Consider the following 42533-nt stretch of genomic DNA (forward strand, 5'->3'; position numbering starts at 1 on the left):
TGGCGCCGTTCTCGGGTTCGCGTATCGGCGTGTTCGCGCGCGTGATGCATGACCGGGCTCCCCTCATGAACCTGGTTCGACTCTACAACAGCGGCATGACGGTGTGGCGAAGGTCACAGGGCGCAGGCCCGATGGACCGTGCTCGATGACCGCAAGCACGCGCTGGCATGCGTTGCACCATCGCTGCCGCTACGTGCCGAGCCCAGGGAATCGGCCGGCCTGCGCCGTTCCGATTCCCCATTCTCGATTCTCGAATCCCGGCACTCAGAAAATATCGAACGCCTTCTCGTCCTGCTGCTCCTGCAGGCCGTAGTCGTAATCCTGCAGGCGATCCAGGTCCTCGTTCTTCACCCATTCCACCGCGCCATTGATGGTGGCCTGGGTCATGCCGTCGGGCGGGTCGTTGGCGGCGATCGGCTTGTCCTTCAGGGCCACGCGCATGTACTCGATCCAGATCGGCAATGCGGCCTTGCCGCCGTATTCGCGATAGCCGAGCGAGCGGAAGTCGTCGCGGCCCACCCACACCGTGGTGGCATAGGGACCGCCGAAGCCGGAGAACCAGGCGTCACGGTGATCGTTGGTCGAGCCGGTCTTGCCGCCGACGTCCTCGCGCCCCAGCACCTTGGCTGCGGTACCGGTGCCGCGCTGGACCACGTCGCGCATCATCGACACCAGCTGGTAGGCAGTGCGCTCGTCGATGGCGCGCGGCGCGATCTTGGTTTCGGCAGTGGCTGCCGGGGCGGTCTCCGCCGGCGTGGCCGTGGTCGGCTCGATCGACTTGGGCAGCGCCGGGGCGCCGAAGTTGAAACCGTCCACCACCTGGCTTACCGGTGCGACATTGCCGCCCTGCAACGCGCAGGTACGGCAGGCCACTGCCGGCACTTCCTTGAAGACGACATTGCCGTCGCGGTCCTTCACCTCGTCCACGATCCAGGTGTCCACGCGCGAGCCGCCGTTGGCGAACACCGCATAGCCGCGCGCGACCGACAGTGGCGTCAGCGACGCGGTACCCAGTGACATCGACAGGTTGGGCGGCAGCTCGGCCTCCTGGAAGCCGAACTGGCTGATGTATTTACGTGCGAAATCGACGCTGATCGCGTCCAGCAGGCGTACCGACACCAGGTTGCGCGATTGCACCAACGCCTCGCGCAGCCGCATCGGGCCGCGGAAACCGCCGCCGTCGTTCTGCGGCGACCAGGTCTTGCCGCGGCGGTCGCGGAACACCACCGGGGCATCGAGCACGATCGAGGCGGGGTTGAAGCCCTTTTCGAACGCGGCCGCATAGACGAACGGCTTGAAGCTGGAGCCCGGCTGGCGGCGTGCCTGGGTGGCACGGTTGAACTTGTTGCCGGCGAAGCTGAAACCGCCGACCAGCGCGCGCAGCGCACCGCTGTTGGCATCCAGCGACACCAGCGCGGCCTGGCCGCGCGGCAATTGGTCGATGATCCATTCGCCGTCCTTTTCGCCGGCACGGATGCGGGTCAGGTCGCCGCGCGTCAGCAGCTTGGCCGGGGTCTTGTTGGTCCAGCGGCTGGCGCTGGCCGGCAGGGTCAGCTCGGTCTTGTCACTCTGCACGACGGTCACGCCGCCGTCGGCATTGGTGCGCGCCACGATCACCGCGCGCAGGCCGCCCTGGGTGAACACGCCGGACAGATGCTTGGCCAGGGCCGCTGCATCCGCGTCGGCAGGGACATCGAAATGCTGTTCGACGCCATGCCAGCCATGCCGGTGGTCGTACAGGCGCAGGCCGTCGGCAACCGCTGCATCGGCGCCGGTCTGCAGCGTGGCATCGATGGTGGTGGTGACGTGGTAACCCTTGTTGAGCACATCGCCGCCGTACTTGGCGATCATTTCCTGGCGCACCAGCTCGGCCACGTACGGGGCGTAGACCTCGACCGGCGGCTCATGCGGCTTGGCGTGCATCGGCACCGCCTTGGCCGCATCGGCTTCGGCCTGGCTGACAAAGCCCAGGTCGGCCATGCGTTGCAGCACGTAGTAATCGCGACGTTCCTGGGCACGCTCCGGATTGCTGATCGGGTTGCCGCTGGACGGGAACTTGGGGATGCCGGCCAGCGAGGCCATCTCGTCCAGGCTCAGTTCGCTCATCTTCTTGCCGTAGTAGTACTCGGCCGCAGCACCCACGCCGTAGGCGCGGTTGCCGAAGAAGCTCTTGTTGAGATACAGCTCGAAGATCTCGTCCTTGCTCAGCTCACTTTCGATCTTGCGTGCCAGCAGAATCTCGGCCAGCTTGCGGGTGTAGCTGTACTCGGAACTGAGGAAGAACTGCCGCGCCACCTGCTGGGTGATGGTCGAACCACCCGGCACCCGCTTGGCGTCGGTGCTGGCCAGCAGCCACACCGCGCGGGCGATGCCCTTGTAATCCACGCCGCCGTGCTCGTAGAAGCGCGCATCCTCGGTGGCCAGGAAGGCCTGCTTCAGGCGCAGCGGCACGTCCTTCATCTGGATAGGATAGCGCCGGGTCTCGCCATAGACGGCCATCAGGCGGCCATCGCTGGAGTAGACATACATCGGCTCCTGCAGTTCGACCTGCTTGAGCGACTGCACGTCCGGCAGCTTGGAGGAAACGGCGTAATACAGGCCGCCGGCAGCAATAGCGCCAAGCAGGGCAAGCACCACGAACGCGGCCAGGATCCAGCCCAGCCAACGACGAATACGGGGCATGTTGAGAGAGATTCCGATTGCAGATTTCTTGGTCACAGAGTATAGATGACGCCGGGTTTGGCTGGGGCCGAACTCTGGGGATCGCAGCAGACAGCACTGGGGTCACGGTCGCGGGGCCATTGCCTCGCGCGTGAAGGGCTTGTCTACTGTTAAAATTTGATTATTAATACGAGGGCGCAGACTGCGTCCAAGTGCCCATCGGCAGGGGAGTTTCCGTGGGGCTTCTACCCAAGAGTCAGTCGCCACTTATTGGTGTCGATATCAGTTCCACTGCGGTCAAGCTCCTGCAGCTGTCGCGCAGCGGGAATCGTTTCCGCGTGGAACATTACGCCGTAGAGCCGTTGCCGCCGAATGCGGTCGTGGAAAAGAACATCGTCGAAGTCGAGGCGGTGGGCGAGGCCATCCGCCGCGCCATCAACCGTTCCGGCAGCAAGGCCAAGAATGCAGCAGCCGCGGTGGCCGGGTCGGCGGTGATCACCAAGCTGATCCCGATGCCGGCCGATCTGGACGACAGCGATCTGGAAGCGCAGGTCGAACTGGAAGCCACCAATTACATCCCGTACCCGATCGAGGAAGTGAATCTCGACTTCGAGGTGCTCGGCCCGATGCCCAACAGCCCGGACATGGTCCAGGTGCTGCTGGCGGCCTCGCGTTCGGAAAATGTGGAACTGCGCCAGTCCGCGCTGGAACTGGGCGGCCTGACCGCCAAGGTCATGGACGTGGAGGCCTTCGCGGTCGAGAACGCCTTTGCCCTGGTCGCCAGCGAGCTGCCGGTGGCTGCCGATGCAGTGGTGGCGCTGGTGGACATCGGCGCGACCATGACCACGTTGAGCGTGCTGCGCGCCGGTCGCAGCCTGTATAGCCGCGAGCAGGTCTTCGGCGGCAAGCAGCTCACCGACGAGGTGATGCGCCGGTACGGGCTGACCTACGAAGAGGCCGGCCTGGCCAAGCGTCAGGGCGGCTTGCCGGAAAGCTACGAGGTCGAAGTGCTGGAGCCGTTCAAGGAGGCGACGGTGCAGCAGATCAGCCGTTTGCTGCAGTTCTTCTACGCAGGCAGCGAATTCAATCGCGTCGACTGCATCGTGCTGGCCGGTGGTTGCGCGGCGCTGTCGCGCCTGCCGGAAATGGTGGAAGAGCAGCTCGGCGTGACCACCGTGGTCGCCAACCCGCTTGCGCAGATGACGCTGGGCCCGAAGGTCCAGGCCCATGCGCTGGCGCTGGATGCACCTGCATTGATGATTGCCACCGGCCTGGCCCTGAGGAGCTTTGACTGATGGCAAGAATCAATCTATTGCCCTGGCGCGCCGAGCGCCGGAAGGCGCGCGAGCGCGAGTTCTATTCGATGCTGGGCTTCGCCGCGCTGGGCGGAGTGCTGCTGTCTGCACTGATCTGGTTCTACTACGACGCGCAGATCAGCGGCCAGACCGAGCGCAATGCGTTCCTGACCACCGAAATCGACAAGGTCAAGGCGCAGAACGAAGAGATCAAGGAACTCGACAAGAAGAAGGACCGTCTGCTCGCCCGCAAGAAGGTGATCGAGGAACTGCAGGCCAATCGCTCGCAGATGGTGCACCTGTTCGACTCGCTGGTGCGCACCATTCCCGATGGCGTGGCCTTGACCAACATCAAGCAGGACGGCGACATCCTCACCCTGGAAGGTCGCTCGCAGTCCAATGCGCGCGTCAGTGCCTACATGCGCAACCTGGAAGGCTCGGGCTGGATGACCAATCCGGACCTGTCGATCATCGAGGCCAAGAGCCAGGACAAGACCGGGCAGCCTGCCGCATCTGCGACGGACACCACGGCGCTGCCGTACGTATTCACGCTCAAGGTCAAGCTGGCCAATCCGAACGAGGCTGACAAGAACGGCACCGCACCGGTCGACGCGCAAGCGCCGGGCGCAACGCCGGCCGGGACCGCACCCGCGGGCGCGCCAGCGGCGACACCTGCAGCGCCTGCACCTGCCACGCCGCCGGCCGCTGCGCCTGTGCAGCCAGCGCCGGTGCCAGCCAATCGGCCGCAGGAGGGGGCGGCGTCATGAGTAAGAAAGCATTCAAGCTCAGCGATCTGGATTTCAACAACATCGGCGGCTGGCCGCAGCAGGCACGCATCGTGTTCTGCGTGGTGGTCGGCCTGTTCATCATGGTGCTGGCCTGGTTCCTGCTGATCAGCGGCAAGCGCGATGAACTTGAAAGCCTGGAAGGCACCGAAACGCAGCTGCGCACCGAGTTCGAGACCCAGCAGGGCCGTGCGGTGAATCTGGAGCCGCTCAAGCAGCAGCTCGCGCAGATGGAGCAGGTGCTGCAGCAGATGCTGCGCCAGCTGCCCAGCAAGACCGAAATGCCGGATCTGATCATCGACATCTCGCAGACCGCGTTGTCCAGCGGCCTGTCCAACGAGTTGTTCCAGCCGGGTCCGGAGTCGCCGAAGGAGTTCTACGCCGAAAAGCCGATCGCCTTGCGCATGGTGGGCAGTTACCACCAGTTCGGTGCCTTCGTCAGCGGCGTGGCGTCGCTGCCGCGCGTGGTGATCCTGACCATGCACGACATCAACCTGAAGCCGAAGGATCCCAAGGCCGGCATCACGCCGCGCGGGGCGCTGGAACTGTCCGGCACGGTCAAGACCTATCGTTATCTGGACGATGAGGAAATGGCCGAGCAGGAGAAGGCGGCGGCCGACGCTGCGAAGAAGGGCGGCCAATGACCATGAGACTGCTCAAGATCCTGTCCTGCGTGGCGCTAATGGCTTTATTGCCGGCGTGTACGCGCGGTGTGACCAGCACCCCGGGCGATGCGCCGAATCTGGAAGCCTGGGTTGCCGAGGTGCGCGCACGTCCGGCGCCGCCGTTGGAGCCATTGCCGGTGATGCAGCAGTTCGAGACGTTCGAATATGCGGCGCAGTCGATGCGCGACCCGTTCAGCGATGCCTGGGTCAGTGCCGAAGGCGGCAATGGCACGCGTCCGGATCCGAACCGGCGCAAGGAGCCGCTGGAAGCCTATCCGCTAGACGCCCTCGACATGGTGGGGACCATTGGTGGCGGCGCGGGCCTGGTTGCCCTGGTCATGGCACCGGACAAGGTGACCTACCGGGTACGGCCGGGTGTGTATCTGGGACAGAGCGATGGCCGGGTCACCGGGGTCTACGAAGACCGCATCGAGCTGATTGAACTTGTGCCGGACGGTGCGGGTGGATGGCTTGAACGGCCGGCCGCGCTCGCGCTGGATGATCAATAAAGTGATAGGGGATAGCACGATGACGTTTTCCAATGCCCAGCGGCTGCGTCCGGTTCGACGCCACGTGGCACTTCGGGCCTGCGCGTTGGGGTTCGCGCTGGCGCTGGCGAGTGGTGGCGCGGTCGCGGCGGCGGCACTGAAGCAGCCCGCGCAGGATCCGGCCAAGACCGCTCCGGCGAGCCTGGCGGTGTCCAAGATCGATTTCAAACGGGGCGAGGATGGCACGGGTCGTCTGATCCTGCAGTTCGACGGCCAGGGCGCCAGCCCGGACCTGCGTACGCAGGGCGACAACGTGCTGGTCGACATCAGCAACGCGCGGTTGCCCGCCGAACTGCAGCGCCCGCTCAACGTCACCGACTTCGCAACGCCGGTGCAACGTGTCGAGGTCAAGCCGTCCGGCTCGGGTTCGCAGCTGGTGCTGTCGACCAAGGGCGCGTTCGATTCGCTGGCCTACCAGACCGGCAACGAATACGTGGTCGAAATCACTCCGCGCAAGGGCCAGCCCGCGGTCGGTGGCGTCAGCGCCGCAGCCGTCACCCAGGCCGCGGCGCAGATCGCCGCGCGCGGTTACAGCGGCCGCCCGGTGACGTTCAACTTCCAGGACGTGCCGGTACGCACCGTGCTGCAGCTGATCGCCGAGGAGTCCAACCTCAACATCGTCGCCTCCGACACCGTGCAGGGCAATGTCACCCTGCGGCTGATGAACGTGCCGTGGGACCAGGCGCTGGACATCGTGCTGCGCGCCAAGGGCCTGGACAAGCGCCGCGACGGCGGCGTGGTGTGGGTCGCCCCGCAGCCGGAGCTGGCCAAGTTCGAGCAGGACAAGGAAGACGCCCGCATCGCGATCGAGAATCGCGAGGATCTGATCACCGATTACGTGCAGATCAATTACCACAACGCGGCGGTGATCTTCAAGGCGCTGACGGAGGCCAAGGGGATTGGTGGCGGTGGTGGCGGTCAGGGCGGTGGTCAAGGTGGGCAAGGCGGCCAGCAGGACAACGGATTCCTGTCGCCTCGCGGTCGCCTGGTTGCCGATGAGCGCACCAACACGTTGATGATCAGCGATATTCCGAAGAAGGTCGCGCAGATGCGCGAGCTGATCTCGCATATCGATCGCCCCGTGGATCAGGTATTGATCGAAAGCCGCATCGTGATCGCGACCGATACATTTGCCCGTGACTTGGGGGCGCGCTTTGGTGTCTCCGGAGCAACTAGTCGGGGTATATTGAGTGGCTCGCTCGAGAGTAATGTCAATTACAGCAATACATTAAATCAACGTAATAATGAGCTTAATAATTCCCGGACGCCCGCTACGCCCAACGGTACGAGTAGCACGCTGCCAACTTTCTTGTTCCCGTCGGGGCTGAATATCGATCTTGGAGCTGGCGGCTTTACGAACAGTGGTGCGGCTGGGCTCGCCTATACCCTGCTTGGTTCCAACTTCAACCTGGATATCGAGCTGTCGGCGATGCAGGAAGAAGGCCGGGGCGAAGTCGTTTCCAATCCGCGCATCGTGACTGCCAATCAGCGTGAAGGCGTCATCAAGCAGGGCCGCGAGATCGGTTACGTCACAATCAGCGGCGCGGGTGTTGCAGGCGGTGGGTCACAGGCTAACGTCCAGTTCAAGGAGGTCTTGCTCGAGCTGAAAGTGACGCCGACCATTACCAACGACAATCGTGTCTTCCTCAATATGAACGTCAAGAAGGACGAAGTCGCCCGTTTCATTACCTTGCCGCAGTACGGCACCGTGCCGGAAATCAATCGTCGTGAAGTCAATACGGCGGTTCTGGTGGCAGATGGTGAAACGGTGGTGATCGGTGGCGTGTACGAATTTACTGATCGGGAAAGCGTTTCGAAGGTGCCGTTCCTGGGAGACATCCCGTTCCTGGGCAATCTGTTCAAGAAGCGCGGGCGTAGCAAGGAGAAAGCCGAGCTACTGGTCTTCGTAACTCCCAAGGTATTGCGGGTTGCAAACGCAGCGCGGTAAACGGGCTCGATACGATGGAGACAAGGGAGGCCGCGAAAGCGGCCTTCTTCCTTTTATCATGCGTGCTCCGGATCAAATGGGTGGAGAAACCCCGTCCCTCCCCAAATGGAAGGCTTGCGGAGTGCCGCAGGAGCCGGCCATCTGCGGTGTGCCCGGCAGCATGACCCTGGTCACTCACTGAACATCTTCCTGGCCTGCAGTGAACCAATCGCGCTCGAATCGGTCACACTGGGCCTATGAACGCACCGCCGCTCTTGCCCCCCGAAGCCGCTGCCGCGCCCGCCGAGGACCGGTTGCATCGTCAATTCACCTTGCTGCGCGAGTCGCTGACGCAGCGCATCGTGGGCCAGTCTGCGCTGGTCGAGCGCTTGCTGATCGCCTTGCTGGCCGATGGCCATTTGCTGGTCGAGGGCGCACCGGGTCTGGCCAAGACCACCGCGATCCGTGCGCTGGCCTCGCGGCTGGAAGCCGATTTTGCGCGGGTGCAGTTCACCCCAGATCTGCTGCCTTCTGATCTGACCGGCACCGAGATCTGGCGGCCGCAGGATAGCCGGTTCGAGTTCATGCCCGGGCCGATCTTCCATCCGATCCTGCTGGCCGACGAGATCAATCGAGCACCGGCCAAGGTGCAGTCGGCGCTGCTGGAAGCGATGGGCGAGCGCCAGGTTACCGTCGGGCGGCATACCTATGCGCTGCCGCAGCTGTTCCTGGTGATGGCAACGCAGAACCCGATCGAGCAGGAGGGCACCTTCCCGTTGCCCGAGGCGCAGCTGGATCGCTTCCTGATGCATGTCCGTATCGGCTATCCACAGGCCGATGCCGAGACCGAGATCCTGCGTCTGGCACGTGAAGCCGCGCGCGATACCCTGGAAAAGCACGAAACGGTGCCCGACAAGATCCCGCTGGAAGATGTCTTTGCCGCACGGCGTGTCGTGCTGGACGTGCATCTGGCTCCGCAGCTGGAGCGCTATCTGATCGAGATCGTGCTCGCGTCGCGCGATGCCCAGCGCTACGACCCGGCATTGGCGCGGCAGATCGCCTGGGGCGCGAGCCCGCGTGGGTCGATCGCGCTGGAGCGCTGCGCACGTGCGCGTGCATGGCTGGCCGGGCGCGACTACGTGACCCCGGACGATATCCGCGCAATCGCCCCGGACGTGCTGCGTCATCGCGTGCTGCCCAGCTACGAAGCCACTGCCGAAGGCTGGGATGGCGAACGCCTGGTCGCCGCCCTGCTGGAAAAGATTCCGCTGCCCTGATCGGGTAGCGTGTCGCCGAGGTATGCCGTCCTCTGACCAGAATCCGATGTCTTCGATGCCGTCTTCTTCCCCTGTCACCGCGCCGTCGTCGATCGCCGGCGATGGACTGCGGCCGACCCTGGCGGAGTTGATCGCGCTGCGCGGCACCACGATCCATCGCGGGCAGCCGGGGCGTGGCCGCCATGGACTGGCCGGGCCGGTGCCCGCGGCAACGCGCGGGCGCGGGATGGAATACGCCGAGTCGCGCGAGTACGTGGCGGGTGACGATGCGCGGCATATCGACTGGCGCGTCACTGCGCGTACCGGGCGTGCGCATACGAAATTGTTTCAGGCCGAGCGCGAACGCTTGAGTCTGATTGTGGCCGATACCTCGCCGGCACTCTTCTTCGGCACGCGGGTGCGCTACAAATCGGTGCAGGCCGCACGTGCCGGTGCGGTTGCGGCGTGGCTGGCGCAGCGGCAGGGCGACCGCATCGCCGCCCTGCGCGGCACTGCCAGCGAGGCGCCGATTGCGCCGCGCTCGGGGCAACGCGGCGTATTGCCGGTACTGGATGCCTTGGCGCGCTGGTATGCGCAGCCGCCGCCCGGCGACGCGGGCCTGGAGGTGGCACTGGACCATGCCGCGCGGCTGCTGCGCCCGGGCGCGCGGCTGACCGTGCTGGCCGACGCGCGCAGCGCCAGCAGGATTTCTGCCACGCGCTGGTCGGGGCTGGCCCTGCATCACGAGGTGGTGGTGATCGTTCTGGTCGACCCCCTGGAGCTGGCACCACCGGCCCGCGCACTGAGCTTCGATGTGCGCGGCGAGCGTATTGCGATCGATCTGTCCTCGCAGGCCGGACGGGCGCGTTGGCAGGCCGAATTCGTGGCGCCGCTGGAGCAGTTGACCTCGGTCTTGCAGGCACGCGGCGTGCGCCTGCATCGCCTGTCCACCGACGATGCCAGCGATGCCTGGCTGGGCGGCGGCGCTGCCGCGCGGAGCCTGTGACGATGGCACCGCAATCGCTGCCGCTGCGCGATGTCCATCTGCCGCCGTCACCGTCGTGGTGGCCGCTGGCGCCGGGCTGGTGGCTGGTGATTACGGCGGTGGTGCTGGTGCTTGGCACGGTCGGCTGGTGGTGGTGGCGCCGCCGTCAGCGGCAGCGTCTGTGGCTGGCGGCATTCGATGCCGAACTGCAGCGCGCAACAACTCCCGCACAGCGCCTGGCAGCGTTGTCGATATTGCTGCGTCGCGCAGCGCGCAGCGTCGATGCGCAGGCAGACCGCCTGCAGGGCGAGGCATGGCTGCAGTTTCTGGATGGGCGCAAAAGTAAGACGCGGGCCTTTTCGCAGGGACCGGGTCGCGCGCTGCTGGACGGTGGTTTTCAACGTACGCCGACGGTGATCGATCTGGATACGGTGCAGGCACTGGCACGGCAGCGCTTTCTGGGTTTGATGCGAGGCCGGCGATGAACTGGCTGCAGTGGTCGCAATGGCAGGATGCGCTGGCGCACTGCGCATGGCCGTGGGCATGGTGGTTGATGCCGCTGCCGTTGCTGATGTGGTTCTGGCCGCAGCGCCGCGCCGATACGGCGGCACTGCGCGTGCCTTACGCCGACCAATTGCAGGCGGTTGCGCAGGCTAAGAGTGCACCGGTGCTGCGGGTGCCGCGCTGGCTGGCGTGGCTGGGCTGGTTCTTCCTGTGCGCTGCGCTGGCGCGCCCGCAACAATTGGGCGATGTGATCCAGCCGCCGCGCGAGGCACGCCAGATGATGCTGGCGGTGGATCTGTCCGGCAGCATGAGCGAGCCGGACATGGTGCTCGGCGGCAAGGTGGTGGACCGCCTGACCGCCGCCAAGGCGGTGTTGTCGGACTTTCTGGATCGTCGCGACGGCGACCGGGTCGGTCTGCTGGTATTTGGTCAGCGGGCGTACGCGTTGACGCCGTTGACCGCCGACCTGACCTCCGTGCGCGACCAGCTGGCCGACAGCGTGGTGGGATTGGCCGGGCGCGAAACGGCGATCGGCGATGCGATCGCATTGTCGGTCAAACGGCTGCGCGAGCAGAAGCAGGGCCAGCGCGTGGTGGTGTTGCTCACCGATGGTGTCAACACCGCAGGCGTGCTCAATCCGCTCAAGGCCGCCGAGCTTGCCAAGGCCCAGGGCGTGCGGGTGCATACGATTGCCTTTGGCGGCAATGGCGGCTATTCGTTGTTCGGTGTGCCGATTCCGGCCACGGGCAATGACGATATCGACGAAGACGGCTTGCGCAAGATCGCCGCGCAAACCGGTGGGCGCTTCTTCCGTGCGCGCGATACCGAAGAGCTGGCCGGCATCTATGCCGAGCTGGATCGGCTGGAACCGGTCAAGGCGCTTGGTCCGTCGGTGCAGCCGCGCGTGGAACGTTACTACTGGCCGTTGGGCGCTGCGATCATGATTGCGCTGCTGGCCTACGTGTTGCCGCGGAGATGGCGATGAACGCGCTGACCGAACTGGCTGGCTGGCTGCAGTCGCTGCATCTGTTGCGCCCGCGTCTGCTCTGGGCGCTGCTGGCGATCGTGCCGGCGGCGGTGCTGTGGCAGCTGCGTCGACGCGATGCCGATGTCTGGCGGCAAAGTGTGGATGCACACCTGCTGCCGACCCTGCTGGTGTCCGGCAGTCGGCGTGGATGGCTGGGATTCGTGCTGGCTGCGCTGACCTATACGCTGGCGGTGCTGGCGATGACCGGGCCGAGCTGGCGGCAGACCGAGCGGCCGGTGTATCACTCCAGCATGCCGTTGGTGGTGGCGCTGGACCTGTCGTCCAGCATCACTGCCAACGATCTGCCGCCCTCGCGCCTGCTGCAGGCGCGTGCCAAGTTGGCCACGTTGTTGCGCAAGCGGGCCGGTGGCGAAGTCGCACTGCTGGTCTATGCGGGCGAGAGCTTCACCGTTGCACCGTTGACCGATGACACGGCCAACGTGGCGTTGTTCCTGGATGCGCTGTCGCCATCGGTGATGCCGGTGGACGGCAAGCGCGCCGATGCGGCAATCGATGCGGCCACGCAGTTGCTGCTGCAGGCCGGCTTCAAGCAAGGCGAGATCCTGCTGGTCAGCGACAGTGCCGACCGTGCGGCTTCGAGTTCTGCACGGCTGGCGCGCTCGCGTGGATTCAGCGTGTCCGCGCTCGGCGTGGGGAGCGAGCGCGGCGCCGCCTATCGCACCATGACCGGTGAGATTGCGCAGACACGGCTGGATGAGGGCAGCCTGCGCGACCTTGCCGGGCAGGGCGGTGGTCGCTATGCGCGTATCACTGCCGACGATGCGGACCTGCGTGCGCTGGGCGTGCTCGATCCGGCGCAACAGCCGCTGGCCGATGAAACCGCCGAATCCACTGGCGGCAAGACCTGGCTGGATGAAGGTTACTGGCTGCTGCTGCCGGTGATGCTGCTGACACTGCTGGCGTTCCGGCGGCGTGCGGTTGTGGCGGTCCTGGCCCTGGTGTGCGTGTTGCCGCTGGCCCAGCCCGCGCATGCTGCCGACGGCACCTTGTGGCAACGCGCCGACCAGGTGCAGCAGCAACGCCTGGATGCCGGCGTGCAGGCCTATCGCAAGGGCGATTTCGCCGCAGCACAAAAAGCATTCGAGGAGGTGCCCACCGATGAGGGGCTGTACAACCTCGGCAATGCGCTGGCCAGGCAGGGCCAGTACGACGAAGCGATTGCGGCTTACGATCGCGCGCTCAAGCAACACCCGGATCAGCCCGACGCCATCGCCAATCGTGCGGCGGTGGATGCGGCGCGCAAGCGTCAGCAGCAGAACAACAAGGATGGGAAAGACCAGGACGGCAAGGGCCAGTCCAAGGACCAGAAGCAGGCCGACAAGAACAGCGCCGGCCAGAATCAGTCCGGGCAGAACGCGCAGGACGACCCGACGCCTGGCCAGGACGGGCAAGGCAAGCAGGATGGCAAGGACCAGCCGTCTGCGCAGACGCCGCAGGACGCAGCCTCGCAGAACCAGCAGTCCAAAAACGGCCAGGGCGAGCAGAGCAAGCAGGACGCGGCGCCACAATCGGCCGACTCCAAGGCGCAGCAGCAGGCCGACGCCGCGCAGCGGCAAAAGATGCAGCAGGCGATGGCGCAGGCCGGTGACAAGAGCGCCGATGCAGACGGCAAGCAGGCCGCCGCAGCGGCGGCGGACGAGACGCCGGAGCAACGCGAACAGCGCCAGGCGGTGGATGCCTGGCTGCGGCGGGTGCCGGATGATCCGGGCAGTTTGTTGCGCACCAAATTCAGGCTGGAACACGAACGCAGGCAACGGGACGGACGATGATCGGCACACACCATTTGCGTCGCGCGGCGATCGGCATGTTGACCTGCGTGATGCTGCTCACCTGTGCACCGGTGGGTGCCGTCACGCGCGCGTGGCTGGACCGCGACAGCGCCAATGCCGGCGACGTGGTGATGTTGAACATAGAAACCGATCAACGCGGTGTCGATCCGGATTACACGCCCTTGCGCAACGATTTCACCCTGGGGGCCAAGAGCGCCAACCAGCAGATGCAGGTGACCAATGGGTCGGTGACGGTGCGCGCGCTGTTCGGTGTGGTGCTGACGCCGCGCAAGAGCGGCGAGCTGATCGTGCCGGCGATCCGCGTCGGTAACGAGCGCACCGAACCGTTGCGGTTGCAGGTGGGTGCTTCGGCAAGCGATGCCGGCAGCAGCGCGCCCGGCGCAGCAGCTGCGGCGCAAGGCAATGAGGATGCGTTTGTCCAGACGCAGGTGGACGATCCGCAGCCCTATGTGCAGCAAAGTGTGGGCGTGGTGGTGCGGCTGTATTTCGCCACGCAGCTGGCGTCCGGCGAGCTGGATCTGGAAGCGCCCGATGGTGCATCGCTGCAGCGCATCGGCGATGACGTCAGTTCGGTCAAGGTGCTCAACAATCGCCAATACAACGTGGTCGAACGACGTTACCTACTGGTGCCCGAGCGCAGCGGTCGCCTGGTGTTGCCGTCGGCGCGCTTCAACGGTCGTTCGGTCGGGGGCTTCTTCGACGATTACTTCGGTCGCGGCAATGGCGAGCTGAGCGCGCGTAGCGCCAGCATCCCGCTGCAGGTCCGTGCACAACCGGCCAATGCGCCGCAGCCGTGGTTGCCGTTGCGCAGCCTGCAGCTGCGGTATACGACCACGCCGCAGCGCGCCACCGCCGGCGAAGCGGCGCAGATCGTGGTGGAGGCCAGCGCGCGCGGCGCCACCCAGGCGCAGTTCCCGGAGTTGCCGACTCCGAGCGTGCCCGACGCGCAGGTGTTCGCCGAGCCGGCGCAGTACGAAGAACGCTTCGTGGATGGCTCGCCGCAGCTGCGGCTGACCCGCCGCTATTCGATCGTGCCCAACCGCGCCGGTCCGCTGGTGGTGCCCGGCTTGCAGGTGGCATGGTGGGATGTGGGCGCGGCGGCGGCCAAGACGGCCTCGCTGCCGGATCTGACGCTGGATGCGGCGCCCGCGCCAGCAGCCAGTCCGTCGCCGGGTAACCCGGCGACCACGCCTGCGGCCAGCACGCTGAGCCTGCAGCAACCGGCGGCCACGCAACGGCCGTGGGGCTGGATCGCTGCGGCGATGGGCTTTGCGCTGCTGTGGATTGCCACCCTGGTGTGGGCCTTGTCACGGCGTCGCGGCGGTGCGCACGGCGCGCCGGTGCTCAATGCCGGCGATGCAGCTGCGCCCGGCCGGCGTGTGACCCACGGTGTGGCCGAATTGCGACGCGCGCTCGACACCGGCGGCATGGACGATGTGGCCGCGGTGCTATGTGGCATGGCCGGCGTTTCCGACATCGACAGCGTGCTGGCCGCGTTGAGCGACCCGGCGCAGCGCGCGGCGGTGGCGCAGATGCAGCGCGCCCGCTGGGGCGGCGATGGTGACGTGAGCAGTGCACGTTCGGCATTGCGCGAGGCCTTCGCCAAGGGGCCGCGTTGGCGGCACGCCACCGCTGCGGAGCCGGAGGTATTGGCGCCGCTGTATCCGCCGGCGCCTTGATCGGTGTCGCTGCATTGGCAGCGGTGGACAGGTCCTGGATAGCCAGCGTGCTGCGCCTCGTTTTGACGCGCTGACTGCGGGTGCAGCTGGTTCTTTAAGCTGTGCTACTTAAAGAAAGGCGGTTTTCAAGGCAAGGCGTTTGGTCTGCGGCGTGGCTGCAGGGCCCTTGCCCGCCTACCATCGCGGGACACGCCGCAAGTACGTCCTTGTAGGCTCTTACGCGGCATCCATGCCGCGTAAGGTCCCGCGACGGTAGGCGGGCAATGACCAGTTCAGATGGTCGGTGTGCGCAGTTACAAGCAGGGCATGGCGTGCGTTGTTCGAATCACGTTGCGTCCGATCAGCTCCCCGCGCAAGCCGAGCGAAACGCTTTCAATAAAGCGGCCGGCTAACTTCCTGGTGCGGTGCCCTCGCCGGTTGCGGGACCGTGTGGTGGCATGGATGCCGCCACCGGGCCCCAGGGACGGGTTCACGGCGTGTCCCGCAAGCGGTGAGGGCACCGCGCCCTCGACGCTGCGAGTTGGCTGCGGGGCCCTTGCCCGCCCACCATCGCAGGACACGCCGCAAGTACGTCCATGTAGGCTCTTATGCGGCATCCATGCCGCGTAAGGTCCCGCGACGGTGGGCGGGCAAGGACCTGTCGAGTTGGTCGGTGTGCATGGAAGAGCGGTGCTGGATGCACCTCGTTCGACGTGAAGCGTCGACGCCACGTCCGATGCTTGCCGCATGACAGACAGCTTTTTAGATGAGCCCCGACCAATTGTCTGGTGCGGTGCCCTCGCCGCTTGCGGGACCGTGTGGCGGCATGGATGCCGCCACCGAGCCCTTGACGCTGCGAGTTGGCTGCGGGGCCATTGCCCGCCCACCATCGCGGGACACGCCGCAAGTACGTCCTTGTAGGCTCTTACGCGGCATCCATGCCGCGTAAGGTCCCGCGACGGTGGGCGCGCAATGATCAGTTCAGATGGTCGGTGTGCGCAGTTACAAGCAGGGCATGGCGTGCGTTGTTCGAATCACGTTGCGTCCGATCAGCTCCCCGCGCAAGCCGAGCGAAACGCTTTCAATAAAGCAGCCGACTAACTTCCTGGTGCGGTGAGGGCACCGCGGCCTCGATTCACCGGGCTTTTGATTCACGCATCCTGGCGCGACTAGATGACGCCCTGGGTCGATGGATTCGTTGCTTTACGCGTCGCGTCCCGATGAGGCCTGGGCACTGCGGACAGAGTACTTGCAGCGCGGCTGATCCGCGGGCTGGTCGCAGGGGCCTCGCCCGCTCCAACGGCTGCATCACCCGATGTCGTGAGGAATACCTACCCTCGGGCGGGCGCATGGCGGCCGGCCGGGTAGGTGGCCGCGTCGATGGCGTTTGTTAAGCTCCGGGGCTTGTGTCCAGATCAAGGCCTGACCAGATGACTGCATCCCCCGCCGCGCGCCGCCCGGGCCTGCCCCTGCATTGGAAGATGGGCATTGGCTTCGCCGTCGGTCTGCTGCTGGGTCTGGCGGTCTACTACCTGGCCGGCAGCGATGCCGATTGGGTGCGTATGGTGACCAGGTACGTCACCACTCCGTTCTCGCAGATCTTCCTCAATCTGATCTTCATGCTGATCGTGCCGTTGCTGTTTTCGGCATTGGTGATGGGCATTTCCGAAATGGGCGACATCCGCGCGCTCGGGCGGGTGGGGTGGCGCACCCTGGGTTACACCATCGTGCTGTCCGGCGTGGCGGTGTTGCTGGGGCTGGTGTTGGTCAATGTGCTCAAGCCTGGCGCGGGCGTGGATCCGCAACTGGCCAACCAGTTGATCCAGCAGAACGCCGAGCGCACCCGCGAAATCATCTCCAGCTCCGGCACCCAGCCGCAGGGCATGGACATGCTGTTGTCGATCGTGCCCAGCAACGTGATCGCTGCGGCGTCCAGCAACGGTGCGATCCTGTCGCTGATGTTCTTTGCGGTGATGTTCGGCGTGGGCATGGTGCTGACCGCCGATGAAAAAGTGTCCACGCTCAAGCGCGGCATCGAAGGCATCTTCGAAATCTCGATGACCCTGATCGGCCTGGTGATCCGGCTGGCGCCGTATGCGGTGGCCTGTTTCATGTTCAACCTGGCCGCGCTGTTCGGCTTCGATCTGTTGATCCGTCTGGGCGCTTACGTGGGCGTGGTGGTGCTGGCGCTGGGCCTGCACATGGTGGTCAGCTACGGGCTGGCGGTGAAGTTCGCCGGGCGCTCGCCGATCGGCTTCTTCCGGCAGACCCAGGAGGCCACGATGATGGCGTTCTCCACCGCCTCCAGCAACGCCACCCTGCCGACCGCCCTGCGCGTGGCCGACGAGATGGGCCTGCCGCCGCGGGTGTCGCGCTTCGTGCTGACCGTGGGCGCGACCGCCAACCAGAACGGCACCGCCTTGTTCGAAGGGGTGACGGTGATCTTCCTGGCGCAGTTCTTCAACGTGGACTTGAGCCTGGGCCAGCAGTTCATGGTGATGCTGGTGTGCATCCTGGGCGGCATCGGCACCGCTGGCGTACCCTCCGGCTCGCTGCCGGTGGTGGCGTTGATCTGCGCGATGGTCGGGGTCAACCCGGTCGGCATCGGCATGATCCTGGGCGTCAATCACTTCCTGGACATGTGCCGGACGGCGTTGAACGTGACCGGCGATCTGGCGCTGACGACCCTGGTCGCCAAGGGCGAGGAATAGGGAATTGGGAATCGGGAATGGGTAAAGCGGGCTGTTGCGATCGGTACGTGTAATGGGATGTCATGCCACACCGGGGGCAAGAGTTGCGGTGCGAGCAGCGATAGCGGCCAACCTGCAACACTGCATCCGATTCCCCATTCCCAATTCTCCATTCCCGACTCCCCATCCCCCTAACGCGCTCTGTGGGAGAATAAGCGTCTCCGCTTCCAGCGGTGTTCCCCTCCGCTTCCATAGACGCCCATGACCCAGCCCACCCGCCGCCAGCTGGCCAACGCCATCCGTTTTCTCGCCGCCGATGCGGTCGAAGCCGCCAAATCCGGCCATCCCGGCATGCCGATGGGCATGGCCGATATTGCCGAAGTGCTGTGGAACGATTTCTTCCGGCACAACCCGAACAACCCGCAGTGGTTCAACCGCGACCGTTTCGTGCTGTCCAACGGCCACGGCTCGATGCTGCAGTACGCGCTGCTGCACCTGTCCGGCTACGACCTGCCGATCGAGCAGCTCAAGCAGTTCCGCCAGCTGCACAGCAAGACCGCTGGCCATCCCGAGCGCAGCGAAACCCCTGGGGTGGAGACCACCACCGGCCCGCTCGGGCAGGGCTTTGCCAATGCGGTCGGGTTTGCGCTGGCCGAGAAGTTGCTGGCGCAGCGCTACAACCGCCCGGAGCTGGAAATCGTCGACCACCGCACCTGGGTGTTCATGGGCGATGGCTGCATGATGGAAGGCATTTCCCACGAAGCCGCCTCGCTGGCCGGCACCTGGGGCCTGGGTAAGCTGGTCGCGTTCTGGGACAACAACCAGATCTCCATCGACGGCAACACCGCCGGCTGGTTCAGCGACAACACCCCGGAGCGTTTCGAGGCCTATGGCTGGCATGTGATCCGCGATGTGGACGGACATGACGCCGAGAAGATCAAGGGCGCCATCGAGACTGCGCTGGACAATACCGACAAGCCCACGCTGATCTGCTGCCGCACCAAGATCGGCTTCGGTGCGCCGAGCAAGGCCGGCAAGGAATCCTCGCATGGCGCACCGCTGGGCAAGGAAGAACTCGAGGGCGCACGCAAGGCGCTGGAATGGCCGTACGGCCCGTTCGAGATTCCCGAGGAGATCTATGCTGGCTGGCGCGCCAACGGCACCGGCACCCTGCGTCAGGCCGAGTGGGAGCAGCTGTTCGACAAGTACGGCAAGCAGTATGCGGCAGAAGCTGCCGAGCTGACCCGCCGCTCGCATGCCGAGCTGCCGGCCGACTTCATTGCCCAGGCCGATGCCTATATCGCCAAGGCGCAGCAGGACGGCCAGACCATCGCCTCGCGCAAGGCCTCGCAGCTGGCGATCGAAGCGTTTGCGCCGTTGCTGCCGGAACTGATCGGCGGCTCGGCCGATCTGGCGCATTCCAACCTGACCTTGTGGAAGGCCAGCAAGTCGGTGGCTACCGATGACCCGAATGCCAACTACGTCTACTACGGCGTGCGCGAGTTCGGCATGACCGCCATTGCCAATGGCCTGGCGCTGCACGGCGGCTTCATTCCGTTCGACGCCACCTTCCTGGTGTTCAGCGATTACGCCCGCAACGGCGTGCGCATGAGTGCGCTGAATCCGGCCCACGCCATCCATGTGTACACGCACGACTCGATCGGCCTGGGCGAAGACGGCCCGACCCATCAGCCGGTGGAACACCTGGCCTCGCTGCGCTACATCCCCAACAACGATGTGTGGCGCCCGGGCGATGCGGTGGAATCGGCGGTGAGCTGGAAGGCCGCCATCACCCGCAAGGACGGCCCGAGCTGCCTGGTGTTCAGCCGCCAGAACCTGCAGCACCAGCCGCGCAGCGACGCGCAGCTCAAGCTGATCGAACGCGGTGGCTATGTGCTGGCCGAGGCCGAAGGCGGCGTGCCGGACGTGATCCTGATCGCCACCGGGTCGGAAGTCGGGTTGGCGGTGGAAGCCAAGCAGACCCTGGACGCGGCCGGCCTGAAGACGCGCGTGGTGTCGATGCCGTCGACCGATGTGTTTGATCGCCAGGATGCGGCCTATCGCGAGTCGGTGCTGCCGAATGCGGTGCGCAAGCGCGTGGCGGTGGAAGCGGGCGTGACCGGTTTCTGGCGCAAGTACGTGGGCCTGGATGGCGACGTGGTCGGCATCGATACCTTCGGCGCCTCGGCACCGGCGGATCAGCTGTACGCGTACTTCAAGATCACCGCCGAGCATGTGGTTGCGGCGGCCAAGGCGCTGTAAGGCCTTGCGTATTGCCTGAAGAAAGCCGGCGAAAGCCGGCTTTTTTTGTGGGGCTCGTGCGCGAAGGGGGGCATCGTGCAACGGACCCATTGCACGCGTCAGTGCGCGTCGTCGGCCAGCGCTGATGCGCGATCCTTGTCAGCGCCTGTAACTGCGCATCCCGCATCGGCGGATTGGGATCGTGCCCGATGCGTGGTAACACGAGGTTGCCTGGTCTGGGCAGACAGTCCATCGAAACAGGTCGTGTTGCTCTCCTTCGGGACGGCCGGATCCGGTCTGCGCTGGTGGATCGCTATGGCGATGGCGGACGGCGGGGATGCAGATCGATCTGCGGGTCCCACAGCCAGGTAGCGCTCGCTTGTGTCAAGCGAATGCTAAAAAAATGTCAATCCGGCTGTTTAAAATGTGAATCATTCCCATTAAAATGGCGCGCTGCCGGTGGTCCGGCACAGCGTTCCTCCCCCCTGTTGCCGGCGCGGCGTCTTCGCAGCGCGTGGTCTGACCTGTCTGCGTTGGAGTCCCCGATGATCCGTAGTACCGAATTGCGTCTTGCTTCCGTGGGCGCGCGTCGCCATGTCCTGCCGCGCGCGCTGCTGGCCGCGCTGTGCACCATGGCCGCCGGCCAGGTGCTGGCCGAGACGCCTGCTGCCGCCCCCGATGCCGAGGTCACCACGCTGGACCGGCTGATCGTGCAGGGGGAACAGGCCAAGGGCTACACGGTGGAGAAGACCACCGCCGGCACGCGCATGGACCTGTCGTTGCGGGAGATTCCGCAGTCGGTGACCGTGATCACCCGCGACCGCATGGACGACCAGAACCTGCAGAGCATCACCGACGTGCTCAACAACGTCACCGGCATCTCGGTGGCGCAGAGCGACAGCGAGCGGCTGGAGTTCTACGCACGCGGCTTCTACATCGACAACTACCAGTTCGACGGCATCCCGGCCTACATGGAGCAGGCCTGGAGCTACGGTGACTCGGCGCTGGACGTGGCGCTGTACGACCGCGTCGAAGTGGTGCGTGGCGCCACCGGCCTGCTCACCGGCTCGGGCAATCCGTCGGCCTCGATCAACCTGGTGCGCAAGCATGCGCTCAGTCGCGACTTCACCGGCACCGTGTCGGTGGGTGGCGGCGATTTCAACAAGACCCGCAGCGTGGCCGATGTCACCGTGCCGCTCAGCCCCAGCGGCAACGTGCGCGCACGGGTGATCGGCGTGTACCAGGACGGCGAGTCGGACATGGACCGCTACAACCTGCGCAAGAAGATCGGCTCGGCCATCATCGACGCCGACCTCACCGACAGCACCTTGCTGAGCGTGGGTTACGAGTACCAGAAGAAGGAATCGGACGATGTCACCTGGGGCGGCTTCCCGCTGTTCTACAGCGATGGCACCCGCACGAGCTACGATCGTTCGTTCAACCCGGCAGCCGACTGGACGTTCTGGGACACGCGCCTGCAGCGCACCTTCGCCAGCCTGCAGCAGAGCTTCGACAACGGTTGGACCATCAAGGCCAATCTGAGCCACGAGAAGACCGAAGCGGCCAATCACCTGTTCTATCCGTTCTATACGATCTTCGGGTTCGACCGTGCCACCGGCGGCGGCGTGGTGCCGTACTCGGGCAACTACCTGACCGAGCGCAAGGCCGATGGTGCCGATGTCTATGCCGAAGGCCCGTTCCAGCTGTTCGGCCGCGAGCATCAGCTGGTCGCCGGCGCCAGCTACAACCGCCGCGAGTACGTCAATAACGGCACCTTCGATTTCCCGGCGGCACTTGACAGCTACTTCGGCTGGACCGGCGCGTACCCGGAACCCAACTGGAGCCCACGCACGGTGCAGAGCGACGGCACCATCAAGCAGAAGGCCGCCTATGTGGCTGCACGCTTCTCGCTGGCAGATCCGCTGACGCTGCTGGTGGGTGCGCGCTATACCGATTGGCAGATCGATGGCCGCAACTTCGATTCGATCACGCAACGCCTGGTGCCGTTTTCCGACACACAGACTGAAGTCACCCCGTACGCCGGCTTGGTCTACGATATCAACGACGTGTGGTCGACCTACGTCAGCTACACCGAAATCTTCAATCCGCAGACCCTGCGCGATGCCAATGGCGGCTACCTGGATCCGTTGAGCGGCAAGGGCTACGAGGCCGGCGTCAAGGCCGCGTGGTTCGACGACAGGCTCAATGCCTCGCTGGCGGTGTTCCGCATCGAGCAGGACAACCTGGGCGTGGCCACCGGCGGCTTCGTGCCCGGTAGCAGTGAATCGGCGTATCAGGCCGCCAACGGCGTGGTCAGCGAAGGCTTCGATTTCGAGGTGTCCGGGCGGGTGACCGAGAGCTGGAACACCACCTTCGGCGCCTCGCACTACACCGCCCGCGATGACAACGGCACCTCGATCAACACGCATCTGCCGCGCACCACCCTCAAGCTGTTCAACAGCTACACCCCGCAGGGTGCGTGGAGCGATCTGACCGTGGGCGGCGGCGTCAGCTGGCAGAACCGCTCGTACTACGTGGACCCGGCCTACGGCACCTTCCAGCAAGGCGCCTACGCACTGGTCAGCGCCTTCGCGCGCTACCGTCTGTCGCCGCAATTCTCGGTGCAGCTCAACGTCGACAACCTGCTCGACAAGCGCTACTACGCGCAGTTCAACGGTGGCTATGGCGCATGGGGCGCATCGCGCAACGGCATGCTGACCTTCAACTACACGTTCTGATCGCTGACCAGGCCGGGCGCGCTTTCAGCGCCTGGCCTGCCACTGCAACGATGCAGGCACCTCGCAACAGGTGCCTGTTTTCTTGTCTGTAGCCTGCAGGCCGATCCTCGGTCTGTTGCGCGTATTGCACTGCCTGCGCTGCATGCAGGGATTGGTGTGCTTCAGTGGAATCGATCTGGTGCGCAAGGCGCTGATGGCCTGTCCCGCCAGCGTCGGCGTGCTGCAGGGCCGCTTCCACACGCGTATGCGCGCCGACGTGCCGCAATCGCATCCACGGCGGGCTAGGGCTGCAACGGCTCCAGATGCGGCGCCATCACCTCTGCAACCCAGTCCATGAACGCACGCGCGCGTTGCGGCAGGTGGCGACGCTGCGCGTAGAGCAGCGTGACCGGCATCGGTTCCGATGCAAGGTCGGCAAGCACTTCGATCAGTGCGCCGCTGTCCAGATACGGACGCAGCGGGCTGGCCGGCGCCTGGATGATGCCCAGGCCCGCCAATGCCGCAGCGAGATAGGCATCGCCGTTGTTGACCGTGACCGGCCCGCACATCGGCAGCAGCTGGTAGGCGTGTCCGTCGTGGTACTCGAAGCCGGGCGAGCGCTGGCCCAGCGTCGGCACGTAATGCACCAGGTCGTGGCGTGCCAGATCGTCCAGGCGCTGCGGCATGCCCCGTCGTGCGAGGTAGCCGGCACTGGCGCAGCTAATGATGCGGAACGCACCGAGCGGCCGTGCGACCAGGTTGGTGTCTTCGAGCGTGCCTACGCGCACCACGCAATCGAAGCCTTCGCGCACCACATCCACACGCCGGTCGGTGCCGCTGATTTCCACTTCCAGCTGCGGGTGCTGCGCCAGGAACCCGGGCAATGCGGGAATCACGAATGTGCGCGCGATGCCGGAGGACATATCCACCCGCAGGCGCCCACGCAGCTGGCTGCGTTCGCGCTGAAACATGCTCTGCAACTCCTCCATGTCGTCGAGCAGGTCGCGGCTGCGCTGGTAGAACGCGGTGCCGTCGCCGGTGAGTTGCACGCGACGCGTCGTGCGATGCAGGAGTTGCGTGCCGAGCGAGGCTTCGAGCCGCTGTACGGCGGTGGAGACGCTGGCTTTGGGTAGCCCCAGCGTGTCGGCGGCACGCGTAAAGCTGCCGAGCTCGGCAACGCGCAGGAAGGCGCGCAGCGACTCCAGGGTGTCCATCGATTGGTCGAGGTTCTTGAACGGTGCAATCAGGTTGGACTGATTTATGCGGTGCGGCAAGCGCAATAGTCTTGGCACGGTCAGGCGCTGTCACGCCCGTCTCGCGATCACGGCTGGTTTGTTGATCGCTCCACATCGCATGCAACACGCACCGGAGTCCATCCATGTCGACCACCACACCGATCACCCTGATTACCGGCGGCAGCCGCGGCCTGGGCCGCAATGCCGCGCTTGCGCTCGCTGCAGACGGCAGCGATATCGTGCTGACCTACCGCAGCCAGGCAGATGAGGCGGCTGCGGTGGTCGCGCAGATCCACCAGCTCGGCCGCCGCGCGCAGGCACTACCGCTGGATGTTGCCGACACCGCGTCGTTTGCGGCATTCGCCGCGCAGTTGAAGCAGGTGCTGGCCGGTTGGGATCGCACGCAGTTCGATGCGCTGGTCAACAACGCGGGCACCGGGCTGCACGCGGCCATCGCCGACACCAAGCCGGCGCAGTTCGACGCACTGGTCAACCTCCATCTCAAGGGGCCGTATTTCCTGACCCAGGCGCTGTTGCCGCTGATCGCCGATGGCGGACGCATCCTCAATGTGTCCAGTGGCCTGGCACGCTTCGCGCTGCCCGGTGCATCGGCTTACGCGATGATGAAAGGCGGCGTGGAAGTGTTCACCCGTTATCTGGCCAAGGAACTGGGGGCGCGCGGCATTCGCGCCAATACGCTGGCGCCGGGTGCGATCGAAACGGACTTCAACGGCGGGACCGTACGCGATAACGCACAGGTCAACGCGATGGTGTCGTCGGTCACGGCGCTGGGACGGCCAGGACTGCCGGACGATATCGGGCCGGTGGTTGCTGCGTTACTTGCGCCGGGGACGGGGTGGATCAATGCGCAGCGCATCGAGGTATCGGGCGGGATGTTGATCTAAATGCGAAGGCCTGCGCATCACGCGCAGGCCTCTGACTGCATCGCCACGTCGTGCATCACTGCAGGGGTTGATCGCCATGCAACACGGGATAGGGATTCAAGACCTCTCCCTTCCACCATTGTTTTTCCGGTCCCAGGCGATGGATCTCGAAGTGCAGATGCGGCGCGGCAGGATCGGCATTGCCGGTGCTGCCGACGTAGCCGATGATCTGGCCGCGCTTGATCGACTGCTTTTCCGCCAGACCGTCGGCATAGCGCTCCAGGTGCGCATAGTAGTAGCAGTACGTCCCGGCCGGGTCGAATTGATAAATGGTCAGGCCGCCGCGTTCGCTGTTGAACAGTTTCTCGACCGTACCGTCTGCCACCGCAATCACCGGCGTGCCGGTCGGCGCAAGAATGTCGATGGCATCGTGCACGCGGCCTTCGCTGCGTGCGTCGGTAAACGTATTCTGCAGCTGGCCGCTGCTGATGCCTTGCACCGGAATCAGCAGGCCGCTACCTGCACTTGCAGCGTCAGGCGAGGGCGCGGATGCCGCCACGGCTGGCGCGTCTGCGGCACCTGCCGTTCCGGTAGAGGGCGACGTGGCAACGTCCGGTGTAGCGGCAGCCGGTGCAGTAGCGGAGGATGCCGCTACACCAGCGCTTGCCGTTTGGGCCTGCGCTGCCACCGCAGACGCAGTGGCAGAAGTGGGTGCCACCGCCGCCTGCGGCGCCTCGCGTTCCAGCCACCAATAACCGGCCGCACCGAGCAACACGCCCACCACCAGCATCATCAGCAGTTTCATGCTTACTCCTGCATCACCACCGGCATGGACGGGCCAACCACGCTGGCCAGGTTGACCACGTCCCAGTTGGTCAGGCGCACGCAGCCATGCGATTCGGTCTTGCCGACATGGCCCGGTTCCGGCGTGCCATGCAGGCCGTAATGCGGTTTGGACAGATCGATCCACACGCGGCCAACCGGATTGTTCGGGCCGGAGGGCAGGGTGGCCTTCTGGTCGCCCTTCTTCGCGTCCCAGAACAGCTTGGGGTTGTACTTGAACACCGGATCGCGCGCGACGCCCAGCACCTTCCAGCGGCCGATCGGCAGCGGATCGTGCTTGCTGCCTGAAGACACCGGGAACTGCGCATACACCTTGCCGTCGGCATCGAACAGGCGCAGCGTCGATTCGGACTTGTCGACCACCAGCTTGGCCGGCTTGGCCAACGGCGGGACACCGTCGATGTTCGGCACCTGGATCACGCCGCCGGCCTTGTTCAAGTCCACGCCGGGGTTGAGTTGGCGCAGCAGCTCCGGCGCGGCATGGAACCGTTCGCCCAGCGCCTCGTCCACAGAGGTATAGCCCAGTGACGTCAGCTTGGCCTGTTCGGCCGGTCCCTTCGGAATCGGCTGGAACGGTCCGGCCACATCGGCATCGGTGAGCGTGTATTGCACCAGCGCCGGCGTGCTGTCGGCCTGCAAGGCCTGCCAGGTGGCGTCATCCAGCTCGCCGGTCACCTTGATCTTGTGTGCAGCCTGAAATCCCGACACGGCGCGCTGTTGATTGGAGCCACGCTCGCCATCGATCTGTCCCGGCGAGAAATGCGCACGATCCAGCAACACCTGCGCATGCAGGTCCGAGCGCGGACCAGTCGGCACGACGGTCGCAGCGGGCGTTGCTGCCGGGGCAGGTGCGGCGGCGGGCTGCGGCGCTTGCGCCAGTGCGGACAGGGAGGTGCCCAGAGCGAGGGCGAGCAAGCAGGTGCGAGCGTGGATGCGTGGTGGCATGAGCAGGTCCAAAAGAGGCATGCGCGCACCTTGCCCGAGCCGCCTGCGTGGTCTGTGTGAAATGGCTGCACCGGGACTGACTGACGACGCAGTTCCGATGCGAAGCGTGCGTGGATATCTGTGATTTCTCTTCCGCGTGCCTGTCGATGCGATGCGTCCGCCTGGCTGGGTTTCTCCCCGGCGATGGCGTGCGTCGTGCACGATGCAGCAATCGATCGCCCGGGTGTCAGTCAGGCGATCGATTCGAGAGCAGTGCAAACCCGGTCCCTGCAGCGGCAGACATCGCGCCGCAGCTGTCTGCCGATCCGCCGTCAGTAGGTGTAGCCCAAGGTCAGCATGTACACCCGCCCGGTCTGCACATAGGCGCCGTCGGCACCGGAGTCGTAGGCCATGTAGCGCTTGGACCTGCCCTGGGTTTCGTAGAACGTGGCGGCATTGAGCAGGTTCTTGGCCGACACCCCCACATCGACGTGGTGCGGCAGATGATAGGTCGCAGTGAAGTCCAGCGATTTGACCGGTTGCAGGTAATAGTTGAGCCGGTCGCTGGTCAGCCCAAGCAATTGCAGGCCGGTGTAGTTGTAGCTCAGGTCGGTGCGTAGATGCGTATCGTCGTAGAACAGATCCAGGTTGTAGATGCGCTCGGGTGCACGCGGCAGCCAGGTCTTTTCCGGTTGATCGCTGCGTTTGCTGTCCGCCTGGCTGTGCTGCAGCGTGAGGTTGGCGCTGACGCCAACGTTGCTCCACAGTCCCGGCAAATCCTGCAAGCGTTTGTTCGCTGCCAGCTCCAGTCCGTAGATGGTTGCGGTGCCGCCGTTCTGCGGCATGGTCACCGGCACGCCGTTTTCGAAGGTGGTGCCGGTCGGTACCAGCCCGCCCAGCGTGTTGTCGTTGCTGGTGGCCGATTGCGAGGTGTAGATGAAGCCAGTGATGCGCTTGTAATAGGTCGATGCGCTGAGCACACCGCCGCTGTGGTCGTAGAATTCGGCAGAGAGATCGGCGTTGTCGGCCTTGCTCGGATGCAGGTCGGGATTGGGCTTGGAGATGCCCACCACCTGCTGGGTGTCATCGATGGTGTACACCGTTTCGCCGGAAATCAGGCCGAATGCCGGGCGGCTGAAACTGCGGCGCAACGAGGCGCGGTAGACGGTGAGATCATCCGGGCGATAGTTGACGCTGATGCCCGGCAACACCTGTCCGTAGGTGCTGGCGGTGCCGACGAAGCTGCCGGTGCTGCCGTCGCCGCTGGACTGCCAGGATTGTGCCGAATAGCGTGTCAGCTCGTAGCGCACGCCGGGCAGCACGCTCACCGAGCCGACATGCAGCGCGGCCATCGCATAACCGGAATAGATCGCCTCGGTGCTGGAGGTGGTGTTGGCGTTGTAGTCGTTGGCGGTATAGACACCGGCGCCGTTGGGATCGTTGACGTACTTGTAGGGCAGCGCCTGCGCGAGCATCCAGTTTCGATCCAGCAGCTTGAACGGGCCGGCGTAGCGGCCATCGAAGGCGTTGTAGGTGACGCGGCCCGGGATCGCGCTCAGCGCTGGCCCGCCGGCGGTGGGGAAGGCGTAGTTGGGACCACCAAAGTAAGGCCCGTTGGTGACGAAGTTGCCGTCCTTGTGGAAGAACGGGTGATCGTAGGCGCCGCGATCGGAGTGGTCGGCAGACAGGCCGAGCTTGACGCTGTCCAGCACATCGCCATCGACCTGGTAGGTGATATCGGTGTGCGCGTTGATGCGGTTGTCGTGGCTGCCGGCGTCATGCCCCTGCACCTTCCACAACAACGAGGAATCCAGGTTGTAGAAGAAGTCCTGCAGGGCAGGCGTGCTCGGCGCGATGCTGGGATAGCGCGGGTTACTGAGATCGAAGGCGAAGCTGCCGGGCGTAAAGCCATACAGGCTGGCCGACACGTAGTCTGGACGGCTGCGGGTGCCGCGACCGACCGAGCTGCCGTAGTCGAAGCGCAAGCGCTCCAGCGTGGTCTGGCCTCCCAGCTGCAGCGTCGCCAGTTTTTCGTCGATATCGTGCGTGTTGAAATAGCCGCCGCGCACCGCGGTGGGCTGGTTGCGATAGGTTTCCAGGCGCGCGCTGGACTGGTCCTGTTGTCCGGTGACGCCATAGCTGCCGTAGATGGCACGCGCATACAGCGCGCTGTTGTCGCCTTGCCAATCCAGCGAGAGATTGCCGCCGTAGCGCTCGATCTGGCTGGTGTAGAGGCTGTACTTGTAGCGAGTGCTGATCAACGGCCCGACATCGCGCAGGTCGGTTGCAGTGGCCAATGCGGGATCGGCCGGCAGGTACTTGCTGTTGGGCGCCGGCGCCTGCGCCATGTTGTTGTTCTTGCCGTAATACGCCGATGCGTAGAGGCCGAAGGCATGGCCATCGCCGAATTTCCAGGCCAGCTCCTGCTGGAAGGTGCCGCCGGTGTGCTTGCCGCCCAGCTTCGAAGCCAGCGCGTTGAACTGGCCCCGCGCGGTGCTCTTGGCGTAGAGATCCTGGCCGAAGTCGAAGGCATTGGGCGTGCGCATGTCGATCGCGCCGCCGATCGAATCGCCGGGCATGTCGGGCGTGGGGGATTTGGACACCTGCACCGACTGGATGCCGAACGGCGCCAGCATGTTCAAGGAGATCGCACGGGTCGACGAATCGGTTTCCGGCATGCCGAAGCCGTTGAGCGTGTAGGCGTTGTAGCTGGCGTCCATGCCGCGAATGCTGACGTAGGCGTTTTCGCCGGTGGTGGCCTGGCCCAGATGCATGTCGCTGTATGCCGACAGGCCCGGCATATGCGACACGACATCGGCGATGCCGCCCGAGGGGATCGCATCGATCTGCTGCTTGCTCATCACGCTGTTGACGTTGCTGGACAGGCGCTGTTCGTTGAGCGATCCCGGTGTGGCGGCGTGCTTGGCCTGCACGTTCACCGAATCCAGCGTGGTGGTGGCGGGCTCCGGCGTCTCGGCAAACGCAGGGGCTGACAGCGCCAGCGCGATGGCGCAGGTCAGGCGATGGATGGAGCGGGGGTGCTGCATGCAGTTGTCTCGCGTGGTTGGAGAACGTGGGGTGCCCGGCCCTCGTGACGCGGGTACGGGCGTGCGTCGCCGACGCCTTCCTTTGCGACAGCGCTGTGCTTGGGGCCGGGATTGCGACGACGATCGCGATCGCGACTCAATGCCTGAGGTCGACGCCCGTGCAGTGCGCCTGCGCCAGCTGCGGATTGCAGCGTGCGACGGCATCGCCGTCGAAACGCACCACATAACCGTTGCCGGCCGGCTCGTGTGCGGGGAAGTCGGTGCTGAGCAACTGCGCGCCGCTGGCCAGCATGCGGTCGCGGCGGGTGGTGTCGTGTCGCAGCGCTTCCTTCAGGTCTGCGTCGGTCCGCGTGCGTACCAGATAGCCGGCTTTCACCAGCTGGGTGATCGTCTCGGCGGGGCCATCATTGAGTTCGGTGAACGCGGCATCGTCTTGGCCAGGCACGGCATTGGTGAAGCACACGCGTCCGCGCAGCGACGGATGCCCGGGCAGGTAGCTGGCACCGGCCGCACGTTGGTCCAGCAGGAACACCACCTTGCCGCGTGCCTGGTCCAACGACGGCCAGCCGTGCGCACGCACCGCGGCGTTGAGCGTGGCTGCGCTGCCACGCACCTGATCGGGGCTGAGGTACTCGCCGGGTCGAAACACCGAGCGCAGCACGGCATCTAATGCATCCATCGCCGCCGGATCGAACGGCTCCGGCTGCACGGTCGGAAAGGCCAGTTGCATCGGCGCCTGCTTGGTTTCCAGCAGGATGAAGATCGGAACATGTCCGGGATGCTGCATCGACCACGCGCGCACTTCCTGCAGGCAGGCGATCAACGGCTGGCAGGTACTGCGCTGGTCCACATCCTGCACATGCATGACCTTGAAGCCCGGTTTGTCCATGACCCCGGCGGGTGCGCTTGGCGCTGCGGGTGGCAAGCCGGCCTTGGCAACCTCCGCGACGATGGCCGGGTGTGCGTAGAGGCCGCCGTTGGCGTCGGCGAAGACATCCAGTTCGAGTTGCCGGACGCCATCGTCCAGTTGTTGGGTCAGCGGCGGATGGCGGTAAGCCAGCGCCGCGAACAGCTCCGGACTCAATTGTTGCAGCAGTGTCGCTTCGCTGGGGGCGAAGCCGGCGTGGTAGCTGTTATGGCTGCCGATGTATTGCAGGTCGGTGAGGCGGGGAGCGGCGTGCGCGGTCGCGCCGGCCATCAGCAGCAAGCCAAGACATGCAGCGTTGCGTATGTTGCTTCGCTTCGCACGCGATGGCTTCGTTCTGCGGTCATTGCGTGGATTCAACGCCGAAACAGCGGGGAGCAAGCGCATGCAGCCAGGCCGGAAAGAAGGTACCCGCCATCATCGAGGCCAAATCTGACGCAAGGCTTTCCGCCGTGTTGCCGTCGTGCGTCATATTGCGGAAAACGCGCCATGGCCTCGCGTCTCGCGACACGGACGGCTCAGTGCACTGCGGTTTTCCGCAAGGCATATGCCAGCAGCCGTGCCTGCACGCGCTCTGCACTGCTGCGTGGTGCATCCAGTGCCATCCGCTGCAGAGCGGCGGCACCGCTTGCATCGCCGGTATCGCGTGACAGCAGTGCGCGGCAGAGGGTCGTCAGCTTGGCGCTGTTGCCGGCCGTTGCGCGCTTGAGCCAGGTCAGGGCGCGCAGCACGCGCTGCTCGGCCTCGCTGAAGTCGCTGCCGAGCGGGTAGTCGGGCAGGCTGCCATCGTGACGGAACGGCGCCAGCGCCTGTTCCAGCGCCTGCGGTGTGTTGCGTCGTGCACGCGCAGGCAATGCAGGGTCGCCACGCAGCTTGCGCGATGCCTTGGCGCTCGCCAGCAATGCGTCCTGGAAGCGTGCATCGCAGATGCCGGCCATCGCCAGCACGCAGTCCTGGTCGGTCTGGTGGCGCAGGTCGGCGATGCCGTACTCGGTGATGTACAGGTCGCGCAGATGGCGCGGGATGGTGGTGTGCCCGTAGTTCCAGCGCACATTGCTCGCTGCGTGCGCCCCGGCATCGCGCGTGGCCCGCAGCATCAACGCGCTGCGCGCCTGCGGCAAGGCATGCGCCATCGCCACGAAGTTGTATTGGCCGCCGACACCGGAGACCACACGGCCATCTTCCAGCCCGTCGGACACCGCCGCGCCGAGCGCGGTGGCCATCATGCAGGAGTTGAAGAAGCGCGCATCGCGGCGTTGCAGGCGCTCCAGCGTTTCGTTGCCGCCATACAGCTGGTTGATCTGGCTGATGCGGCGCATGCCGATGGCATCGCGCGTCTCCGCGTCCAGATCGCGCAGCCAGCGGTAGAAATCCGGCGAGCCGAGATAGAACGCGCCGTGCAGAAACTCGCCTTCGCGTGCCAGGCGCGCGTGATCGGCCGCGTCGGCGCCACCGTCGGCGATGCGCTGCATCAGCGGCAGATCATCGTGCACCTTGCGGCGGATCACGCCGCAGTCCACCAGCTGCTTGAAACCTTCATTGAGCATTTCGCTGCAGCCATACAGGCCGGTCTCGAACGGCGCCAGGCCACCGCTGGCGCGCACGGCAGGGTGCTGTTCCAGTTCCGGGTCCAGCGCATGCAGCACACGCCGATAGGTGGCGTTGTCGGTGTGTCGCAAGACCAAGGCATGGCTCAGCGCATCGGCCAGGGTGCCGATGCCGATCTGCAAGGTGCCACCATCGCGGACCAGCGTGCTGGCATACAGACCGATGGCGTAGTCGACGCTGTTCACCGGTTGCCTGGGCAGGCCGAACAGGCGCGGCGACGGACCGGGCAGGTCGATGACCAGGTCGAAGAAGGCCTCCTCCACCGCCGCGGTGCCACCGATCCACGGCAGTTGCGTGTCCACTTCCGCCACCAGCATGGGACGCGGCAGGCCAAGTGCCTGCACCGCATCCAGCGTGTCCTGGGTGATGTCGTTGTTGCACGACAACGACAGCCGCGTGCCGCCCGGTTCGCGCGCCACTTTCTGCACGATCAGGTTCGGCGCGCGCTGCGCCACCGCCGCGGCAGCGTGGGTGTAGTTGAGGCTCGTGTAGTCGGCCTGCGCCTGGGTGGAGTGCAGCAGCCCGCCGGACTGCATGTAGAACTCTTCCACCTGCACATGCGCCGGCAGCGCATCGCGCAGCATGTCATCGACGTAGGCAAGGCGCGGGAAATCCTCGCCGAAATGGCGCGCGATGAACGGGGCCGCAAAGCGCGCCTCCAGCCCCGCGCCCGGCTTGGGCGGGTTGAGCGACAACGCGGTATACAGCGCCAGTGGCCGCGTGGGCATGTGCTTGAGCTGCGCATATAGCGCGTTCAATAGCCGGTGCGGCTTGCCGATGCCCAGCGGCGCGCCGACACGTAGCGGGCCGTCGAGGCGTTGCAGGATGTGCGCAACAGCGCTGGGCAGGTCGGTTAGATGGTCAGTCATCGGTGCAGGGTAGCCGAGGCGATGGCGGGGTGGTTACCCGGACTGCCGACAAGACCGGGTTGATGCACCCGTTGCCGCAACGCTGTTGGGACGGGCTTGACAGGTCGAAGTTTTACATGCGTAATCGATAAAAATTACGGATGTAATCGCATGCCGATCAGCGAAGCCGAAGCAGTGGTGATGCAGGTGCTCTGGGATGCGGCGCCGCGCAGCGCCGACGACGTGGTCGCCGCGCTGGCTGCCCACAGCAACTGGGCCGAGCCGACGGTGAAGACCCTGCTCAACCGCCTGCTTGGCAAGGGCGCCATCCGCGCGGTGAAAGAAGGGCGGCGCTATCTCTACTCGCCGGTGCTGACGCGCGAGCAGTGGGTGCAGCAGCAGAGCGAGGGATTGCTGCAACGCCTGTTCGGTGGGCGGGTGGCGCCACTGGTGGCGCATTTCAGCGAGCGCGGAAAACTCAGCGCGTCCGATATCGCGGAGCTGAAACAACTGATCAAGGAGCTGGACGATGAACCCTGAGGCCTGGGTCCTGGTGTCGCGCGCAACGCTGTACATCACCGTCGCGCTGCTGGTCTGCCTGTTCCTGCGTCGCCCGCTGCGCAAGCTGTCGGGTGCCACCGCGGCGTATGCGATCTGGTCCTGCGTCCCGCTGGCCCTGGTGGCGGCCGTGTTGCCAGGCCCGTCTCTCGGCGTGGCGGTGCCGAGGTTACCGGCGCTGACTGCCCTGCCGGCGCTGTCCAGCGTGCAGGGCCAAGGCCAGGCGTGGGCAAGCTGGCTGGCGGCAGCGTGGCTGGGCGGCGCGGTGGTGATGGCGTTCGGAGTGTGGACGCGGCAACGGCGCTTCCTGCGCCGCCTGGGGCCGTTGCACCGGCTCGACCACCGGCTCTGGTCGGCCACGCACGATGTCGGCCTTCCCGCATCGCTGGGACTCTGGCGTCCGCGCATCGTGGTACCGGCCGATTTCAGCGTGCGCTACGACGCCGATGAGCGTGCGCTGATCCTGGCGCATGAGCGCATGCATCTGCGGCGCGGCGATCTGCATGCGAATCTGCTGGCAGCGCTGATGCTCTGCATCGGCTGGTTCAACCCGCTGATGCATCTGGCCTGGCGTGCGTTCCGGCTGGATCAGGAGCTGGCCTGCGATGCGGCCGTGCTGGCGCAACATCCGGGCAAGCGCCGCAGTTACGCCACGGCCATGCTCAAGACCCAGCTTGGTGCCGGTTGCACGCAACTGGTCTGTCATTGGGCTGCGTCGCCTCCGCTGGCGCAACGGATCGCGGCACTGCGCGGTTTACCCGCAGCTGCCGGGCATGCGCACTGGCGCGTGGTGATGGTGCTGCTGCTGGCGGCGACGATCAGCACCGCTGCCTGGGCCGTGCAGCCGGCGCGCATTGCGTTGCCGGCACACCCGGCGCCGGCGGCGGGCAACGCGGTGGATTTTTCCACGATGCAACCGCCGAGGTATCCGGCAGCCGCGGTCGACGGCGGTATCGAGGGCTTTGTCGAACTGCAGATTGAGGTCGACCCTGGCGGCGTACCGCAGCACATCGCCATCGTGCAGAGCACGCCGGCCGGTGTGTTCGATCAAGCGGTGCTGGAGGCAGCGCGTCAGTGGCGGCTGACACCTGCGTCTGCACATGGCAGGGCGATTGCTTCCACGGTGCGCGTGCCGGTGAAGTTCGAACTGGATGCGCCGGAGCAAACGTCCACGGCTGCCGATGCCGGCGCAGCGCACCCGGATGCGCCAGCGTCCAGCCGTCTTGCCGGGTGTGCCTCAGCAGGCTGCGCAATGCAGGAGAAGCAGTGATGCGATTTACTCCGATATGCACTGCAGCCCTGGCGCTGTCGCTCGGCGCATGTGCAACGCAGGGCGTGCAGGAACAGCAGCGCAGCCAGCGCGAAGATTCGGTGGACCAGCGCATGCTGAGCGCGCAGTCGGGCGGTGAAGGCGGCGGCTCCATCCGGTCTTACACACTGGCGCCGGCACAGCGTTTCCGGATGCCGCGCGCACTGCGCAGCGATGCGCCGGTGCTGCCGGCCGACTCGCCACGGCAGACACTGCCGCCGACCACCGTATGCGCGCATGTGATCCTGGCCGCCGACGGCGCGGTGCAGCGCGTCGACCCCATGTCCGATCGCGACGAATGCGCGGCCGGTCTGCTGCCGGACAACGCCGATTTGCTGCAGGCGGTGCGTACCACGCTGCAGCAGTGGCGGTTCGTGCCGGCCGCACTGTGCACGTTTGCCGCAGGCGTGGCGCAGCCGGCGGCGCTGGACGACTGCAGCGGCGCGATCAGCGAGGAACCGGTACCGGTGACGCTGTCGTTCGCGTTCACCTTCGAAGTACGGCAGGGCAAGGTCAGCGTGCGGCAGGGCAAGGTGGCGCAATGAGCATGCGCATCGCTGTCATCAGAGCATTTCAGGTGCGAACAGGCGCCGCCGCGAGACTTCTTTGCCGGACAGCATGAAGCGGCCATCGCCGCGGTAATGCACCGTCCTGGGCAGCGCAGGCCGCCTGGCCACCTGCGCGCTCACCACTTCCCAGACGAAGAGGGCGTGGCGGTTGATCTGCCGCCCGTCGTGCAGGCGGCATTCGAAACTGGCGTAGCACTCGGCGATGGCTGGCGCCGCAACCCGCTGGCCGGGGACGGCAGTCAGCCCGAAATGGTCGAACTTGTCCATCTGGGCACCGCTGCTGTTGCCAATGCCGATCACGGTGTCGAGCAGCTCGGCGGTCGGCAGATTGATCACGCATTGTTTGCTGCGCCGGACCAGTTCGAAACTGTGGTTGCCGGGAGCGATGCAGCAGGCGATCAGCGAGGGCGAAAACTCCAGCACCATATGCCAGCCCATGGTCATGATGTCGCGTTGGCCCTTGTGGGCCGAGCTCACCAGCACCACCGGCCCGGGTTCGAGGAAGCGGCGCGCCTGCTCCACCGGGAATGCATGTTTCCGATACTGTTTCATGGGCACACCAGCTGATTGGATGTGGCGATCGACGGTGTCGATGCGCTCATTCCAGCACATGCACGCTATCGGCGATGCGCTGCACTTCATCGGGATTGTGGCTGACATACAGCATCGGCAGGCGGATCTCGTCGCGCACGCGCTGCAGGTAGGGAATCAGTTCTTCGCGGCGCGCCTGATCCAGCGCCGACAAGGGCTCGTCGAACAACAGGATCGCCGGTTGCGACAACAAGGCGCGGCCGATCGCCACACGCTGCGCTTCGCCTCCGGAGAGATTGCGTGGCCGGCGTTGCAGCAACGGCGCGATACCCAGCAGCGCCACCACGTCGTCGAAGCCGAATGGCGCCGCGCCTCGGGCGTGCCGGCCATAACGCAGGTTGCGGCGCACATCCAGATGCGGAAACAGCCGCGCATCCTGAAACACGTAGCCGATCCTGCGCCTGTGCGTGGGCAGGTCCACGCCTTGCCGGGCGTCATACAGGCAGCGCCCGTCGATGCGGATATGCCCGGCCTGCGGCCGCACCAAACCGGCGATTGCGTTGAGCACCGTGCTCTTGCCCGCGCCGGAGGGGCCGACCAGGGCCACCACACGGGCCTGGTCCTGGATGTGGACATGCCGTTGGAAATTGCCGCGCTGCAGGTGCAGGTCGATATCGAGCATCAGCCGTCCTCGCGTGGATGCGGTCTGCGCACCAGCCACTCGGACAGCAGCAACGCCGCCAGCGAGATCGCCAACGCAACACCGGCCAGCCGCCACACGCCCGATTCCATGCCCGGCACCTGCATCAGCCCGTAGATGGCCGACGACAAGGTCTGGGTTTCGCCAGGGATATTGGACACGAAGGTGATGGTCGCGCCGAATTCGCCCAGGGCCTTGGCGAACGCCAGCACCATGCCGGCCACCAGGCCAGGCCAGGCCAGCGGCAAGGTGATGCTGAAGAACACCCGCCACGGGCCCGCGCCGAGCGTGGCGGCGGCCGCTTCCAGGCGACGATCGGTCGCTTCGATGGACAGGCGGATCGCGCGCACCATCAACGGGAACCCCATCACCGCGCATGCAAGCGCCGCACCGGTCCAGCGGAATGCGAACTGGATGCCGAGGTGCTCCAGCAGCCAGCTGCCGACCGGCCCCTGCGTGCCCAGCACCACCAGCAGCGCGTAACCGGTCACCACCGGTGGCATCACCAGCGGCAAATGCAGCAGGGCATCCAGCAGCGCCTTGCCCGGGAAGCGCCGCCGCGCCAGCAGCCAGCCACAGGCGATGCCTGGCGGCAGGCTGGCGATGGCCGCAACGATGGCGACCTTGAGACTCAGGCCGATCGCGGTCAGCTCCTGCGGGTTGAACATCGACAACGGCGCGCCTCAATCCTGCAACGAAAAACCACGGCGCACGAAGATCGCCCCGGCCGGCTTGCTGCCCAGCCACTGCACGAACGCGGCGGTGCCGGCATTGCTGCTGTTCTTCAACGCGGCAACCGGATACACGATGGCCTCGTGGCTATCGTCGGGGAAGGTGGCAACCACGCGGACCTTGGGGTCGGCGCGTGCATCCGAGCCGTACACGATGCCCAGCGGCGCCTCCCCGCGCGAGACCAGCATCAACGCGGCGCGCACGCTTTCCGACTCGGCCAGGCGATTGCTCACGCCGTCCCAGTGGCCGAGCTTGCGCAGCGCTGCGGCGGCATACTTGCCGGCCGGCACGCTGTTGGTCTGGCCCACCGCCAGCCGACCGCGCTCGCCGAGCGCCCTGGCAATCGCGCCCGGCTGGCGCGGATCCACGCGCAGCCTGCTGCTGGCCGGGGCGATCAGCACCAGGGTATTGCCGAGCAGGTTGTGACGCTGCGCCGGCAGCACCAGGCCGCGCTGCTGCAGATAGTCCATCCATTCCAGGTCGGCCGGAAAGAATACGTCTGCCGGTGCGCCTTGCTCGATCTGGCGTGCCAGTGCAGAGCTGGCGGCGTAGGAGACGCGCACGGGCGTGCCGGTCGCCTTCTGGTAGGCGGCCGCGGCCTCGTCCATGGATTCCTTCAGGCTTGCCGCAGCAAACACCGTCACCGGCGCGGTCTGCGCCATGGCCAGGACGGGCAGGGCAAGCATCAGCACGCAGAACGCGCGCTGCCAAAAACCGATCGTGCGCATGGGGGGCTCCAGCAGGGTCAGGCACCGATCATAGCGGCTGCGCGCGATGCGCCGCGTGGCGGCCACGCTGACGCGTCAGCGAACCACCCCGTCACAGCGTCCGGCCTGCAGATTGGTCTGCAATGCCTGCCGGATCAGCCTGGGCTCGGGCAGCGTGGCATCGCGTGCCTGGCGCTGCGCCACGAACGCATCGACCTCCACGCCATCGCGCACATGGATATTGCTGCGCCGCTGCTCGCCGATGCTGGTCTGGTAGGCCACGTCGCGGCCGCCCGGGCCGTAGTCATGGCAGACGAACACGCGCGTGTCCTCCGGCAGCGCGTACATACGCTGGATCGAGGCAAACAGTTGCCGTGCATCGCCACCGGGGAAATCGCAGCGCGCGGTGCCGGCGTCGGGCATGAACAACGAATCGCCGGGGAACAGCGCATCGCCGATCAGGTACGCGATGCTGTCGCTGGTATGCCCGGGCACCGCGATGACACGCACCTGCAGCCTGCCCAGGGCGAAGCGCTCGTCATCGGCGAACAGGCGATCGAACTGCGAGCCATCGGCACGGAAGTCTTCCGGCAGCGCATAGCGTGGCGCAAGCGTCTGCTGCACGTCCCGGATGCCGTCGCCGATGCCGATGCGTGCCTGCGGCCAGTGCTGTTTCAGCCACTGCGCGGCAGACAGGTGATCGGCATGCGCATGGGTTTCCAGCAGCCACTGCACCTGCCAGCCGTGGTGGGCGATGGCATCGACGATCGCCTGCGCGGCGCGCGTGCCGACCACGCCGCTGTCGGCCGCATAGTCCAGCGCCGGGTCGATCACCGCTGCCGCCCCGGTCGCCGCGTCGGCGGCCACATAGGTGAAGGTGTTGCTGTCGGCGTGGAAGAACGCAAGCACCTCGGGCTGCATCGGCGTCTCCATCTCAGGGCGTGGCCAGCGCCGCGTTGAGCACGGTGGCCAGTCGGTCGCCAGCCTCGCGCAATTGGGTCTCGGCAACCGGACGGTAGGTCGCGATGTAGCCGTCCGGCAACACGTGCTTGTCCGGATAGACGCCGGGCGTGATCGCGATCCTGCAGGAGGCCTGCGCCCAGGCCGCGGCCGGCGGTGGCAGCAACGGCGATGTTGCCGCGGTCGCCGGCAACGCCAGCAGGCGTTGCAGATAGGCATCGTCATCAAGCTGGCGGTCGTTGAGCATGCCGCTGTCCCACAGCGCATGCAGGTTGCTGCCCTTGCCAGCGACCTGCAGCTGGAATGCATTGCCGCCCTTGTCGTGCGCGTAGCCGGCATGCATCGGCTGGTGGATGTCGCCGACAAAATGCACCACGAACTTCAGGGCCTGCCGACGCACGTCCAGGGGCTGGCTGCGATCGGCAAGCAGCGCGGTCTGCCGGTCCAGCGCGGCGATCACGCAGTTGCCGTCCGGGCAGTCGCGCGGCGGCTCGTACGTACAGTCGTGCTCGCCGAGATTGACGTAATGCCACGGGCCGGAGCGCTTGCCCAGGTCCGGATCGTGCTCGCGCAATTCGTCGGCCCAGGTGGCGACACCGGCCAGTGTCGGATTGGCGTCGCCTTTCAGCAATTGCGCCACTTGTGCCCGCGCCTGCGGGCTCAGCTCGGTCTCGGCAATGCGCGCCACCAGGCGGTGGCCTTGCGGCCCCCAGGCGAAGGCGCTGATGGGCTGGAATGCCGCGGCAACGGTTGCGGCAAGAAGGAGGAGGCGAGGGGAGAAGGTCTTCATCCGGCAATTGTACGCATCGGTCCGGGACGGTTTGATGGCTGTCCCGGTCCGACCACAGCCACGGCTCAGCGCGGCGTCTGCGGCAGGCTCAGAAGTACACCAGGTACGACACGCCATAGGTCAGCGGATCGATCCGCGCCTTGCCCAGCCGGCTGCCATTGAAATCGACATTGCTGCGCGAGTCGGTCCAGCGCGCATCCACGCGCAGGCCGCTGCGCTCGTTGAAGATGTAGTCCACACCGATATGTGCAGTGGCGCCCACCGAGTCGTCGAAGCGCAGATCGCCGTTGCCGAAGGCGTCATCGACGTCCTCGCCGAGAAACGTGGTGTAGTTGATGCCGACACCCACGAACGGCGACACCGTGCCGTAGCCGTTGATGTGGTACTGCAACAGCACGCTCGGCGGTACCGACCAATAGCTGCCCACCTTGCCGACGCCCTCAAGCTCCAGATCGTGCTTGCCCGACACCGCGGCATGCACCTCGATACCGAGATTGTTGCGCAGGAAGTATTCGTAGGTGAACGACAGCGTCGGGGCGCCCTTGATCTCGGCACGCGTGCCGCCGAAGCTGCCGCTGTCGGACTTGGGCGAGACATAGCCGGCGCCGTAGCCCGTGGTCCAGTGGCCGGCCGATTGTGCAAGGGCGGGTGCGGCCGAGGCGGCCAGTGCGATGGCGAGGGCGGTACGGATCAGCATGCTCATGAAATCCCCGGATAGGTCGGACAGGCGGTCGACGTGGCCAACCTGTCCGCAACTCCGGCGGTGGATTCACGTCCCTGGACGCCAAGTGTGCCAGAGATGCATCGCGCACGCTGCCGGGCTCAGAACCGGTGCACGTAGGCCAGGCCGTAGACCAGCGGGTCGATGTTGACCGTGCCGATGCGGCTGCCGTCGAGGCGCGCTTCGGTATCGATGTCGATCCAGCGCAGGTTCACCCGCAGTGCGCCGCGCTCGCTGAGCTTGTAGTCCACGCCTGCGTGCAGGGCCAGGCCCCAGGAGTCGTCCAGTTCCAGCTCGCTGCCGGCCAGCGCGCCACGCGTGTCGGTGCTGAAGAAACGGGTGTAGTTGATGCCCGCGCCAACGAACGGCGAGAGCTTGCCCTGGCTGTTGAAGTGGTACTGCAGCGAAATCACCGGCGGCAGATGCTTGGTGCTGGCGACACGTCCCAGGCCGCGCAGCGCGATGTCGTGCTCGAACGGCAGCGCAGCCAGTACTTCGATGCCCAGGTTGTCGGCAATGAAGTATTCCGCAGTGAAGGTGGGCTTGATGTCCTTGCCGACGTCCGCTTCGAGCGTACCGCCGACCAGGCGGCCGTTATCGGATTTGGGAGCGACCTGGTGGGCACCGACGGCAACGGTCCAGTCGCCTTTGGATTGAGCCAGTGCGGGGACGCTGGCGAAGGCGGCGGCCAGGCCGGCGAGCAGAAGGGTAGAGCGCATGCGCATGGAAATTCCCGTTGTGTGCAGAGGATGGAAGAAGTCTTGGGGCTTTGCCCGATGGATGCCTTGATCCTGATCAATCGCTGCGCGCGCTGCCGCGACAGGTCATGCGCGGAGGTGAGCAGGGACCGGCATCGGCAGCAGCGATCTGCGCCGTGCCGGTGATCGCACCGGCGCATCGCTTCTGCGCTGCGATGCCAGGCGCCTGGCGCCAGCGGCGGCGGGGAAGGAACTCCGACGCCTGCATGCGCGGGGGAGCCGGCAGCGAGCGGATGGCGGCAGGGATCGCGCACTTATCTGGCCTTGGCGAGCTTGGGCGCATCCACTTCCGGCATCGCCGAGCTGTGGTGGTTGATGATCAGCCACTTGTCGTCGCGCTTTTCGTACACGAAGGTGTAACGCGCCTGCACCTTGCTCTTCTTGCCGTCCTTGTCGGTCAGCGTGAAGGTATAGACGCCGGCATCCACTGCGCTGTCGTCATCGAGCACGCGCACGGTGCGGTAGTTGATCACGCCCTGCGGCTTCTTGGTCAGGAACATCGCGAAGTATTTTTCGATCTGCGCACGCGAGGCGCGCACCTCGTTGGAGACGGTCGGCAACAACACGCCGTCCGGCGCGTACAAATCGGCCACCTTGTGCGGGTTGCCAGTGGCCAGCGCCGCGTTCCAGGTGTCGAACAGCGCAGCGACTTCGCGCGCTTCGCCATCGGTGGGCAACGTGGCCTTGTCGGTGTAGTGCATCACGCCGCCAGCCAGCGCCGGGGTGGCGGCCAGTGCCAGGACCAGAGAGAGAAAGGTGCGACGCATGGGGGAATCTCCGTTGTGATGGATGGGTGCCTCAGCAGGCACGGCCAGTATCGAAATCCACGGAGCGCCGAAATGCTGCTGTTCGGCATATGCATCGATACGCCTTTCAGCGTATCGATGTAGAACTTAAGTAATTGAAATAATTTGGATATATCGAAAAATAAGGCGTATTTTAGATTGCCGCGTCCGTGCCGCACCTCAGATCGTCGCGTGCCCTCAAGTCAGGCAGGCGTCAGCCCATGCCGCATCGTGCTTGCAGCGCCGAACTCATCACCTTGTCGATTGACGGCACCCGCACAGCCTGCCCACCTTTCGATTCCCGATTCCCGATTCCCCAATCCCCCAAT

General features: G+C 65.7%; 35 protein-coding genes (1 of these 35 running past the window's edge). 18 read left to right on the forward strand and 17 right to left on the reverse strand.

Annotated features, from left to right (window positions below; translation table 11 throughout):
* Together EO141_RS16985 and EO141_RS16990 are read right to left on the reverse strand one after the other, a co-directional pair.
* Window positions 1–50: the 5' portion of a hypothetical protein gene (locus EO141_RS16985; RefSeq protein WP_127169752.1), read on the reverse strand. 601 nt of this gene lie to the left of the window's left edge; the window shows 50 of its 651 coding nt (coding positions 1–50); its start codon is at window positions 48–50; its stop codon lies beyond the left edge, outside the window.
* 214 nt (window positions 51–264) lie between these two features.
* Window positions 265–2682 (reverse strand): penicillin-binding protein 1A, encoded by a 2418-nt coding sequence (locus EO141_RS16990; RefSeq protein ID WP_115677321.1) that lies wholly within the window; start codon window positions 2680–2682, stop codon window positions 265–267.
* A 215-nt stretch (window positions 2683–2897) separates the two neighbouring features.
* Here EO141_RS16990 and EO141_RS16995 point away from each other — a divergent pair, with 215 nt between their 5' ends.
* From EO141_RS16995 to fhuE, 14 genes are all read left to right on the forward strand, one after another.
* A complete protein-coding gene (locus EO141_RS16995; RefSeq protein ID WP_104584767.1) occupies window positions 2898–3956 on the forward strand; it encodes a pilus assembly protein PilM in 1059 nt (352 codons plus the stop codon).
* Window positions 3956–4723 carry a PilN domain-containing protein gene (locus EO141_RS17000; protein ID WP_104648860.1) on the forward strand — a complete coding sequence of 256 codons (768 nt, stop codon included), beginning with the start codon at window positions 3956–3958 and terminating at the stop codon, window positions 4721–4723. Before EO141_RS16995 ends, EO141_RS17000 begins: the two co-directional genes overlap by 1 nt.
* Window positions 4720–5385: a type 4a pilus biogenesis protein PilO gene (locus EO141_RS17005; protein ID WP_104584775.1), complete on the forward strand. Its 666-nt coding sequence runs from the start codon at window positions 4720–4722 to the stop codon at window positions 5383–5385. The genes EO141_RS17000 and EO141_RS17005 overlap by 4 nt, the downstream gene beginning before the upstream one ends.
* Entirely contained in the window at window positions 5382–5915 is a 534-nt protein-coding gene (locus tag EO141_RS17010) for a pilus assembly protein PilP (protein ID WP_127169753.1), read from the forward strand. The genes EO141_RS17005 and EO141_RS17010 overlap by 4 nt, the downstream gene beginning before the upstream one ends.
* 19 nt (window positions 5916–5934) lie before the next feature.
* The gene (locus EO141_RS17015) at window positions 5935–7902 is read left to right on the forward strand and encodes a type IV pilus secretin PilQ family protein (RefSeq protein ID WP_119127489.1); all 1968 of its coding nucleotides are present in this window, start codon (window positions 5935–5937) and stop codon (window positions 7900–7902) included.
* Between the two features lie 236 nt (window positions 7903–8138).
* Complete coding sequence (locus tag EO141_RS17020) at window positions 8139–9158, forward strand: MoxR family ATPase (protein WP_127169754.1); 1020 nt, start codon at window positions 8139–8141, stop codon at window positions 9156–9158.
* A gap of 22 nt (window positions 9159–9180) precedes the next feature.
* Window positions 9181–10143, forward strand: a complete 963-nt coding sequence (locus EO141_RS17025; protein ID WP_164739263.1) for a DUF58 domain-containing protein — start codon at window positions 9181–9183, stop codon at window positions 10141–10143.
* Window positions 10144–10145: 2 nt separating this feature from the next.
* Entirely contained in the window at window positions 10146–10607 is a 462-nt protein-coding gene (locus EO141_RS17030) for a DUF4381 domain-containing protein (RefSeq protein WP_119131480.1), read from the forward strand.
* Window positions 10604–11611 (forward strand): VWA domain-containing protein, encoded by a 1008-nt coding sequence (locus EO141_RS17035; protein ID WP_104584793.1) that lies wholly within the window; start codon window positions 10604–10606, stop codon window positions 11609–11611. The genes EO141_RS17030 and EO141_RS17035 overlap by 4 nt, the downstream gene beginning before the upstream one ends.
* Window positions 11608–13443: a tetratricopeptide repeat protein gene (locus tag EO141_RS17040; RefSeq protein ID WP_164739264.1), complete on the forward strand. Its 1836-nt coding sequence runs from the start codon at window positions 11608–11610 to the stop codon at window positions 13441–13443. The genes EO141_RS17035 and EO141_RS17040 overlap by 4 nt, the downstream gene beginning before the upstream one ends.
* Window positions 13440–15143, forward strand: coding sequence for a BatD family protein (locus EO141_RS17045; protein ID WP_127169757.1), 1704 nt, complete (start codon window positions 13440–13442; stop codon window positions 15141–15143). Before EO141_RS17040 ends, EO141_RS17045 begins: the two co-directional genes overlap by 4 nt.
* Before the next feature lie 1409 nt (window positions 15144–16552).
* Window positions 16553–17833 carry a dicarboxylate/amino acid:cation symporter gene (locus tag EO141_RS17055; RefSeq protein ID WP_206514816.1) on the forward strand — a complete coding sequence of 427 codons (1281 nt, stop codon included), beginning with the start codon at window positions 16553–16555 and terminating at the stop codon, window positions 17831–17833.
* Between the two features lie 240 nt (window positions 17834–18073).
* Complete coding sequence (gene tkt, locus EO141_RS17060; protein ID WP_127169759.1) at window positions 18074–20074, forward strand: transketolase; 2001 nt, start codon at window positions 18074–18076, stop codon at window positions 20072–20074.
* Between the two features lie 524 nt (window positions 20075–20598).
* Window positions 20599–22791 carry a ferric-rhodotorulic acid/ferric-coprogen receptor FhuE gene (gene fhuE / locus EO141_RS17065; RefSeq protein WP_127169760.1) on the forward strand — a complete coding sequence of 731 codons (2193 nt, stop codon included), beginning with the start codon at window positions 20599–20601 and terminating at the stop codon, window positions 22789–22791.
* Window positions 22792–23072: 281 nt separating this feature from the next.
* On the opposite strand, the gene EO141_RS17070 is transcribed toward fhuE, so the two are convergent.
* The gene (locus EO141_RS17070; protein WP_164739270.1) at window positions 23073–24050 is read right to left on the reverse strand and encodes a LysR family transcriptional regulator; all 978 of its coding nucleotides are present in this window, start codon (window positions 24048–24050) and stop codon (window positions 23073–23075) included.
* A gap of 98 nt (window positions 24051–24148) precedes the next feature.
* On the opposite strand from EO141_RS17070, the gene EO141_RS17075 reads away from it, so the two are divergent.
* Window positions 24149–24910, forward strand: coding sequence for an SDR family oxidoreductase (locus EO141_RS17075; protein WP_127169761.1), 762 nt, complete (start codon window positions 24149–24151; stop codon window positions 24908–24910).
* Between the two features lie 55 nt (window positions 24911–24965).
* On the opposite strand, the gene EO141_RS17080 is transcribed toward EO141_RS17075, so the two are convergent.
* The 5 genes from EO141_RS17080 to EO141_RS17100 all read right to left on the reverse strand — a co-directional run bounded on the left by EO141_RS17080 (window position 24966) and on the right by EO141_RS17100 (window position 33105).
* The gene (locus EO141_RS17080) at window positions 24966–25694 is read right to left on the reverse strand and encodes a M23 family metallopeptidase (protein WP_127169762.1); all 729 of its coding nucleotides are present in this window, start codon (window positions 25692–25694) and stop codon (window positions 24966–24968) included.
* A gap of 2 nt (window positions 25695–25696) precedes the next feature.
* Window positions 25697–26620 (reverse strand): L,D-transpeptidase, encoded by a 924-nt coding sequence (locus EO141_RS17085; protein WP_184650477.1) that lies wholly within the window; start codon window positions 26618–26620, stop codon window positions 25697–25699.
* A 368-nt stretch (window positions 26621–26988) separates the two neighbouring features.
* Window positions 26989–29703: a TonB-dependent receptor gene (locus EO141_RS17090; protein ID WP_127169764.1), complete on the reverse strand. Its 2715-nt coding sequence runs from the start codon at window positions 29701–29703 to the stop codon at window positions 26989–26991.
* Between the two features lie 136 nt (window positions 29704–29839).
* Window positions 29840–30901: a phosphatidylinositol-specific phospholipase C1-like protein gene (locus EO141_RS17095; RefSeq protein ID WP_127169765.1), complete on the reverse strand. Its 1062-nt coding sequence runs from the start codon at window positions 30899–30901 to the stop codon at window positions 29840–29842.
* A gap of 245 nt (window positions 30902–31146) precedes the next feature.
* Entirely contained in the window at window positions 31147–33105 is a 1959-nt protein-coding gene (locus EO141_RS17100; RefSeq protein WP_164739265.1) for an acetyl-CoA hydrolase/transferase C-terminal domain-containing protein, read from the reverse strand.
* A gap of 150 nt (window positions 33106–33255) precedes the next feature.
* Between EO141_RS17100 and EO141_RS17105 the strand changes: the two genes are divergently transcribed.
* Genes EO141_RS17105 through EO141_RS17115 form a run of 3 tightly spaced genes read left to right on the forward strand, consistent with a single transcriptional unit; the run spans window position 33256 to window position 35496 of the window.
* Window positions 33256–33624 carry a BlaI/MecI/CopY family transcriptional regulator gene (locus EO141_RS17105; protein ID WP_164739266.1) on the forward strand — a complete coding sequence of 123 codons (369 nt, stop codon included), beginning with the start codon at window positions 33256–33258 and terminating at the stop codon, window positions 33622–33624.
* On the forward strand, window positions 33614–34912 hold the full coding sequence (locus EO141_RS17110) for a TonB family protein (protein ID WP_127169767.1): 1299 nt from the start codon (window positions 33614–33616) through the stop codon (window positions 34910–34912). The genes EO141_RS17105 and EO141_RS17110 overlap by 11 nt, the downstream gene beginning before the upstream one ends.
* Window positions 34912–35496, forward strand: a complete 585-nt coding sequence (locus EO141_RS17115) for a hypothetical protein (RefSeq protein WP_127169783.1) — start codon at window positions 34912–34914, stop codon at window positions 35494–35496. Before EO141_RS17110 ends, EO141_RS17115 begins: the two co-directional genes overlap by 1 nt.
* Before the next feature lie 18 nt (window positions 35497–35514).
* On the opposite strand, the gene EO141_RS17120 is transcribed toward EO141_RS17115, so the two are convergent.
* From EO141_RS17120 to EO141_RS17160, 9 genes are all read right to left on the reverse strand, one after another.
* Window positions 35515–36072 carry a flavin reductase family protein gene (locus tag EO141_RS17120; protein WP_119131037.1) on the reverse strand — a complete coding sequence of 186 codons (558 nt, stop codon included), beginning with the start codon at window positions 36070–36072 and terminating at the stop codon, window positions 35515–35517.
* A gap of 46 nt (window positions 36073–36118) precedes the next feature.
* Window positions 36119–36733, reverse strand: a complete 615-nt coding sequence (gene modC / locus EO141_RS17125; RefSeq protein ID WP_104584829.1) for a molybdenum ABC transporter ATP-binding protein — start codon at window positions 36731–36733, stop codon at window positions 36119–36121.
* The gene (gene modB / locus EO141_RS17130; RefSeq protein ID WP_206514817.1) at window positions 36733–37419 is read right to left on the reverse strand and encodes a molybdate ABC transporter permease subunit; all 687 of its coding nucleotides are present in this window, start codon (window positions 37417–37419) and stop codon (window positions 36733–36735) included. Before modB ends, modC begins: the two co-directional genes overlap by 1 nt.
* Before the next feature lie 15 nt (window positions 37420–37434).
* Entirely contained in the window at window positions 37435–38211 is a 777-nt protein-coding gene (gene modA / locus EO141_RS17135) for a molybdate ABC transporter substrate-binding protein (protein WP_127169769.1), read from the reverse strand.
* A gap of 75 nt (window positions 38212–38286) precedes the next feature.
* Complete coding sequence (locus EO141_RS17140; RefSeq protein WP_127169770.1) at window positions 38287–39111, reverse strand: MBL fold metallo-hydrolase; 825 nt, start codon at window positions 39109–39111, stop codon at window positions 38287–38289.
* 13 nt (window positions 39112–39124) lie between these two features.
* Window positions 39125–40057 carry a S1/P1 nuclease gene (locus tag EO141_RS17145; protein WP_241236681.1) on the reverse strand — a complete coding sequence of 311 codons (933 nt, stop codon included), beginning with the start codon at window positions 40055–40057 and terminating at the stop codon, window positions 39125–39127.
* On the reverse strand, window positions 40029–40643 hold the full coding sequence (locus EO141_RS17150; RefSeq protein ID WP_127169772.1) for an OmpW family outer membrane protein: 615 nt from the start codon (window positions 40641–40643) through the stop codon (window positions 40029–40031). Before EO141_RS17150 ends, EO141_RS17145 begins: the two co-directional genes overlap by 29 nt.
* Window positions 40644–40762: 119 nt before the next feature.
* Entirely contained in the window at window positions 40763–41386 is a 624-nt protein-coding gene (locus EO141_RS17155; protein ID WP_119127524.1) for an OmpW family outer membrane protein, read from the reverse strand.
* Window positions 41387–41673: 287 nt separating this feature from the next.
* The gene (locus EO141_RS17160) at window positions 41674–42186 is read right to left on the reverse strand and encodes an SgcJ/EcaC family oxidoreductase (RefSeq protein WP_127169773.1); all 513 of its coding nucleotides are present in this window, start codon (window positions 42184–42186) and stop codon (window positions 41674–41676) included.
* Window positions 42187–42533: the final 347 nt, after the last annotated feature.

This window comes from Xanthomonas sp. BRIP62415, assembly GCF_003993515.1.
Taxonomy (GTDB): Bacteria; Pseudomonadota; Gammaproteobacteria; order Xanthomonadales; family Xanthomonadaceae; genus Xanthomonas; species Xanthomonas euroxanthea.

Bases quoted from the DNA above. Each gene is read 5' to 3' on its own strand.
- EO141_RS16990 (WP_115677321.1), bottom strand. From the start codon at position 2,682: ATGCCCCGTATTCGTCGTTGGCTGGGCTGGATCCTGGCCGCGTTCGTG.
- EO141_RS17000 (WP_104648860.1), top strand. From the start codon at position 3,956: ATGGCAAGAATCAATCTATTGCCCTGGCGCGCCGAGCGCCGGAAGGCG.
- EO141_RS17005 (WP_104584775.1), top strand. From the start codon at position 4,720: ATGAGTAAGAAAGCATTCAAGCTCAGCGATCTGGATTTCAACAACATC.
- EO141_RS17010 (WP_127169753.1), top strand. From the start codon at position 5,382: ATGACCATGAGACTGCTCAAGATCCTGTCCTGCGTGGCGCTAATGGCT.
- EO141_RS17015 (WP_119127489.1), top strand. From the start codon at position 5,935: ATGACGTTTTCCAATGCCCAGCGGCTGCGTCCGGTTCGACGCCACGTG.
- EO141_RS17020 (WP_127169754.1), top strand. From the start codon at position 8,139: ATGAACGCACCGCCGCTCTTGCCCCCCGAAGCCGCTGCCGCGCCCGCC.
- EO141_RS17025 (WP_164739263.1), top strand. From the start codon at position 9,181: ATGCCGTCCTCTGACCAGAATCCGATGTCTTCGATGCCGTCTTCTTCC.
- EO141_RS17030 (WP_119131480.1), top strand. From the start codon at position 10,146: ATGGCACCGCAATCGCTGCCGCTGCGCGATGTCCATCTGCCGCCGTCA.
- EO141_RS17035 (WP_104584793.1), top strand. From the start codon at position 10,604: ATGAACTGGCTGCAGTGGTCGCAATGGCAGGATGCGCTGGCGCACTGC.
- EO141_RS17040 (WP_164739264.1), top strand. From the start codon at position 11,608: ATGAACGCGCTGACCGAACTGGCTGGCTGGCTGCAGTCGCTGCATCTG.
- EO141_RS17045 (WP_127169757.1), top strand. From the start codon at position 13,440: ATGATCGGCACACACCATTTGCGTCGCGCGGCGATCGGCATGTTGACC.
- EO141_RS17055 (WP_206514816.1), top strand. From the start codon at position 16,553: ATGACTGCATCCCCCGCCGCGCGCCGCCCGGGCCTGCCCCTGCATTGG.
- tkt (WP_127169759.1), top strand. From the start codon at position 18,074: ATGACCCAGCCCACCCGCCGCCAGCTGGCCAACGCCATCCGTTTTCTC.
- fhuE (WP_127169760.1), top strand. From the start codon at position 20,599: ATGATCCGTAGTACCGAATTGCGTCTTGCTTCCGTGGGCGCGCGTCGC.
- EO141_RS17075 (WP_127169761.1), top strand. From the start codon at position 24,149: ATGTCGACCACCACACCGATCACCCTGATTACCGGCGGCAGCCGCGGC.
- EO141_RS17080 (WP_127169762.1), bottom strand. From the start codon at position 25,694: ATGAAACTGCTGATGATGCTGGTGGTGGGCGTGTTGCTCGGTGCGGCC.
- EO141_RS17090 (WP_127169764.1), bottom strand. From the start codon at position 29,703: ATGCAGCACCCCCGCTCCATCCATCGCCTGACCTGCGCCATCGCGCTG.
- EO141_RS17095 (WP_127169765.1), bottom strand. From the start codon at position 30,901: ATGGCCGGCGCGACCGCGCACGCCGCTCCCCGCCTCACCGACCTGCAA.
- EO141_RS17100 (WP_164739265.1), bottom strand. From the start codon at position 33,105: ATGACTGACCATCTAACCGACCTGCCCAGCGCTGTTGCGCACATCCTG.
- EO141_RS17105 (WP_164739266.1), top strand. From the start codon at position 33,256: ATGCCGATCAGCGAAGCCGAAGCAGTGGTGATGCAGGTGCTCTGGGAT.
- EO141_RS17110 (WP_127169767.1), top strand. From the start codon at position 33,614: ATGAACCCTGAGGCCTGGGTCCTGGTGTCGCGCGCAACGCTGTACATC.
- EO141_RS17115 (WP_127169783.1), top strand. From the start codon at position 34,912: ATGCGATTTACTCCGATATGCACTGCAGCCCTGGCGCTGTCGCTCGGC.
- EO141_RS17120 (WP_119131037.1), bottom strand. From the start codon at position 36,072: ATGAAACAGTATCGGAAACATGCATTCCCGGTGGAGCAGGCGCGCCGC.
- modC (WP_104584829.1), bottom strand. From the start codon at position 36,733: ATGCTCGATATCGACCTGCACCTGCAGCGCGGCAATTTCCAACGGCAT.
- modB (WP_206514817.1), bottom strand. From the start codon at position 37,419: ATGTTCAACCCGCAGGAGCTGACCGCGATCGGCCTGAGTCTCAAGGTC.
- modA (WP_127169769.1), bottom strand. From the start codon at position 38,211: ATGCGCACGATCGGTTTTTGGCAGCGCGCGTTCTGCGTGCTGATGCTT.
- EO141_RS17140 (WP_127169770.1), bottom strand. From the start codon at position 39,111: ATGCAGCCCGAGGTGCTTGCGTTCTTCCACGCCGACAGCAACACCTTC.
- EO141_RS17145 (WP_241236681.1), bottom strand. From the start codon at position 40,057: ATGGCGTGTCGTACCTGGTGTACTTCTGAGCCTGCCGCAGACGCCGCG.
- EO141_RS17150 (WP_127169772.1), bottom strand. From the start codon at position 40,643: ATGAGCATGCTGATCCGTACCGCCCTCGCCATCGCACTGGCCGCCTCG.
- EO141_RS17155 (WP_119127524.1), bottom strand. From the start codon at position 41,386: ATGCGCATGCGCTCTACCCTTCTGCTCGCCGGCCTGGCCGCCGCCTTC.
- EO141_RS17160 (WP_127169773.1), bottom strand. From the start codon at position 42,186: ATGCGTCGCACCTTTCTCTCTCTGGTCCTGGCACTGGCCGCCACCCCG.